This is a genomic window from Pantoea leporis (genome assembly GCF_028048155.1).
GTDB lineage: Bacteria > Pseudomonadota > Gammaproteobacteria > Enterobacterales > Enterobacteriaceae > Pantoea > Pantoea leporis.
The window spans coordinates 576,560-633,307 of record NZ_JALMEU010000001.1 but is presented as its reverse complement, the minus strand read 5'-3'; the positions used below and the strand labels follow the sequence as shown (position 1 = coordinate 633,307).

55 protein-coding genes, 3 tRNA genes and 1 other RNA gene (2 of these 59 only partly in view) are annotated in these 56,748 nt (G+C 54.6%); 26 read left to right on the top strand and 33 right to left on the bottom strand.

The genetic code is table 11. The annotated features are described in order from the left end of the window. On the top strand, window positions 1-411 hold the 3' portion of the coding sequence (locus tag MWH02_RS02940) for an EAL domain-containing protein (protein ID WP_271459870.1). It extends 333 nt beyond the left edge of the window; only the last 411 of its 744 coding nucleotides appear in the window; its start codon lies beyond the left edge, outside the window; the stop codon is at window positions 409-411. A gap of 98 nt (window positions 412-509) precedes the next feature. Next, a complete protein-coding gene (locus tag MWH02_RS02935; protein WP_271459869.1) occupies window positions 510-1,949 on the top strand; it encodes a protein adenylyltransferase SelO in 1,440 nt (479 codons plus the stop codon). A 7-nt stretch (window positions 1,950-1,956) separates the two neighbouring features. Here MWH02_RS02935 and MWH02_RS02930 read toward each other — a convergent pair whose 3' ends face one another. Then, on the bottom strand, window positions 1,957-3,003 hold the full coding sequence (locus MWH02_RS02930; RefSeq protein WP_271459868.1) for a 3-deoxy-7-phosphoheptulonate synthase: 1,047 nt from the start codon (window positions 3,001-3,003) through the stop codon (window positions 1,957-1,959). A 195-nt stretch (window positions 3,004-3,198) separates the two neighbouring features. Next, window positions 3,199-4,026, bottom strand: a complete 828-nt coding sequence (gene ppsR / locus MWH02_RS02925; RefSeq protein WP_101764564.1) for a posphoenolpyruvate synthetase regulatory kinase/phosphorylase PpsR — start codon at window positions 4,024-4,026, stop codon at window positions 3,199-3,201. Between the two features lie 448 nt (window positions 4,027-4,474). Between ppsR and ppsA the strand changes: the two genes are divergently transcribed. Continuing rightward, on the top strand, window positions 4,475-6,862 hold the full coding sequence (gene ppsA, locus MWH02_RS02920; protein ID WP_271459867.1) for a phosphoenolpyruvate synthase: 2,388 nt from the start codon (window positions 4,475-4,477) through the stop codon (window positions 6,860-6,862). A 99-nt stretch (window positions 6,863-6,961) separates the two neighbouring features. On the opposite strand, the gene rprA is transcribed toward ppsA, so the two are convergent. The 3 genes from rprA to MWH02_RS02905 all read right to left on the bottom strand — a co-directional run bounded on the left by rprA (window position 6,962) and on the right by MWH02_RS02905 (window position 8,782). Then, an RNA gene (rprA, locus tag MWH02_RS02915) (antisense sRNA RprA) lies at window positions 6,962-7,069 on the bottom strand. Between the two features lie 343 nt (window positions 7,070-7,412). After that, on the bottom strand, window positions 7,413-8,525 hold the full coding sequence (gene ydiK / locus MWH02_RS02910) for an AI-2E family transporter YdiK (RefSeq protein WP_101764562.1): 1,113 nt from the start codon (window positions 8,523-8,525) through the stop codon (window positions 7,413-7,415). 77 nt (window positions 8,526-8,602) lie between these two features. Further along, window positions 8,603-8,782 carry a hypothetical protein gene (locus MWH02_RS02905; protein WP_271460182.1) on the bottom strand — a complete coding sequence of 60 codons (180 nt, stop codon included), beginning with the start codon at window positions 8,780-8,782 and terminating at the stop codon, window positions 8,603-8,605. Between MWH02_RS02905 and ydiJ the strand changes: the two genes are divergently transcribed. Next, window positions 8,731-11,784 carry a D-2-hydroxyglutarate dehydrogenase YdiJ gene (ydiJ, locus tag MWH02_RS02900; protein WP_271459866.1) on the top strand — a complete coding sequence of 1,018 codons (3,054 nt, stop codon included), beginning with the start codon at window positions 8,731-8,733 and terminating at the stop codon, window positions 11,782-11,784. The genes MWH02_RS02905 and ydiJ overlap by 52 nt on opposite strands. Before the next feature lie 30 nt (window positions 11,785-11,814). Here the strand turns inward: ydiJ and MWH02_RS02895 are convergent, their stop codons facing one another. Then, window positions 11,815-12,219 carry a hypothetical protein gene (locus tag MWH02_RS02895; protein WP_101764560.1) on the bottom strand — a complete coding sequence of 135 codons (405 nt, stop codon included), beginning with the start codon at window positions 12,217-12,219 and terminating at the stop codon, window positions 11,815-11,817. A gap of 389 nt (window positions 12,220-12,608) precedes the next feature. On the opposite strand from MWH02_RS02895, the gene sufA reads away from it, so the two are divergent. The 7 genes from sufA (at window position 12,609) to MWH02_RS02860 (ending at window position 19,222) form a co-directional block, all read left to right on the top strand. Further along, window positions 12,609-12,983, top strand: coding sequence for a Fe-S cluster assembly scaffold SufA (gene sufA / locus MWH02_RS02890; RefSeq protein ID WP_007892717.1), 375 nt, complete (start codon window positions 12,609-12,611; stop codon window positions 12,981-12,983). Between the two features lie 7 nt (window positions 12,984-12,990). Next, on the top strand, window positions 12,991-14,484 hold the full coding sequence (sufB, locus tag MWH02_RS02885) for a Fe-S cluster assembly protein SufB (RefSeq protein ID WP_101764559.1): 1,494 nt from the start codon (window positions 12,991-12,993) through the stop codon (window positions 14,482-14,484). 34 nt (window positions 14,485-14,518) lie between these two features. Further along, window positions 14,519-15,265, top strand: coding sequence for a Fe-S cluster assembly ATPase SufC (gene sufC, locus MWH02_RS02880; protein WP_008102973.1), 747 nt, complete (start codon window positions 14,519-14,521; stop codon window positions 15,263-15,265). After that, window positions 15,240-16,517: a Fe-S cluster assembly protein SufD gene (gene sufD, locus MWH02_RS02875; RefSeq protein ID WP_110866026.1), complete on the top strand. Its 1,278-nt coding sequence runs from the start codon at window positions 15,240-15,242 to the stop codon at window positions 16,515-16,517. The genes sufC and sufD overlap by 26 nt, the downstream gene beginning before the upstream one ends. Next, window positions 16,514-17,737, top strand: coding sequence for a cysteine desulfurase SufS (gene sufS, locus MWH02_RS02870; protein ID WP_271459865.1), 1,224 nt, complete (start codon window positions 16,514-16,516; stop codon window positions 17,735-17,737). Before sufD ends, sufS begins: the two co-directional genes overlap by 4 nt. Window positions 17,738-17,757: 20 nt before the next feature. Further along, a complete protein-coding gene (gene sufE, locus MWH02_RS02865; RefSeq protein ID WP_101764556.1) occupies window positions 17,758-18,174 on the top strand; it encodes a cysteine desulfuration protein SufE in 417 nt (138 codons plus the stop codon). Window positions 18,175-18,235: 61 nt separating this feature from the next. After that, entirely contained in the window at window positions 18,236-19,222 is a 987-nt protein-coding gene (locus tag MWH02_RS02860; protein ID WP_101764555.1) for a L,D-transpeptidase family protein, read from the top strand. Window positions 19,223-19,297: 75 nt separating this feature from the next. On the opposite strand, the gene MWH02_RS02855 is transcribed toward MWH02_RS02860, so the two are convergent. From MWH02_RS02855 to MWH02_RS02830, 6 genes are all read right to left on the bottom strand, one after another. Then, window positions 19,298-19,534, bottom strand: a complete 237-nt coding sequence (locus MWH02_RS02855) for a major outer membrane lipoprotein (protein WP_007892735.1) — start codon at window positions 19,532-19,534, stop codon at window positions 19,298-19,300. A 304-nt stretch (window positions 19,535-19,838) separates the two neighbouring features. After that, the gene (pykF, locus tag MWH02_RS02850; protein WP_110866028.1) at window positions 19,839-21,251 is read right to left on the bottom strand and encodes a pyruvate kinase PykF; all 1,413 of its coding nucleotides are present in this window, start codon (window positions 21,249-21,251) and stop codon (window positions 19,839-19,841) included. A gap of 342 nt (window positions 21,252-21,593) precedes the next feature. Continuing rightward, window positions 21,594-21,670: transfer RNA gene (locus tag MWH02_RS02845), tRNA-Val, on the bottom strand. Window positions 21,671-21,689: 19 nt separating this feature from the next. Then, window positions 21,690-21,766: transfer RNA gene (locus MWH02_RS02840), tRNA-Val, on the bottom strand. A 3-nt stretch (window positions 21,767-21,769) separates the two neighbouring features. Beyond that, window positions 21,770-21,846, bottom strand: a tRNA-Val gene (locus tag MWH02_RS02835). Window positions 21,847-21,980: 134 nt separating this feature from the next. Further along, window positions 21,981-23,354, bottom strand: a complete 1,374-nt coding sequence (locus tag MWH02_RS02830; RefSeq protein ID WP_110866029.1) for an MATE family efflux transporter — start codon at window positions 23,352-23,354, stop codon at window positions 21,981-21,983. 197 nt (window positions 23,355-23,551) lie between these two features. Here MWH02_RS02830 and MWH02_RS02825 point away from each other — a divergent pair, with 197 nt between their 5' ends. Then, window positions 23,552-24,196 (top strand): riboflavin synthase subunit alpha, encoded by a 645-nt coding sequence (locus tag MWH02_RS02825; RefSeq protein ID WP_110866030.1) that lies wholly within the window; start codon window positions 23,552-23,554, stop codon window positions 24,194-24,196. Between the two features lie 51 nt (window positions 24,197-24,247). Here the strand turns inward: MWH02_RS02825 and cfa are convergent, their stop codons facing one another. Next, window positions 24,248-25,396: a cyclopropane fatty acyl phospholipid synthase gene (gene cfa / locus MWH02_RS02820; RefSeq protein WP_110866031.1), complete on the bottom strand. Its 1,149-nt coding sequence runs from the start codon at window positions 25,394-25,396 to the stop codon at window positions 24,248-24,250. Between the two features lie 302 nt (window positions 25,397-25,698). Next, entirely contained in the window at window positions 25,699-26,901 is a 1,203-nt protein-coding gene (punC, locus tag MWH02_RS02815; RefSeq protein ID WP_271459864.1) for a purine nucleoside transporter PunC, read from the bottom strand. Window positions 26,902-27,011: 110 nt separating this feature from the next. Here punC and punR point away from each other — a divergent pair, with 110 nt between their 5' ends. After that, window positions 27,012-27,923, top strand: coding sequence for a DNA-binding transcriptional activator PunR (gene punR / locus MWH02_RS02810; protein ID WP_101764625.1), 912 nt, complete (start codon window positions 27,012-27,014; stop codon window positions 27,921-27,923). Here the strand turns inward: punR and purR are convergent. Next, window positions 27,920-28,945, bottom strand: a complete 1,026-nt coding sequence (gene purR, locus MWH02_RS02805) for an HTH-type transcriptional repressor PurR (protein ID WP_008110309.1) — start codon at window positions 28,943-28,945, stop codon at window positions 27,920-27,922. The two genes, punR and purR, sit on opposite strands and share 4 nt — an antisense overlap. A 274-nt stretch (window positions 28,946-29,219) precedes the next feature. On the opposite strand from purR, the gene cydH reads away from it, so the two are divergent. Then, window positions 29,220-29,309 carry a cytochrome bd-I oxidase subunit CydH gene (cydH, locus tag MWH02_RS02800; RefSeq protein ID WP_007892756.1) on the top strand — a complete coding sequence of 30 codons (90 nt, stop codon included), beginning with the start codon at window positions 29,220-29,222 and terminating at the stop codon, window positions 29,307-29,309. A 56-nt stretch (window positions 29,310-29,365) separates the two neighbouring features. Here the strand turns inward: cydH and MWH02_RS02795 are convergent, their stop codons facing one another. Beyond that, entirely contained in the window at window positions 29,366-30,157 is a 792-nt protein-coding gene (locus MWH02_RS02795) for a C40 family peptidase (protein WP_271459863.1), read from the bottom strand. A gap of 364 nt (window positions 30,158-30,521) precedes the next feature. On the opposite strand from MWH02_RS02795, the gene MWH02_RS02790 reads away from it, so the two are divergent. Then, a complete protein-coding gene (locus MWH02_RS02790; RefSeq protein WP_175501675.1) occupies window positions 30,522-30,857 on the top strand; it encodes a Grx4 family monothiol glutaredoxin in 336 nt (111 codons plus the stop codon). A 35-nt stretch (window positions 30,858-30,892) separates the two neighbouring features. Here MWH02_RS02790 and rnt read toward each other — a convergent pair whose 3' ends face one another. From rnt to eptA, 5 genes are all read right to left on the bottom strand, one after another. Beyond that, a complete protein-coding gene (gene rnt, locus MWH02_RS02785; RefSeq protein WP_101764547.1) occupies window positions 30,893-31,561 on the bottom strand; it encodes a ribonuclease T in 669 nt (222 codons plus the stop codon). 107 nt (window positions 31,562-31,668) lie between these two features. After that, a complete protein-coding gene (gene gloA, locus MWH02_RS02780) occupies window positions 31,669-32,076 on the bottom strand; it encodes a lactoylglutathione lyase (RefSeq protein WP_007892766.1) in 408 nt (135 codons plus the stop codon). A 101-nt stretch (window positions 32,077-32,177) separates the two neighbouring features. Next, window positions 32,178-33,275, bottom strand: a complete 1,098-nt coding sequence (locus tag MWH02_RS02775; RefSeq protein WP_137385682.1) for an alkene reductase — start codon at window positions 33,273-33,275, stop codon at window positions 32,178-32,180. 49 nt (window positions 33,276-33,324) lie between these two features. Next, window positions 33,325-33,921, bottom strand: coding sequence for a TetR/AcrR family transcriptional regulator (locus tag MWH02_RS02770; protein ID WP_101764545.1), 597 nt, complete (start codon window positions 33,919-33,921; stop codon window positions 33,325-33,327). A 39-nt stretch (window positions 33,922-33,960) separates the two neighbouring features. Beyond that, a complete protein-coding gene (gene eptA, locus MWH02_RS02765) occupies window positions 33,961-35,598 on the bottom strand; it encodes a phosphoethanolamine transferase EptA (protein ID WP_271459862.1) in 1,638 nt (545 codons plus the stop codon). Between the two features lie 228 nt (window positions 35,599-35,826). On the opposite strand from eptA, the gene MWH02_RS02760 reads away from it, so the two are divergent. From MWH02_RS02760 to MWH02_RS02745, 4 genes are all read left to right on the top strand, one after another. Continuing rightward, complete coding sequence (locus tag MWH02_RS02760; protein WP_008110296.1) at window positions 35,827-36,066, top strand: DUF1289 domain-containing protein; 240 nt, start codon at window positions 35,827-35,829, stop codon at window positions 36,064-36,066. A 71-nt stretch (window positions 36,067-36,137) separates the two neighbouring features. After that, on the top strand, window positions 36,138-37,034 hold the full coding sequence (locus MWH02_RS02755; RefSeq protein ID WP_271459861.1) for an aldo/keto reductase: 897 nt from the start codon (window positions 36,138-36,140) through the stop codon (window positions 37,032-37,034). 80 nt (window positions 37,035-37,114) lie between these two features. After that, complete coding sequence (gene sodC, locus MWH02_RS02750; RefSeq protein ID WP_101764542.1) at window positions 37,115-37,633, top strand: superoxide dismutase family protein; 519 nt, start codon at window positions 37,115-37,117, stop codon at window positions 37,631-37,633. A gap of 130 nt (window positions 37,634-37,763) precedes the next feature. After that, window positions 37,764-38,231 carry a hypothetical protein gene (locus tag MWH02_RS02745; RefSeq protein WP_101764541.1) on the top strand — a complete coding sequence of 156 codons (468 nt, stop codon included), beginning with the start codon at window positions 37,764-37,766 and terminating at the stop codon, window positions 38,229-38,231. Here the strand turns inward: MWH02_RS02745 and MWH02_RS02740 are convergent, their stop codons facing one another. Genes MWH02_RS02740 through MWH02_RS02730 form a run of 3 tightly spaced genes read right to left on the bottom strand, consistent with a single transcriptional unit; the run spans window position 38,232 to window position 41,340 of the window. Beyond that, window positions 38,232-40,232 (bottom strand): FUSC family protein, encoded by a 2,001-nt coding sequence (locus MWH02_RS02740; protein ID WP_271459860.1) that lies wholly within the window; start codon window positions 40,230-40,232, stop codon window positions 38,232-38,234. 7 nt (window positions 40,233-40,239) lie between these two features. Next, window positions 40,240-41,097: an efflux RND transporter periplasmic adaptor subunit gene (locus MWH02_RS02735; protein WP_271459859.1), complete on the bottom strand. Its 858-nt coding sequence runs from the start codon at window positions 41,095-41,097 to the stop codon at window positions 40,240-40,242. A gap of 6 nt (window positions 41,098-41,103) precedes the next feature. After that, a complete protein-coding gene (locus tag MWH02_RS02730) occupies window positions 41,104-41,340 on the bottom strand; it encodes a DUF1656 domain-containing protein (RefSeq protein ID WP_008110284.1) in 237 nt (78 codons plus the stop codon). 151 nt (window positions 41,341-41,491) lie between these two features. Between MWH02_RS02730 and slyA the strand changes: the two genes are divergently transcribed. Then, entirely contained in the window at window positions 41,492-41,929 is a 438-nt protein-coding gene (slyA, locus tag MWH02_RS02725; protein WP_007892783.1) for a transcriptional regulator SlyA, read from the top strand. Between the two features lie 40 nt (window positions 41,930-41,969). Here the strand turns inward: slyA and slyB are convergent, their stop codons facing one another. After that, on the bottom strand, window positions 41,970-42,437 hold the full coding sequence (slyB, locus tag MWH02_RS02720; RefSeq protein WP_008110282.1) for an outer membrane lipoprotein SlyB: 468 nt from the start codon (window positions 42,435-42,437) through the stop codon (window positions 41,970-41,972). A gap of 275 nt (window positions 42,438-42,712) precedes the next feature. On the opposite strand from slyB, the gene anmK reads away from it, so the two are divergent. The 5 genes from anmK to pdxY all read left to right on the top strand — a co-directional run bounded on the left by anmK (window position 42,713) and on the right by pdxY (window position 47,181). Then, entirely contained in the window at window positions 42,713-43,834 is a 1,122-nt protein-coding gene (gene anmK / locus MWH02_RS02715; RefSeq protein WP_271459858.1) for an anhydro-N-acetylmuramic acid kinase, read from the top strand. Between the two features lie 9 nt (window positions 43,835-43,843). Beyond that, the gene (locus MWH02_RS02710; protein WP_271459857.1) at window positions 43,844-44,173 is read left to right on the top strand and encodes an MliC family protein; all 330 of its coding nucleotides are present in this window, start codon (window positions 43,844-43,846) and stop codon (window positions 44,171-44,173) included. Between the two features lie 20 nt (window positions 44,174-44,193). Next, a complete protein-coding gene (pdxH, locus tag MWH02_RS02705; protein ID WP_101764536.1) occupies window positions 44,194-44,850 on the top strand; it encodes a pyridoxamine 5'-phosphate oxidase in 657 nt (218 codons plus the stop codon). A gap of 139 nt (window positions 44,851-44,989) precedes the next feature. Beyond that, complete coding sequence (tyrS, locus tag MWH02_RS02700; RefSeq protein ID WP_008110275.1) at window positions 44,990-46,264, top strand: tyrosine--tRNA ligase; 1,275 nt, start codon at window positions 44,990-44,992, stop codon at window positions 46,262-46,264. A gap of 56 nt (window positions 46,265-46,320) precedes the next feature. After that, window positions 46,321-47,181: a pyridoxal kinase PdxY gene (pdxY, locus tag MWH02_RS02695; protein ID WP_101764534.1), complete on the top strand. Its 861-nt coding sequence runs from the start codon at window positions 46,321-46,323 to the stop codon at window positions 47,179-47,181. 113 nt (window positions 47,182-47,294) lie between these two features. Here the strand turns inward: pdxY and gstA are convergent, their stop codons facing one another. The 3 genes from gstA to dtpA all read right to left on the bottom strand — a co-directional run bounded on the left by gstA (window position 47,295) and on the right by dtpA (window position 50,534). Next, a complete protein-coding gene (gstA, locus tag MWH02_RS02690) occupies window positions 47,295-47,900 on the bottom strand; it encodes a glutathione transferase GstA (RefSeq protein ID WP_271460174.1) in 606 nt (201 codons plus the stop codon). A 99-nt stretch (window positions 47,901-47,999) separates the two neighbouring features. Beyond that, window positions 48,000-48,881, bottom strand: coding sequence for a LysR family transcriptional regulator (locus MWH02_RS02685; RefSeq protein ID WP_110866047.1), 882 nt, complete (start codon window positions 48,879-48,881; stop codon window positions 48,000-48,002). A 147-nt stretch (window positions 48,882-49,028) separates the two neighbouring features. Continuing rightward, the gene (gene dtpA / locus MWH02_RS02680) at window positions 49,029-50,534 is read right to left on the bottom strand and encodes a dipeptide/tripeptide permease DtpA (protein WP_101764531.1); all 1,506 of its coding nucleotides are present in this window, start codon (window positions 50,532-50,534) and stop codon (window positions 49,029-49,031) included. A 653-nt stretch (window positions 50,535-51,187) separates the two neighbouring features. Between dtpA and MWH02_RS02675 the strand changes: the two genes are divergently transcribed. Next, on the top strand, window positions 51,188-51,877 hold the full coding sequence (locus MWH02_RS02675; RefSeq protein ID WP_271459856.1) for a CTP synthase C-terminal region-related (seleno)protein: 690 nt from the start codon (window positions 51,188-51,190) through the stop codon (window positions 51,875-51,877). Between the two features lie 142 nt (window positions 51,878-52,019). On the opposite strand, the gene nth is transcribed toward MWH02_RS02675, so the two are convergent. The 5 genes in view from nth to rsxC are tightly spaced (at most 2 nt apart) and all read right to left on the bottom strand, a layout consistent with a single transcriptional unit that may run on beyond the window. Then, window positions 52,020-52,655, bottom strand: a complete 636-nt coding sequence (gene nth, locus MWH02_RS02670; protein ID WP_222181920.1) for an endonuclease III — start codon at window positions 52,653-52,655, stop codon at window positions 52,020-52,022. Further along, window positions 52,652-53,353, bottom strand: coding sequence for an electron transport complex subunit E (locus MWH02_RS02665; protein ID WP_110866050.1), 702 nt, complete (start codon window positions 53,351-53,353; stop codon window positions 52,652-52,654). The genes nth and MWH02_RS02665 overlap by 4 nt, the downstream gene beginning before the upstream one ends. Continuing rightward, window positions 53,346-53,981 carry an electron transport complex subunit RsxG gene (rsxG, locus tag MWH02_RS02660; RefSeq protein WP_101764528.1) on the bottom strand — a complete coding sequence of 212 codons (636 nt, stop codon included), beginning with the start codon at window positions 53,979-53,981 and terminating at the stop codon, window positions 53,346-53,348. Before rsxG ends, MWH02_RS02665 begins: the two co-directional genes overlap by 8 nt. Before the next feature lie 2 nt (window positions 53,982-53,983). Then, window positions 53,984-55,042 carry an electron transport complex subunit RsxD gene (gene rsxD / locus MWH02_RS02655; protein ID WP_101764527.1) on the bottom strand — a complete coding sequence of 353 codons (1,059 nt, stop codon included), beginning with the start codon at window positions 55,040-55,042 and terminating at the stop codon, window positions 53,984-53,986. Next, window positions 55,043-56,748 carry the 3' portion of an electron transport complex subunit RsxC gene (rsxC, locus tag MWH02_RS02650; RefSeq protein ID WP_271459855.1) on the bottom strand. Its footprint extends 493 nt past the window's final position, so only the last 1,706 of its 2,199 coding nucleotides appear in the window; its start codon lies off the right edge, out of view — the gene reads right to left on this strand; its stop codon occupies window positions 55,043-55,045.

Sequence of the window (56,748 nt, the reverse complement as noted above, 5' to 3'; positions counted from 1 at the left end):
TTAGATATCAGCGAAACGTTTCCGCAATTATCTTTGGGTAAATCCCATCCATTGCTCGCAGCATTACAAAGTGAATTTCGTTTATCGCTTTCACAATTTGGCGCAGGAAAAGCACCAGCAACCGCGGTGTACGATAATCTGTTTAGCGTGTTAAAACTGGATAAAGCCTTTATTCACAACCTGGCCAAGCGCGCCTCGTTTACGCCTTTTATTCAGACAGTTATCAATAATTTTTCCGATTTTGCGGACCAGATCATTATTTGTGGTATTGACGATAACCACATGATGGAAAAGATGACCACGTTGAGTGGTGCGCAGCTACAGGGCAGCCTGCTCCCGGTGGTGAAAGCTGAACGTCTTGACGATCTCATCTATTCCGACCTGAATTTACACACGCCTTCGCAGCAGTAACCCTTTCGCCTGTCTTCCGCGCCGCGTCGGCGTTACACTCTCTGTTATCTTATAACTTATTGCGGGTGCCTGATTTAAGCGCACCTTCCGGAGTGTCGATGCAATTTACCAATAGCTGGCAGCAAGAATTACCCGGATTCTACACCGCGCTGGACCCAACGCCATTAGTGGGCGGACGGCTGTTTTATCACAATGCCCCGCTGGCACAAGAGATGGGTTTAGACGATGCGCTGTTCGCCGGCAGCGGGCATGGCGTGTGGTCAGGACGCGAACTGCTGCCCGGCATGTCGCCGCTGGCGCAGGTTTATAGCGGCCATCAGTTTGGCGTCTGGGCCGGACAGCTGGGCGATGGGCGCGGCATTCTGCTGGGTGAACAGCAGCTGGCCAACGGTCGCAAGCTCGACTGGCACTTAAAAGGGGCCGGATTAACGCCCTATTCGCGCATGGGCGACGGTCGCGCGGTGATCCGCTCCAGCGTACGCGAATTCCTCGCGTCTGAAGCGCTGCACCATCTTGGCATTCCCACCACGCGCGCGCTGGCGTTAGCCATTGGCGATGAGCCGGTGCTACGCGAAACCCAGGAACGCGGTGCGATGCTGATGCGCATTGCCGACAGCCATCTGCGTTTCGGTCATTTTGAGCATTTCTATTACGGCGGTGAACAAGACAAAGTGCGCCAGCTGGCGGATTACGCCATTCGCCATCACTGGCCGCAGCTCAAGGATGAAGCGGATCGTTACCTGCTGTGGTTCACCGATATCGTTAAACGCACGGCGAGCCTGATCGCCCATTGGCAGAGCGTTGGCTTTGCGCACGGCGTGATGAACACCGATAACATGTCGATTCTGGGCTTAACGCTGGATTACGGTCCTTACGGTTTCCTCGACGACTATCAGCCGGATTACATTTGCAATCACAGTGACTATCAGGGCCGCTACGCTTTCGAAAATCAGCCGATGATTGGCTTGTGGAACCTTAATCGCCTGGCGCATGCCTTGTCGGGCTTGATGACCACCGAGCAGCTTAAGCAGGCGCTGAGTCATTATGAAGGTGAGCTGATGCGCGTTTGGGGGGAGAAAATGCGTGCCAAACTCGGCTTGCTGACGGCGGATGCCAATGACAACACGCTTCTGACTGGCTTGCTGTCGATGATGACGGCGGAACACAGTGATTACACGCTGACCTTCCGCATGCTGAGCGACACGCAGCAAGATGAAAGCCGTTCGCCGTTGCGTGATGAGTTTATCGATCGTGAGGCCTTTGATCGCTGGTACAGCGATTATCGCCAGCGTTTGTTGCAAGACCACGCCAGCGATGCGCAGCGTCAGGCGGTGATGAAGGCGGCGAATCCGGCGCTGGTGTTACGCAACTATCTGGCACAGCAGGTGATTGAAGAGGTCGAGAACGGCGAGACCACGGCGTTAGCGAAGCTGCATAGCGCGTTACAGCAACCGTTTAGCGATGCGGCCGTCAGCGCAGAGTTGCGCCAACGGCCACCAGAGTGGGGCAAAACGCTTGAAGTGAGTTGTTCCAGCTAGATCAGCATTAAAAACGGCTGTTGACCGCGGCAGCCAGTTTTGCCAGCACCTCGGCGCTGTCTTCCCAGCCGAGACACGGATCGGTGATTGACTGACCATAGGTCAGCGCCGCACCGCTCACCACTTTCTGATTCCCTTCCTGCAGGAAACTCTCGATCATCACGCCCGCAACCGCGCGCGATCCGGCACGGATTTGCGCCGCCACATCATCGGCAACGTCACGCTGACGAACGTGCTGCTTCAGGCAGTTGCCGTGGCTGAAGTCGATCACCAATTGCTCCGGCAGATTGAAGTCGCGCAGATTGGCCGCTGCCGCCGCCACATCTTCGGCGTGATAGTTCGGCTGACGACCGCCGCGCAGGATCACGTGACCATGCGGATTACCGCTGGTTTGATAGATGGTCATCTGACCGTTTTTATCCGGTGACAGGAACATGTGGCTGGCACGCGCGGCGCGAATCGCATCGACCGCAATTTGCACGTTGCCGTCGGTGCCGTTTTTGAAACCGACCGGACAGGAGAGCGCTGACGCCATTTCACGATGAATCTGGCTTTCGGTGGTACGTGCGCCAATCGCGCCCCAGCTGATTAAGTCGGCAATAAACTGGCCGATCACCATATCGAGGAATTCAGTGGCGGTTGGCATGCCCAGCGCGTTGATATCCAGCAGCAGTTTGCGCGCAATGGCGATGCCGCGGTTTACATCGTAGCTGCCATCCAGATCGGGATCGGAGATCAGGCCTTTCCAGCCAATCACGGTGCGCGGTTTTTCGAAATAGGCACGCATCACGATTTCCAGACGATCTTTATGGCGCTCACGCAGCACGTTCAGACGTTCAGCATACTCAATCGCCGCTTTAGGATCGTGCAGCGAGCAAGGGCCAATAATCACCAGCAGACGCGGATCTTCACCGGTCAGAATGCGCGCGATGCGCTGGCGGGAAGCGGTGACGTTGGCGGCAATCTCTGCCGAAATAGGGTGTTCATGCGCGAGCGCAGCCGGAGTCAGTAGGCTACCGATGCGCGCGGTACGCAGTTCATCAGTCTTGTTCATTGAGATTCTCAAAAATTTGTTCTTCGCAGCGGTGAAATACCGGGAAGTGATGGTGATCACAATAAACTAATAGCCTGCGAATTCAACCTGCTAAAAACAAAGGTCTTAAAACCAGACGGAAGCCAGACTTTACGATTGCAATACAGGCCCGGTATGTGGCGGGAGGTCGCCATTTATGGCGACCGGCAGAGAAACCTAATACATGCTGCGGCTCAGACCCATGATATCGAGAATTTTGGTGGCGATCTCTTCCACCGAATAGTTGGTGCTGTTGAGATAACGAATCTGGTTGGTACGGAACAGCGCTTCCACTTCGCCTACTTCGAGACGGCACTGGCGCAACGAAGCGTAGCGGGTATTTTCCGCGCGCTCCTGGCGAATCGCCGCCAGGCGTTCCGGGTCGATGGTTAAACCAAACAACTTATGCTGATGTGCACGCAGCGCCGGCGGCAGTTTCAGGTTATCCATATCATCGGCGATAAACGGATAGTTAGCGGCACGCACGCCAAACTGCATTGCCAGATACAAGCTGGTGGGCGTCTTCCCGCAGCGCGACACGCCGAGCAGAATCACCTGCGCATCTTCGAGGCCGCGCAGGGAAATGCCGTCATCATGTGCAAGGGTGTAATCGATGGCGGCAATGCGCGCGTCATATTTGCCGAGGTTGCTGGCGGTCAAACCGTGCGTGCGGTGCGCCACCGGCATTGACGCCACGCCGAGCTCGCTCTGCAACGGCGCGACCAGCGCCTGCACGATGTCCTGACAAAAGCCTTCGCTTTCGAGAATAATTTCACGGACGTCGGGTGTGACGATGGAGAAGAACACCAGCGGGCGCACGCCGCTCTGCTGGTAGAGCGCGTTGATCTGCGCTTTAACCGCCTGAGCGCGTTGCACATTCTCGACAAATGGCAGCGTCACGCTGTGGGTCATCACCGGGAACTGGGATAACACCGCATGGCCCAGCACTTCGGCGGTAATGGCGGTGCCATCAGAAATGTAGAATACGCTGCGTTCAGTGTTCATAGTGCAAATATCCTCTTGCGTAGCAATGCCCAAATTATCGATGACAATATTTCATTTTAATTAATAGTAAAATGAAATATCCATATTGTCCGCTATTGCGCTCACAAAGATGAATCAGCGAATAATCAATATTAGATGAAATGCTGTTTCGAAAAGCATTATTTTCGCGCATTTTCCTTTTCGCGCATGAAATAAAGTGTGAAGGCGTTGCGCAACAAAAATCAATCGCTAACCCTCTGAAAAGGGGAAAAATATCGCTACAGCAATCCATTAGCGTGAAATACCCTGGTTGCGCAACTCAATTAATTCTAAGTACTAATCCGATTTTGTCTTTCTTTTCTGCTTTAACGATTCAACACTTAGTCTTTATTAATGGGTTGTGCCAGGCTGTTTTGGCGAATAGCAAAATGTTCCATGTGTATTCACATCATTTAAAAGGATAATCTCAATGTCCAATCAAGACCAACAGTCGCTAGTGCTCTGGTACAACCAGCTTGGCATGCATGATGTTGATCGGGTGGGAGGCAAAAATGCGTCCCTCGGAGAAATGATTACGAATTTGTCGTCGCTGGGTGTTTCCGTACCAAACGGTTATGCGACCACATCTTACGCGTTTAATCTGTTCCTCGATCAAAGCGGACTGAACCAGCGTATCTATGATTTGCTGGATAAAACGGATGTTGATGATGTTGCTGAGCTCGCGCAAGCGGGTAAACAGATTCGTCAATGGGTGGTCGATACGCCATTCCAGCCTGAACTGGAAGCGGCGATTCGTAGCGCCTACGAACAACTTTCTGCTGATGATGCCGACGCCTCCTTTGCGGTGCGCTCGTCAGCCACCGCCGAGGATATGCCCGACGCCTCGTTTGCCGGTCAGCAGGAGACGTTCCTTAACGTGCAGGGTTATGACGCGGTCATCATCGCGGTGAAGCACGTTTACGCCTCCTTATTTAACGATCGTGCCATCTCCTACCGTGTGCATCAGGGCTATGACCATCGCGGCGTTGCGCTCTCGGCGGGTATTCAGCGCATGGTGCGATCGGACCTCGCTTCGTCGGGCGTGATGTTTACCATTGATACCGAATCGGGCTTTGATCAGGTGGTATTTATCACTTCGGCCTTTGGTTTGGGCGAAATGGTGGTGCAGGGCGCGGTCAACCCCGATGAGTTTTATGTGCACAAACCGACGCTGGCGGCGAACCGCCCATCGATTGTGCGCCGCACCATGGGCTCGAAAAAGCTGCGCATGGTGTATGCCGATTCGCAGGAGCACGGTGAGCAGGTGCGCATTGAAGATGTCGAGCAGGAACAGCGCGATCGCTTCAGTTTGACTGATGATGAAGTGCAAGCGCTGGCGCGTCAGGCGGTGCTGATTGAGCAGCACTACAAACGCCCGATGGACATTGAGTGGGCGAAAGACGGCCACACCGGCAAACTGTTCATCGTGCAGGCGCGTCCGGAAACGGTGCGCTCCAACGGTCAGGTGATGGAACGTTATACGCTGCAGGGCAAAGGCAACGTGGTGGTCGAAGGCCGCGCCATTGGTCATCGCATCGGCGCCGGTGAAGTCAAAGTCATCCACGACATCAGCGAGATGCATCGCATTGAAAAAGGCGACGTGCTGGTAACCGACATGACCGATCCCGATTGGGAACCGATCATGAAGAAAGCCTCAGCCATCGTCACCAATCGCGGCGGTCGTACTTGCCATGCAGCGATCATCGCGCGTGAGCTGGGCATTCCGGCGGTGGTGGGCTGTGGCGATGCCACCGATCACCTGAAAGATGGCCACAAAGTCACGGTTTCCTGCGCCGAAGGTGATACCGGTTATGTCTATGACGAACTGCTGGACTTCGAAGTGACCAGCTCGCAGGTCGATACCATGCCGGAACTGCCGCTGAAGATCATGATGAACATCGGTAATCCGGATCGTGCGTTCGATTTCGCCTGCTTGCCGAACGAAGGTGTCGGCCTGGCGCGTCTGGAGTTCATTATCAACCGTATGATTGGCGTGCATCCCAAAGCGTTGCTGGAGTTTGATCAGCAAACGCCGGAATTGCAGCAGCAGATTCGTCAGATGATGAAAGGCTTTGATGACCCGATTGAGTTCTACATCGGCCGTCTAACCGAAGGGATTGCGACGCTGGGTGCCGCATTTGCGCCGAAACGGGTGATTGTTCGTCTTTCCGATTTCAAAACCAACGAATACGCCAACCTGGTGGGTGGCGAGCGTTATGAGCCGGAAGAAGAGAACCCGATGCTCGGTTTCCGTGGCGCCGGTCGCTACGTTGCTGACAACTTCCGCGACTGCTTCAGGCTGGAGTGCGAAGCGGTGAAGCGCGTGCGTAACGAAATGGGGCTGACCAACGTTGAAATCATGATTCCGTTCGTGCGTACCGTCGATCAAGCCGAAGCGGTGGTCGCCGAGCTGGCGAAAAACGGTCTGAAGCGCGGCGAGAATGGCCTGAAAGTGATCATGATGTGTGAGATCCCGTCCAACGCCTTGCTGGCTGAGCAGTTCCTCGAGCACTTCGATGGCTTCTCCATCGGTTCCAACGACATGACGCAGTTGGCGCTGGGCCTCGATCGTGACTCTGGCGTGGTGTCCGCGCTGTTTGATGAACGTAATGATGCCGTGAAAGCGCTGTTATCGATGTCGATCAAAGCGGCGAAAAAACAGGGCAAATACGTCGGTATTTGTGGTCAGGGACCGTCGGATCATCAGGACTTTGCGGCATGGTTAATGGAGCAGGGCATTGATAGCCTGTCGCTTAATCCGGATACCGTGGTTGAAACCTGGTTGAGTTTGGCAGAGCTGAACGCATCCAAACATTAACCAGGCGGTAATTTGATGCATCAGATGAGAATTTGACGTGTCATTAATGTAATTATCAAGGTCAGCGCTGCTGGCCTTGTTTTTTTGTCTGAAAAAAAGCCAAAAAAAAGCCCATCACAGGGGATGGGCAAAGACTACACACAGCAATTCTTCACTTTACTCAGGGGAATAAGGTTGTTTAGAAATCAGTAGCTTGATTCAAAACATAGGAAACATGTTATTGATCAGGCTCGCTGGCGTCTTTAAGAATCCTCTTATTAGTTTAAAGCTGATAACCTTTCGTGGCCTTTTTCTTCCCTGCTAAGCGGCAATTCAGCTGTAAAAATAATCATTCCGTAAGAGAATTCCGCCTAAAGCGCCTAAAACTGCGTTTTTTCTTAAAAATCGCTTATGGAAAAAAATTATTATCAGTAAGAAATGCGCGGGGGCGATGTTGGGGCATTAGGCCGGTTAAAGTAAGGCCAGTGTAAAACTGAGAGAACGTGCATCTTCGCTAAGTGGGCGTTAATGTGAATGAGGTCGCCATGAACGGCGACCCGGCGGGGAACGCTTAATGTAGTTCTTCTTCGTGATCGGCCAACGCTTCGATGGCGGTCTGCACATCGTCATCCGGTTCGGGCGCTTCATGCATCCACACTGAAACCAGACGATAAGACACCGCCAGGACCACCGGACCGATAAACAGCCCAATCATACCGAAAGCAATCAATCCGCCAATAACGCCGGAAAGAATCAGGATCATCGGTAAATCGGCACCCATGCGAATCAACACCGGACGCAACACGCTGTCCAGCGTACCGACCACGCAACTCCACACCAGCAGCACCGTGCCCCACGTGGTATCGCCGCTCCAGTACAGCCAGATAATCGCTGGCACTAACACTACCAGCGGCCCGAGCTGCACCAGGCAGGTCAGAATCATCAACACGGTTAACAGCGTGGCGTAAGGAATGCCGGAAATGGCTAAACCAATACCGCCGAGCACGCCCTGAACCAGCGCGGTGACCACCACGCCTAGCGCCACAGCACGAATCGCCTGACCGGCCAGCAGCACTGCGGCATCGCCACGGCGTCCACTCATGCGATAGGCAAAATGACGAATGCCGTGGCCCACCTGCTCGCCGCGCCAGTAGAGCAGCACGCTGAACAACAGCATCACGATGAGGTGCATCATAAAGCGGCCGAAGTGGCCGGCCTGCGCCACAAAGAAGCCGGTGGTGCGACCAATATAAGGCTGCACCTGATTCAGCATCGCCGCGCCGCCGCCATCCACTAATTTGTGGTAGCTCGAGTAGAGTTTCCTGCCGACGTAGGGAATCTGTCGCAACCAATCGAAGTCAGGCATTACCAGATGGCGCTGCGTTGCCCAGGCGATCACCGGCGCACTGTTATCAATCAGGCTGCTGACCAGCAGGGCGATAGGAATAATAAACAACAGTAATAGCAAAATGGTCATGGCGATCACCGCCAGCGAGCGGCGTCCCCACAACATGTGCTGTAGACGAATCATCAACGGCCAGGTGGCGATCACCACCATGCTGGCCCAGGCGAAGCCAAGAATAAAGGGCTGCACCACCCACAGACTGGCGATGATCATGATTAGAATGAACATCAGTGAAAACAGCATTTGCGGTAAATCCATACCGCGTTGCAGGTCTTTCATCACAACGGTTAACCTCGATTGAATCCTTCAGAGTGGGGCTGAACAGCCCTGATTAATGATGATCTATTTCCTGAAAATTAAACAGGAAAAGCAGCGACGGCGGCGCGCTTTCCTGAAAAAACAGCAGCCAGCAGAAAAGTATGATAAAACCAAGGGCTGAAAAAAATCACGACGCAAACGTTTACAACATCTCGGTCACTCAATAATGATCCCACAGATTTCTCAGGCACCAGGCCTCGTTCAACTGGTGCTGACATTCCTGCAGTCCTTGAAAGAGCAAGGCTTTACCGGCGATACCGCCACCAGCTATGCCGATCGCCTCTCGCTTGCCACCGACAACAGTATTTATCAGCTGCTGCCTGATGCGGCGCTGTTTCCGCGCTCGACGGCGGATGTGGCGTTGATTGCGCGCCTTGCCGGTGAAACCCGTTTTACCAGCCTGGTGTTTACGCCACGCGGTGGCGGCACCGGCACCAACGGACAGTCGCTGAATCAGGGCATCGTGGTGGATATGTCGCGCTACATGAACCGCATCCTGGAAATCAACACCGAGCAAGGTTGGGTGCGGGTTGAAGCGGGCGTGGTGAAAGATCAACTCAATGCGTGGCTCAAGCCGTATGGCTTCTTCTTCTCGCCGGAGCTCTCCACCAGCAATCGCGCCACGCTCGGCGGCATGATCAACACCGATGCTTCGGGCCAGGGTTCGCTGGTGTATGGCAAAACCTCCGATCACGTTGAAGGCCTGCGCGCGGTGCTGCTGGGTGGTGACATCCTTGATACGCGCGCCATGCCGACTGAATTGGCGGAACAGCTGGCCAGCACGCCGACCGCGGAAGGGCGCATTTACCAGCAGGTGTTGAGTCGCTGCCGCGAACAGCGCGATCTGATTCTGGAGAAATTCCCCAAGCTCAATCGCTTCCTGACCGGCTACGATCTGCGTCATGTGTTCAGCGACGATTTGCAGACGTTTGATTTGACGCGTTTGCTGTGCGGCGCGGAAGGCACATTGGCCTTTATTACCGAAGCGCGCCTCGACATCACCCCCATCCCTAAAGTGCGCCGTCTGGTCAACATCAAATACGATTCATTCGACTCAGCCCTGCGTAACGCCCCTTTAATGGTGGAAGCCAAAGCGCTTTCGGTTGAAACCGTTGACTCAAAAGTCCTGAATCTGGCGCGAGAAGATATCGTCTGGCATTCGGTAAATGAATTAATTACCGATGTGCCAGATAAACAGTTGCTGGGGCTCAACATCGTGGAGTTTGCCGGTGATGATGGCGAACTGATTGAGCAGCAGATCAGCACGCTATGTCAGCGCTTAGAAGAGCTGATGCAGCAGCAGATGGGCGGCGTGATTGGCTATCAACTGTGTAACGATTTAGGCGGCATTGAGCGCATCTATAATATGCGCAAAAAAGCGGTTGGCCTGCTGGGGAATGCCAAAGGGCGCGCCAAGCCGATTCCGTTTGTGGAAGACACCGCGGTGCCGCCAGAACAGCTGGCGGATTACATCGTCGATTTTCGCGCGCTGCTCGACAGTCACGGCCTGAGCTACGGCATGTTTGGGCATGTGGATGCTGGCGTGCTACATGTGCGTCCGGCTCTGGATATGTGCGATCCGCAGCAGGAGCTGCTGATGAAGCAGATCTCTGATGAAGTGGTGGCGCTGACCGCGCGCTACGGCGGTTTATTGTGGGGCGAGCACGGCAAAGGTTTTCGCGCGCAGTACAGCCCGGAGTTCTTTGGCGAAACGTTATTCAATGAGCTGCGCCGCATCAAAGCCGCGTTCGATCCTGACAACCGCATGAATCCCGGCAAAATCTGTACGCCGCTCGGCAGTGATGAACCGATGATGCAGGTTGATGCGGTGAAACGCGGCACCTACGATCGGCAGATTCCGGTTACGGTGCGCAACGAGTGGCGCGGTGCGATGGAGTGTAATGGCAACGGTTTGTGCTTCAACTTCGATGCACGTAGCCCAATGTGCCCGTCGATGAAAATTACCCGCAACCGCATTCACTCGCCGAAAGGGCGCGCCACACTCACGCGTGAATGGCTGCGTTTGCTCTCCGAGCAGGGCGTGGATCCTACCCAACTTGAGCAGGCGCTGCCGAAACAGGGCGCCAGCTTGCGTACGCTGATTCAGCGCACGCGTAATACCTGGCACGCAAATCAGGGCGAATATGACTTCTCGCACGAAGTGAAAGAGGCGATGTCGGGCTGCCTGGCGTGTAAAGCCTGCTCGACGCAGTGCCCAATCAAGATCGATGTGCCGAACTTCCGTTCACGCTTCCTGCAGTTGTATCACACCCGCTATCTGCGCCCGATGAGCGATCATCTGGTAGCCACCGTGGAGAGTTACGCGCCGCTGATGGCCAAAGCGCCTAAGGTGTTCAACTTTTTCCTCAAGCAGCCGTGGATGCGCGAGCTGAGCAAAAAGCATATCGGCATGGTGGATTTGCCGCTGCTGTCATCGCCGAGCCTCAAGCAGCAGTTAGGCGGCCATCCGGCGATGAACCTGACGCTGGAGCAGTTAGAAGCGCTGGATGCGGCGCAACGCGAAAACTGCGTGCTGGTGGTGCAAGATCCCTTTACCAGCTATTACGAGGCGCAGCTGGTCACCGATTTCGTCAAGCTGATTGAGAAACTCGGTTATCGTCCGGTGCTGCTGCCGTTCTCACCGAATGGCAAGGCGCAGCATGTGAAAGGCTTCCTGCAGCGCTTTGCGCGCACCGCCAGCAAAACCGCTGATTTTCTCAATCGCGTGGCAAAACTGGGCATGCCGATGGTCGGTGTCGATCCGGCGACAGTGCTCTGTTACCGCGATGAGTACCATCAGGTGCTGGGCGAGCAGCGCGGCGAGTTTAACGTGCAGCTGGTGCATGAGTGGCTGCAAACCGCCTTGTCGGCACGTGCGGAGCAAACCGCCAGCGGCGAAGCCTGGTATCTGTTTGCGCACTGCACCGAAGTGACCGCGCTACCGTCCACGCCGAATCAGTGGCAGAGCATTTTTGCGCGCTTTGGTGCGAAGCTGGAAAACGTCAATGTGGGCTGCTGCGGAATGGCGGGAACCTACGGCCATGAAAGCGTAAACCTGGAGAATTCGCTGGGGATTTATGAGCTGTCCTGGCATCCGCAATTGCAAAAGCTGCCGCGTCAGCGCTGTCTGGCAACCGGTTTTTCGTGTCGTAGCCAGGTAAAACGCGCAGAAGGCAATGGCATGCGTCATCCACTGCAAGCATTACTGGAAATGATGTAAACAAATTGTAGGAGACGTCACAAAGCTGGATTAGAATATCCAGCCTGCGTGGCGAACAAAATCACTCTGCAGGCGGGTGGCTTGATCCCACTCGCCGCTGAGCGCCAGTTGATGACACAAGCGTGTTAATGACAGGCGCGCCAGTTGATAGGCCTGAATCCGGAACAAACGGTCACGATCGGCATTGCCCATCTCCTGCACTAAGCGGTGATGGAGCTTGCCCATGGCATGCAGAAAGCTGTGATCGTCGCCGTTGATTTCGCAGATTTCTGCCATATCAAGACAGGTGTCGTTAAAGCGACGCAGTTGGTCGAGTGTGCAATCAGTGCGGTTGAGCTTTGCCTGAGCCATGTAGAAGTCAACGGTGATATCACGCACCGAAAACTTATATTCGTCGATTTTATGTTGTAACCAGGCTGAGACGGTAAGCGTCATATCGCCACCTTTTTAGGTTAATGATAATCATTATCATATTAAACCGCGTCAGGAATGCAATTCCCGCAGTGAAATTTTATTGATTTCCTCTGCCTGTTACTAAAATCGGTAATAACAATTTCTTTACATAGTGGAAAGGCGTAACCTATCAATCAGGATGAAAACGTAAAATTGATTTTGGAAATTTTACGACAATTTAACGGGTTACGTTGGTCAGGCGCGCACGGGAATGCTGCCGTCAATCTGCTTTGAAGCGACTATGCTTAATAAAGCAGCAGTAAAAAACAGCACGAGATGATTATCCCTGCAAAACAAGAGGTTGAAGTGATATCTGATATCACTACCATAGGGGGATAGCCTGAAAAGGCCCAGACATACGAGGTAGCACAATGTCATCAGTAAATGCCGACTCTTTTTCACCCGAAGATTTCGTCTGGAAAGGGCTCACGCTGACCGAATCGGCAGCGAAACAGATTCTTAACCTGGTAGAACAAGACCCTGAAGTCAAGGGCTTGAAACTGGGTGTGAAAACGTCCGGCTGTGCCGGTTTTGGGTACGTTATGGACCTGGTGAAAGATCCTGCCGATGACGACCTGCAGTTTGAGCAATTCGGCGCAAAACTGTTTGTGCCACTTCAGGCGATGCCGTTTGTTGACGGTACCGAGCTGGATTATGTCCGCGAAGGTCTTAACCAGATTTTTAAATTCAACAACCCTAAAGCTCAACACGCCTGCGGGTGCGGTGAAAGCTTTGGCGTCGAGTAAGTGAAATATGTCACGACACAGCGAAGCATCTGACGATGTACAAATGTGGGAAGGTAAGCTCAACTATAAAGAGGGCTTCTTTACCCAGTTACAAACTGAAGAATTTGCCCACGGCATCAATGAAGATGTGGTGCGCGCCATTTCGGCTAAACGTAACGAACCTGAATGGATGCTTGAATTCCGTCTCAAGGCGTTCCGCGCCTGGGAGCAAATGGAAGAGCCGCACTGGCTGAAAGCGCACTACGAGAAACTGGATTATCAGGATTACAGCTATTATTCCGCGCCGTCCTGCGGCAACTGCGATGACAGCTGTGCTTCTGAACCCGGTGCCACGCAAACCTCCGGCAGCGTCGCGTCCAGCGACTACCTGACGAAGGAAGTGGAAGACGCGTTCAACCAGTTAGGCGTTCCGGTGCGTGAAGGTCGTGAAGTGGCGGTGGATGCGATTTTCGACTCCGTCTCCGTTTCAACCACCTATCGCGGCAAGCTGGCGGAGCAGGGCATCATCTTCTGCTCGTTCGGCGAAGCGATTCACGATCACCCTGAGCTGGTGCAGAAGTATCTCGGCACCGTCGTGCCGCCAAACGATAACTTCTTCGCTGCGCTGAACTCCGCTGTGGCCTCTGACGGTACCTTCGTTTACATCCCGAAAGGCGTACGTTGCCCGATGGAGCTGTCGACCTATTTCCGTATCAACGCGGCAAAAACCGGTCAGTTCGAGCGCACCATTTTGATCGCCGACGAAGACAGCTACGTCAGCTACATCGAAGGTTGCTCTGCGCCTGTGCGTGACACCTATCAGCTGCACGCCGCAGTGGTAGAAGTGATCATCCATAAAAACGCTGAAGTGAAATACTCCACCGTACAGAACTGGTTCCCAGGCGGCGAAGGCGAGGGCGGTATCCTCAACTTCGTGACCAAACGTGCCCTGTGCGAAGGCGATCACAGCAAGATGTCCTGGACGCAGTCTGAGACCGGTTCGGCGATCACCTGGAAATATCCAAGCTGCATTCTGCGCGGTGATTACTCGATCGGTGAGTTCTACTCGGTCGCACTGACCGCAGGCCGCCAGCAGGCGGATACCGGTACCAAGATGATTCACATCGGTAAAAACACCAAGTCGACCATCATCTCCAAAGGTATCTCTGCCGGTAAGAGTCAGAATACCTATCGTGGCCTGGTGAAAATCATGCCAACCGCGACCAACGCGCGTAACTTCACCCAGTGTGACTCGATGCTGATTGGTGCCGAGTGCGGTGCGCACACCTTCCCGTATGTGGAAACGCGCAACAACACCGCCCATCTGGAGCACGAAGCCACCACCTCGCGCATCGGTGAAGATCAGATGTTCTACTGCCTGCAGCGTGGCATCAGCGAAGAAGATGCGATCTCAATGATCGTCAACGGCTTCTGCAAAGACGTTTTCTCCGAGCTGCCACTGGAATTCGCCGTGGAAGCGCAAAAATTGTTAGCTATCAGCCTTGAGCACAGTGTGGGCTGATGCCCGTTGCCGGAAGCAATGTGAAGGAAAGAGTATGTTAAGCATTAAAGATTTGCAGGTTAGCGTTGAAGACAAAGAGATTTTGCGCGGTCTGAACCTCGAAGTGAAACCGGGCGAAGTCCACGCCATTATGGGACCGAACGGTTCAGGTAAAAGTACCCTGTCTGCAACGCTGGCTGGCCGTGAAGATTACGAAGTCACTGGCGGTTCTGTCACCTTCAAGGGCAAAGACCTGCTGGAACTTGAGCCAGAAGAGCGTGCCGGTGAAGGCATCTTCATGGCGTTCCAGTATCCGGTAGAAATTCCGGGCGTCAGCAACCAGTTTTTCCTGCAGACCTCGGTCAACGCGGTACGTAAATACCGTGAGCAGGAGCCGCTGGACCGTTTCGACTTCCAGGATTTCATCGAAGATAAAATCCAGCTGCTGAAGATGCCAGAAGATTTGCTGACCCGTTCAGTGAACGTGGGCTTCTCTGGTGGTGAGAAGAAGCGCAACGACATCCTGCAGATGGCGGCACTGGAACCTGAGCTGTGCATCCTTGATGAAACCGACTCCGGTCTGGATATCGATGCGCTGAAAATCGTGGCAGAAGGCGTAAACAGCCTGCGCGACGGTAAGCGTTCATTCATCATCGTGACGCACTACCAGCGTATTCTGGATTACATCAAGCCGGACCACGTACATGTGCTGTATCAGGGCAAGATCGTTAAATCTGGCGACTTCTCGCTGGTGAAACAGTTGGAGGAGCAAGGCTATGGCTGGCTTACCGACCAAGAGTGATAACGCCCTGCAGCAGTGGCATCATCTGTTTGAATCGCGCGGTGACGTACGTTCTTTGCAGGCGCAGCAGCACTGGCAGCAACTGATGCGTGTCGGCCTGCCGACGCGTAAGCATGAAAACTGGAAATACACGCCGCTTGATGGCCTGTTGGCGCAGCAGTTTGTGCTGCCGCAGCCGCAGGAAGTGAGCGCGGAACAAGTTGAAGCGCTGGCGCTGCCGGTTGATGCGGTGCGTTTGGTGTTTGTTGACGGTCGTTTTCAGGCTGAATTGAGCAGCCGTGATACCGGCCTGTTTGAAATTCAGCATGCGCAGGCTTCTGAGCGTCGTCCGCTACCGGCACCGATTCAGCCGGAAGTGTTCCTGCATCTGACTGAAAGTCTGGCAGAAGAAGCCACGACAATTCGTCTGGCGCGTGGTAAATCAGCGGCTAAACCGCTTTATCTGTTGCACATCACCAGCGGTCAGGATGCGGGCACTAACACCGTGCACCATCGCCACCATCTACAGCTGGAAGCCAGTGCAGAAGCGGAAGTGATTGAGCACTATGTCACGCTGAATGACGTGGCGCACTTTACCGGCGCGCGTTTCACTTTCGACGTGGCCGACAATGCCAAACTGCAGCACATCAAACTGTCATTTGAGAGCGAGAAGGCTTACCACTTCGCGCACAATGATGTGGTGATGGGCCGCGATGCGAATGTGGCCACTACCAGCTTCCTGCTGGGTGCGGGCTTATCGCGTCACAACACCAGCGCGCAGCTGAATGGCGAAAATACCAATCTGGCGATCAACAGCTTGTCGTTGCCGGTGAATCAGGAAGTGTGCGATACCCGCAGCTATCTGGAACACAACAAAGGCTACTGCACCAGCCGTCAGATGCATAAAGTCATCGCGCGCGATAAAGGTCGTGCGGTGTTCAACGGCATGATCAAAGTGGCGCAGCACGCGCTGAAAACCGATGGACAGATGACTAACAACAACCTGTTGCTGGGCCGTCTGGCTGAAGTGGACACCAAGCCGCAGCTGGAAATCTATGCGGATGACGTGAAGTGCAGCCACGGTGCGACCATTGGTCGTATTGATGAAGAGCAGATGTTCTACCTGCGCTCGCGCGGCATCGATGAGACTGCCGCACAGCGTATGATCATCCATGCCTTTGCCGCTGAACTCACCGAAACGCTGGAAAATCCGGTATTGCGTCAGGTGGTGCTGCAGCGCATTGCCGCGCGCATCCCGGGAGTTGAGTCATGAGTTTCGATCTCGAACGCATCAGAGCGGAATTTCCGATTCTGAAACGTGAGGTCAACGGACATCCGCTGGCCTACCTTGATAGCGCGGCCAGCGCACAGCGCCCGCTCGCGGTCATCAATGCGGAAAGTTATTTCTACCAGCACGGCTATGCGGCCGTGCACCGTGGTATCCATTCGTTGAGCGCGCAGGCGACCACCGACATGGAGAACGTACGTCATCAGGCCGCGCGTTTTCTTAACGCCGCTTCGCCAGAAGAGATTATTTTCGTCAAAGGCACCACGGAAGCCATCAATCTGGTGGCGAACAGTTGGGGCGGCAGTCAGTTGCAGCCGGGCGACAACATCATCGTCACCGAGATGGAGCATCACGCTAACATCGTGCCGTGGCAAATAGTGGCGCAGCGTACCGGCGCAGAAATTCGCGTTTTGCCGCTGAATGCGCAGGGCGAGCTGGCGCTGGAACAGCTGAGCGGCTTGATTGATAGCCGCACCCGTTTGCTGGCGGTCACCCACGTTTCTAACGTGCTCGGCACCGTCAATCCCGTAAAAACTATCGTGGCACAAGCGAAAGCCGCTGGTGTGATTACGTTGGTGGATGGCGCGCAGGCGGTGATGCATCACACGGTGGATGTGCAGGATATCGACTGCGACTTCTACGCTTTCTCCGGCCATAAAATTTATGGTCCGACCGGCATTGGTGTGTTGTATGCGCGAAAAGCGTTGCAGGAGATCATGCCACCCTGGGAAGGCGGCGGTTCGATGATTTCGGAGGTTGTGCTGCCAACCGGCACCACCTTTAACACTACGCCATGGCGTTTCGAAGCGGGCACGCCGAATACCGGCGGCATCATTGGTTTGGGTGCGGCGTTAACGTGGATCAGCGAGCTGGGCCTGGACGTGATTCATCAGCGCGAATCGATGCTGATGCGTTATGCGCTGGATAAACTGGCTTCGGTGCCGGATCTGGTGATTTACGGTCCGGAAAGTCGCAGCGGCGTGGTGGCCTTCAACCTCGGCAGCCATCACGCCTTTGATGTCGGTAGTTTCCTTGATCAATACGGTATTGCGATCCGCACCGGCCATCACTGTGCGATGCCGCTGATGCGTCATTATGCGGTGCCGGCCATGTGTCGTGCCTCCTTCGCGCTGTACAACACCGAAGAAGAAGCCGATCGTCTGGCTGCAGGTTTGACCCGTATTCATCGTCTGCTGGGCGGTTGAGCAGACTTCAGGAGTGATTCATGGCGAATTTGCCAGATAAAGAGAGATTAGTGCGTAACTTCAATCGTTGCGCAAACTGGGAAGAGAAGTACCTCTACATCATTGAACTCGGTGGGAAATTACCAGAATCCTCCGAAAGCTTACAGCAGCCGGAACACGTGATTTCAGGTTGTCAGAGCCAGGTGTGGATACGCATGACCCCGCAGGCCGATGGCACCATCGCCCTCGAAGGCGACAGCGATGCCGCCATCGTTAAAGGGTTGATTGCAGTGGTATTTAGCCTGTATCAAGGGCTTAAGGCGTCAGAGATTCTCGATCTCGATGTGCGCCACTGGTTCGGCGAATTGGCGCTGACCTCACATCTCACTCCCTCGCGTTCGCAGGGGCTGGAAGCGATGATCCGCGCGATCCGGCATAACGCTCAGACCCTCAGCTAAGTTACACTCTCCAGACCCCGGCTTGACCGGGGTCTGTTCTATCCGACAAAGAGAAAATTGCATGAAACCAGCCTTACGTTTAGCCGGTGCATTGCTGTTGTCCTGTTGCGGACTCTCTGCACCTGCATTTGCTACGGAATATCCCCTACCAGCCGATAACAGCCGTTTGATTGGCGAAAACACCCTGACCACCGTGCCGGATGACAAGCGGCCGCTGGAGAGCATTGCCGCACGTTATAAGATAGGCATGCTCGGCATGCTTGAAGCTAATCCAGGCGTTGATCCCTGGCTCCCCAAGGCTGGCACACAATTAACCGTGCCACTGCAGATGCTGCTACCCGATGCACCACGGGAAGGTATCGTGATTAACCTCGCGGAACTGCGACTTTACTATTATCCGAAAGGTGAAGATCGTGTGGTCGTCTATCCGATCGGGATCGGTCAATTAGGCGCTATGACGCCAACCATGGTCACCAGCATCAGCCAGAAAATCCCGAATCCTACCTGGACGCCAACCACCAATATCCGCAAGCGCTACGCCAAAGAGGGCATTACTTTGCCGGGCGTGGTGCCAGCCGGGCCTGATAACCCAATGGGGCTGTTTGCGATGCGTCTGGCGCGTGGGACCGGTCAGTATTTGATTCACGGCACCAATGCTGACTTTGGTATTGGCATGCGCGTGAGTTCCGGCTGCATTCGCCTGCGACCGGATGATATTGAAGCGCTGTTCAATAGCGTGCCGAAAGGGACGCGGGTGCAGGTGATCAATCAGCCCATCAAATATGCGATTGAGCCCGACGGTAAGCGCTACGTTGAAGTGCATCAGCCGTTATCACGTAATGATAAGGACGATCCACAAACCATGCCGATTGCGCAGTCAGCGCAGCTGAAAGCCTTCTCGAAGAGCGAGAAGAGTGATACGGCGTTGATCAAGGAAGCGATAGCCCGACGTTCCGGGATGCCGGTATTAGTGAGCAGCGGTGAGCCGGTTACAGATGAAAGCGCAGTACCAATGGAGCAGCGTGGTGAGGCCGTGGCGCAGCCCTGAATTCGGACCAGAGCATCGCAGAATCAGGACAAAAAAAATGGTGCCACATGGGCACCATTTTTCAAACCAGAACTCTTACTTACGGTAAGAGTGAGCCTGGTTGTCCAGACGCTGGTTAGCACGAGCTGCGTCATCTTTAGCAGCCTGAACGTCAGAACGGATTGCGTTCACGTCGTTGCTCAGCTGATCAACTTTAGCGTTCAGAGTCTGAACGTCTGAAGACAGTTGGTCGATTTTAGCGTTGCTTGAGCAACCAGCCAGCATAGTTGAAGCCAGGATTACAGCGCCCAGTACCAGTTTAGTGCGATTCATTCTTTATACCCTCTAGATTGAGTTAATCTCCATGTAGCGTTACAAGTATTACACAAAGCTTTTTGAGTTGAGAATAAATTTTTGATGAGAACATGCTTAAATTTGATCGTTCGCTCAAAGAAACAGCATTTAACAGAAGATGATGAAAATAATTAGCTAAAACAGAGAGATTTAATCGGACTAACCTTAATCATACGAGATTTTGAATAGTTAATTTCGATTGGAAATTTCTGGCTTTTGTATTACCTCTGCAATAAAAAAAGCGCCTTTAAAAGGCGCTTTTAAATAAAAATTCAGTTGCTAATCAGATTACATGTACAGACGCGGTGTTTGTCGTTCCGCTTGGTACTAATGCACCTGAAACCATTACCACCACATCGCCTTTCTGCGCATATCCGCTTTCCAGCGCCATTTCTTTACCAATGCGGTAGAAATCATCAGTTGAGGCAATTTCTCTCACCAGATGAGTTTCGATACCTTTGCTCAGAATCAGCTGACGAGCGGTGGTTTCGTTGGTGGTGAGCGCCAGAATGGTGGCATCCGGGAAATACTTACGGATAGCTTTAGCCGATTTACCACCTTCGGTGGCTACAACAATCAGTGGTGCTTCCAGCTTCTCTGCAGTCTCAACGGCACCGCGGCATACCGCTTCGGTGATGCGCAGCTTGCGTGAGTCCTGCAGCGAGTCAATGCGCGATTTCATCACGCGATCGGTACGCTCACAGATGGTCGCCATGATGGTGACCGACTCCAGTGGATAACGACCTTTAGCACTCTCACCAGACAGCATGACCGCATCGGTACCATCGAGGATGGCGTTCGCCACGTCGCCGGCTTCCGCGCGGGTAGGGCGTGGGTTCTTGATCATGGAATCCAGCATCTGCGTCGCGGTGATGACCACTTTGCGTGCTTTATTACATTTCTTAATCATCATCTTCTGCGCGAAGATTACTTCCTCAACCGGGATCTCAACGCCTAGGTCGCCACGAGCAACCATGATGCCGTCTGAGGCTTCGAGGATCTCGTCGAAGTTGTTCAGGCCTTCCTGGTTCTCGATTTTCGAGATGATCTGGATATGCTCGCCGCCATGCGCTTTCAGGTGCTCACGGATTTCCAGCACGTCAGAACGCTTACGGATAAACGAAGCGGCGACGAAATCAACGTTCTGCTCGCAACCAAAGATCAGGTCGCGCTTATCTTTTTCCGCCAATGCAGGCAGCTGAATGGAGACACCTGGCAGGTTAACGCCCTTGTTCTCACCCAGATCGCCATTGTTCAGGACATTACAGATTACTGAATTCTCAGTGACTTCTGTGACCTGCATACCGATCAAACCATCGTCGACCAGAACAGTGTTACCAATTTTCAGATCTTCAGTGAAGCCGGCGTAGGTCACGGCAACGCGTTCGCTGTTACCAATGACTGACTGATCGGTGGTGAAGGTGAAGGTCTGGCCGGCTTTCAACGACACATCGTTGCCGCCTTCCAGTTTCATGGTGCGAATTTCCGGACCTTTGGTGTCCAGCAGAATAGCGGCCTGACGACCGGTTTTTTCCATAACGGCACGCATGTTGGTAATGCGTTGGCCATGTTCAGCGTAATCCCCGTGCGAGAAGTTAAGGCGCATCACGTTCATGCCCGCTTCCAGCAGTTGGGTCAGCATTTCTTCGGATTCGGTTTTTGGACCGATAGTACAAACGATTTTGGTCTTTTTCATGTCAGGTTTTCTATAAGTTGTGATGGATGATAAAGGTCGGGATTCGATGCGCACGGCACCGAAGTGAGAATATTTATGGTGTTGGATCGGATTTCACAGAAATAAGAATAGGAGACGAAAGCAAAGCGTGCAGAGAAGTTATGCAGTACGCGAGGGAACTGAGTGATCAGTGTTGCGCAAATCATTGGAGTTGTTTGCATAGGCACGTTAGCGCTGAAACCTTTCAGGTGGAACAACGCGGCATAGTATAGTCGCTAAGTATGCGAAAACCAATATAAAAGCGGCGCGATATAGACGATGCAGATCAAGAAAAAGGTGTTGCGCAAGGAGATAAAACCAGAGTGGTGCGCTCTAATGGACTCGAACCATCGACCCCCACCATGTCAAGGTGGTGCTCTAACCAACTGAGCTAAGAGCGCATTGAGGAAATTCACAAATTGGTGCGTCCGAGTGGACTCGAACCACCGACCCCCACCATGTCAAGGTGGTGCTCTAACCAACTGAGCTACGGACGCACTTGGTGCGCTCTAATGGACTCGAACCATCGACCCCCACCATGTCAAGGTGGTGCTCTAACCAACTGAGCTAAGAGCGCAACACGCTGTCAGGGCGACAGCGGGGACGAATATTAACGGCAGGCCGTGATGCTGGCAAGGGGAAAAAGTGTTTTTCCCCTACGACTGACCAGCAACTGTGCTATGCGTCGTTTTTTTCGCCGTTATCAGCCACTTAGCGCGCGGCGCGCGCCAGGATGACCTGCGCAGGCAGGCGCTGCAAACGACGGATGCGCCAAATCATCATCACCGCTGCGGAGGTCAGGCCGATAATAAAGCCACACCAGAAGCCGGCGGGACCCAACTTCGGCAAGACCCAATCCGTCATCGCCAGTACATAACCCACCGGCAAACCCAGCACCCAGTAGGCGATAAAAGTAATGAAGAAGATCGAGCGCGTGTCTTTATAACCGCGCAAGATACCGCTGCCAATCACCTGAATTGAATCTGAGAACTGATAAATCGCCGCCAGCAACATGAGCTGTGCCGCAAGGGTAATGACTTCTGGATTTGCCGTGTACAGGCCAGCGATATCGTGACGGAAAATCACGGTAAACAGTGCGGTGATGGCCGCCATGCTGATGCCGACGCCTTGCCCGGTCCACGCAGCAACGCGCGCTTGTTCGGCCGAACCTTGTCCCAGCCGATAGCCAACGCGAATGGTAGTGGCGACGCCGAGCGACAGCGGCAACACGAACATCAGCGAGCTGAAGTTGAGTGCAATCTGGTGTCCGGCCACTTTCACGATACCGAGCGGTGATACCAACAGCGCCACCACGGCAAACAGCGTCACCTCAAAGAACAGCGCCAATGCCACCGGCAAACCCAGCGTGAACAGGCGTGACAAAATCGCACGTGACGGTGCAGACCAGCGCATTTTCATACGGATGTCGCGCATGCTTGCCATGCGTTTCACCCAGAAGCGCATCACCAGGAACATCACCCAATAGACCGATGCCGTCGCCACGCCGCAGCCGACGCCGCCTAAGGCCGGCATACCAAAATGGCCGTAAATGAACACATAGTTGAGCGGAATGTTCACCATCAGGCCGAGGAAGCCGAGCAGCATCGCCGGTTTGGTTTTCGACAAACCTTCGCATTGGTTGCGCATCACCTGGAACAGCAGGTAACCCGGTGCGCCCCACAGCAACGCATGCAGGTATCCTTCGGCTTTGGCGGCCAATTCAGGATCGATATCATGCATGGTGTTAATCAGATAACCGGCGTTCCACAGCACCACCATAATCAGGAGTGCAACACCGATTGCCATCCAGTATCCCTGGCGTACTTGTTCCGCGATACGTTCGCGTCGTCCTGAACCGTTGAGTTGCGCAACGGTAGGCGTCAAAGCCAGTAGAAGACCATGACCAAACAGAATGGCGGGAAGCCAGATAGAGGTGCCGACAGCGACGGCGGCCATATCCGTGGCGCTTACCGCACCGGCCATAACAGTATCTACAAATCCCATCGCAGTCTGGGCCACCTGAGCAAGGATGACCGGGATCGCGAGGGCCAGCAATTGACGCGCTTCGGTAAAATACTTCTGCACGTTACACCTGCTTAATTAATGAAGAGAGCGGGGCGAAATGCCCAAAGAATGCGCGCACAGTGTAGCGGCAGCGCTGGCTTCCGCCAAACGTTGATCGCATTTTGTTTAGCAATTTGTGTAAAGTTTGAACTCCGCCAAATTAAGCTGCCGCCGACAAGCTGTGATAAACTGACGCAAACTTTGCAGAGGCTAAGATTATGTTTACTGGAATTGTGCAAGGCACGGCAGAAATTGTCGGCATTGAAGAGAAAGATCTGTTTCGTACCCATATTGTGCGCTTACCGGATGAGCTGTTACCGGGACTGGCGCTGGGCGCATCGGTAGCCCACAACGGCTGCTGCCTGACTGTGACTGAGATTAATGGCGATCGGGTTAGCTTCGATCTGATTAAAGAAACATTGCGCATTACCAACCTGGGTGAATTACAGGTCGGGGATGTGGTGAATATTGAGCGTGCAGCGAAGTTCAGTGATGAAATTGGCGGCCATTTGATGTCTGGCCATATTATGACCACGGCGGAAATTTGCAAAATCATCCAGTCAGAAAACAACCGCGAAATCTGGTTTAAATTACAGGATGCCACGCAGATCAAATATATTCTGCATAAAGGTTTTGTGGGTATCGACGGAATTAGTTTGACCGTTGGCGACGTTACCAAAAGCAAGTTCTGTGTGCATCTGATTCCGGAAACCCTCGAGCGCACCACGTTAGGCGCGAAGAAGTTTGGTCAGAAGGTCAATATTGAGATTGATCCTCATACGCAGGCTATTGTGGAAACCGTTGAACGCGTATTAGCGCAGCGTGAAGCCGCTGCACTGGCGCAGATTGCCAGCGCAGAATAATGGCGTTAAAAAAGGCGCCCTGCGGCGCCTTGATTTATTTCTGCAAGCTCATTAACGCGCTACGCGTAATCCGCCATCCTTGCCACGACTGAATACCACCTGCCACAGCTGAATATCACGGGCACGAAACGCACCGGCGCAGGCGTTGAGATAATAGTCGAACATTCGTTTAAAACGTTCGCCATATTTCTCAGCCAGCTGCGGCCACGCCGCCTGAAAACGTTCATACCATGCCATTAACGTCGTATCGTAATCTGCGCCAAAGTTATGCCAATCTTCCATGACGAAATGTGGCTCACTGGCATCAGCGATTTGACGGACCGACGGCAGACAACCGTTCGGGAAGATATATTTATCAATCCACGGATCGACATTCATATCCGTTGTGAGGGCACCAATGGTGTGCAGTAAAAATATGCCGTCTGGTTTGAGATTGCGGTCAGCAACATCAAAATAAGTGGCATAGTTTTTCGGCCCGACATGTTCAAACATTCCGACAGAAACAATGCGATCATATTGATTATTCAGGTCGCGATAGTCCTGCAGTAATATAGTGACATCCAGTCCTTCACAGCGTTGTTGTGCCAGTTTTTGTTGCTCTGCAGAAATAGTGACGCCATGCACCGTGACGCCATAATGGCGAGCGGCATATTCCGCCAGTCCGCCCCAGCCACAACCGATATCCAACAGCGTCATGCCCGGTTCAAGTTGTAACTTGCGGCAAATCATATCCAGTTTGGCCTGCTGCGCGTTTTCCAACGTATCAGCATCTTTCCAGTAGCCGCAGGAATATTGCATATAAGGGTCAAGCATCAGTGAGAATAGATCATTACCCAGGTCGTAATGCTCTTTACCCACAATCCAGGCGCGTTTTTTCGATTGCAAATTAGTAAGACGCGCGGCGGCGATGCGCAACGTATCTTTAAAATGCCGCGGTAATTGTTTATCCAGATGGTGTTTTAAAACGCGATGGAAGAACATATCAAGCTGTTCGCACTCCCACCAACCATCCATGTAACTTTCACCTAATCCGAGCGATCCTTCCTCGAGCACGCGTTTAAAAAAATCTGGATGCTTTACCTGAATATCCCAGGGACGAGTGCCATTAACTGCAATATCAGCACGCTCTAGCAGTTCATTGACGATCCGAAACCAGTGGTTTTCTTCAAGGCTCACTTCTTCTATAACAGATGAACTCATAGCTTCTCCATCACCTTCCGATCTGAACCTGAGAAAAAGAATAGCCAATTTCCCAAGACCTGTGAGAGAACTCACGGAAAATCCGTGCGCCAGAAATCCGACGTTTTACAGAGGCATGAATTTGAATAGAAAAGTTGGACGCAACACTGGAGTACCGTGCAGACGCCATCCCGCGACAGAGTCGCTAAAGGTATTACATTTATATTATTGATTTAATACAGAATTACTGACCCACTGAGTATATGCTCACGTGGGTCAATATTCAACGGGTTATCGTTAGTTTGCTAACGAAAAGCGTTGGCTTAGAGATTATCTTCGCAGGGACGGGAAGTGTGGGCAATATCACTTTGTGCGTTTGCCGATCGCTGGCAGACAAAGCCCACCCACGCCAGTACCACGGTGGCCACCATCACTAATGTGGTGTTGAACAGCGCCTGCTCAAGGCCGGCGGAGACCAGCAGGCTGGCGACAAAGCACAATCCTAACTGGAATAAATTCTGTAATCCTGCCGCTTTACCGGTGGCGTGCGGGAAGGGCGCTAATGCGCTGGCCACCACTATCGGATAGATCGCGCCATTGGCCAGCGCCATGCCGCAGAAGGGCATCAGCAGCACAAACAGCGGCGCTGAAGGCATCAGGGCGATGACAAACAGACTTAGGATGCTCAGACTGTACAGCACCAGCAACCACGGCAGCAGTTGCGCGCCCTGATAACGATTTAACAGCGTGCGGCAGCCAAAGCCGCCAATCAGAAACGCAATGGTCTGCGGAATATAGCTCAGGCCAATATCACCCGGCGTCAGGCCAGCTGCGGCGAGAATGAAAGGTGAGCCCGTCAGCCACGCGAAAAAGCTCGCCGAACATGCCGAATAGATTAAGACGTTACCGCTGTATACGCGGGTACCCAGCAAAGTCAACCAGCCGGGTTGTTTGCCTGAGGCAACTTTCTCGCGCTTAGGCGAGGTTAATTGCAGCGTACCGATCAGCAACACCACGGCAACCAGCGTCAGCGTGATAAAGATGCTGCGCCAGTGGAAGTGGCCGATCAGCCAGGCGCCGAGCAGCGGTGCCAGCGCCGGAGACAGCGCAACCAGCGGCATAATCGTTGCAAACACTTTATTGGCTTTCGCTTTTGGGTAGTGATCCACCACCAGCGCCTGCCAGCTTACGGCAGCCGCACACACGCCAATCGCCTGCATAAAACGCAGCGCCAGCATCAGGCGGACATCGGTCACCCACAGCATTCCCAGACAACCGAGGGCGAAGATGGTCAGGCCCGCCAGCAAAATCGGCTTACGTCCATAACGATCTGATAGCGGTCCCCAAAATACCTGGGCACAGGCAAAACCGCCGAGAAACAGACTCAGGCTGGCGCTGATGGTGCCGGGTGCGCTAGCAAAATCACGCTGCATATCGCCAAAGGCGGGTAAATACATATCCGTGGCAAGAAAGCCGAGCATGCTGAGCACGGCGAGATAAGGCATAAATGCTTTAGACGACAACATGTTGATTCTCTTTTGGGCAGGGTGAACGCCGGGGAGTGTAAAAGGATGCAGCGCGCTTTGTGAAACGCTAATATTTGCATGGTGCTGTTAAAATTTTTGAAGGCAAAATTATGTGGTCAGAATATGCGCTTGAAGTGGTGGATGCAGTAGCGCGCACCGGCAGTTTTAGCGCGGCAGCGCAGGAGCTGCATCGCGTGCCCTCTGCCGTGAGTTACACTGTGCGCCAGCTGGAAACCTGGCTGGCGGTGCCGCTGTTTGAGCGCCAGCATCGGGAAGTGGTGATGACAGCGGCGGGCGAGCATTTTGTGCGAGAAGGCCGATCTGTTATCAAAAAAATGCTGGCAACTCGCCGGCAGTGTCAGCAACTGGCAAATGGCTGGCGCGGCGAGTTGAGCATCGCGGTCGACTGCATTGTAAAACCGCAGCGTACGCGACAGTTAGTGAAAGACTTCTACCGCCATTTTCCCGACATGGAGCTGATTATCAGCTACGAAGTGTTCAACGGCGTGTGGGATGCGTTGGCTGATGGTCGGGTGGATGTGGCGATTGGCGCAACTCAGGCCATCCCGGTGGGCGGACGTTTTGCTTTTCAGGATATGGGCGCGCTGAACTGGCGTTGTGTGGTGAGCCCTGATCATCCGCTGGTTAACAGCAAGGAGCTGGATGATGAAACCTTGCGGGCGTGGCCATCGTTGGTGCTGGAAGATACCTCGCGTGCGTTGCCGCGCCGTATGACATGGACGCTGGATAATCAGCGGCGGTTGGTGGTGCCAGAGTGGGAAACCGGGATGGATTGTTTGCTGGCAGGATTGTGCGTCGGCATGGTGCCTGGCCATTTGGCGCGTCCACTGCTGGACAGCCAAAAACTGGTCGAGCTGGCGCTACCGCAGGCGTTTCCGGACAGTCCGTGCTGCGTCAGCTGGTCAGAACAGCGCGCGTCACCGGCGCTGGCGTGGTTACTGGCTTATCTCGGGGATGCGGAAACGCTGAACCACGAATGGCTCAGCGAAGTGTCGGCTTAGCGGCGGTAGTCGCGGAACGGACCGTACGCCACCGAACGGCGTTCAATCAGCGTTGGCTGGACTTCGATAGTTTGCGGATCTTCGCGCTTGCTGGTGATGCGATCCAGCAGCATTTCCAGCGCTTTTTCGCCCAGTTCAGCTTTCGGCTGGTGCACGGTAGTGAGCGCTGGTGTGAAATAGCGCGCGTTGCGCACGTTATCGTAGCCAATCACCGAGATATCCTGCGGTACGCGCAAACCCATCTCATCAGCAGCGCAAATCGCGCCCATCGCCATGATATCGCCACCGCAGAACACCGCGGTTGGACGCTGTTTCTGATTTAAGATCTGTTGCATCGCCTGATAGCCCGATTCAGGCTCAAAGTCGCCCTGAACCACCCACTCCGGACGCACTGTAATGCCCGCTTCGTTCATAGCCTGCAGGAAGCCAGCATGACGTCCACCGCCGGTGTTGCGCTCCATTTGGCCAGGAATGGCACCGATATCGCGATGGCCACGTTCAATCAGATAACGCCCGGCGAGATAGCCGCCCTGAAATGCATTGTCCTGCACGGTATCGGTGAAATCACCGCGTGACGCGCCCCAATCCATTACCACCATGGGGATATTGCGGTTCTCTTCCAGCATCTGCAGCAAATCGTCTGGATATTCCGAACACATCACCAGCAAGCCATCGACGCGCTTTTGCGCCATCATTGACAGGTAAGCGCGCTGCTTTTGCAGATCGTTGTGCGCATTGCCGAGAATCAGCGTATAGCCGCGTTCGAAGCAGCGGTTCTCCACCGCTTCGATAATTTCAGCGAAGTAGGGCGCTTCGCTGGAGGTCGCCAGCAGACCCAAGGTTTTGGTGTGATTGACTTTAAGACTACGCGCCACGGCACTTGGCGAGTAATGTAATTCTTTGATCGCTTCCCATACGGCGTTACGCGTCTCTTCCGCAACGAAACGCGTTTTGTTGATGACATGCGAAACCGTGGTGGTTGAGACACCCGCGCGTTTTGCGACATCTTTAATTGTTGCCATGAAAATGGTGCTCCTGGGCTTATCGCAACTTACTGATAAGTATATTGTTAAACGTTTGCGTCTGCTAATGCTTTTACAGCCCAAAAAAGCGGGCAAAACGGTATGTTCTAGCAGGCGAAATCACTTCATCACGCTGTAAATACAGCCTGCGCAAAATCTGTTGCGCAACGAAAGGCGGCGATTCTAGCAAGCTGGCGCGGATAACACGAGATTTTTGCCTATTGCTATGCGAAAATCGTCTTAACCCTAATAATTGTGTGACTAAGGAGTTGTGATGAATACCGACCTGAAGCTGGCGCTAATGACCACTGTTGGCGCACTGTTGATGATTATCGCCTTCAGCTTTACCGCGATCATGCATTAACAAAAAAGCCGGAGCTGAGAACAGCATCCGGCTTTTTTATGTCTGTTGCGCAACAACTAGCGAATGGTTTTTGGCGTCATCATACGACGCGCGCCCACATAGTGTTTCTGCCAGTAATCCTCACCCAATGCGCTAATCTGAATATCTTTGCCGGTACGCGGCGACTGAATGAATTTGCCATTGCCAAGATAAACGCCCACATGGTCGGCGGTACCGCGATTGTTGATGCGGAAGAACACCAGATCGCCTTTCTCCAGCATTTCACGCTTAATCGGTGCCGCATCACGCAGGTGATACATCTCATTGGCGGTGCGTGGCAGTTTGAATTTCACCAGATCTTTATAGGCGTACCATACCAGGCCGCTGCAATCGAAACCAGTGTGTGGCGAAGCGCCGCCCCACTGATAAGGTTTGCCGAGTTGACCCATTAATTTGGTCATCGCCGTTTCACGCGCTTTTTGATAACGCTGACGGTGCGCTTTACTCATTTTGATGCCGGTCAGCACTAACGCTTCATCATCGACGGCGATCTCGGGCGTTTTCTTCGCTAAACGTTGATGACCGTATTTCTTAGCAGAGAGTTTCAGCGGGGATTTTTTGCTGGTGGTTTTGTGCAGCGCGATGTCTGTTTTGCTCTGTTTTTTGAGTTTGAATTTTTGAACAGCGGTCAGACGCGATTTTTTGGTGGTGGTTTTTACCGGACGTCGTTTGCGGCGCTCGTCTTCACGTGCGCTCTTTTTCTCTGCTTTAAGCGAACTGGCGTTAACGGGCGCATGCGGAGATGCAGCGGCCACATTAAAAAACAGTTGGGCAAAAGCCAGTATGAAAAGCGTAATTAGTAGACGCATAATCCGGTTACAGGTTAAGCAGGCTGAATCAAAGCAGACTGCGTAAAAGTGAGAGAAATCTGATCAAGTGACCAGCGCCGAGGCAATTCTAATCCACTTTTTTTACAAAAGGTAAGGCCTTTTTCTATTAATATGTTACCAGATTGATTCTGTAGCAAAAATGAGCGATTTCAGCTGGTTAACACAGCGAAATTATTGCTAATTATTAATTTATTAATGCCAATTAATGATATGAAAATGTTATTTGTCATGCGTTAACTTAACAAACATGGCGATTAGCCAGTGCAAACGCAAAATCCCGTTTTCAGTCCGGGAGCGAAATCGCTACAATAAACAAACACGAAGTAGAAGATTAAGGAAGGCAATAATGAGTACTGTTGAAAAAATTCAGCGTCAGATCGCAGAAAACCCGATTCTGCTGTACATGAAAGGTTCTCCAAAGCTGCCAAGCTGTGGTTTCTCGGCGCAAGCCGTGCAGGCGCTTTCTGCGTGTGGCGAGCGTTTCGCTTACGTGGATATTCTGCAGAACCCGGATATTCGCGCTGAAATGCCAAAATACGCTAACTGGCCAACCTTCCCGCAGCTGTGGGTCGACGGTGAACTGGTCGGCGGCTGCGACATCATCGTTGAGATGTTCCAGCGCGGTGAACTTCAGCCACTGCTGAAAGAGACCGCTGAGAAGTATAAAGAAGCGGAATAATGCAGAAGGCCGACACATGTCGGCCTTTTCTTTAGTTACTCGGCAGACGCCTCGTCTGCGGATTCTTCACTAAAAGCCAGCGGCCAGCCGCCCAGGCGTTTCCAGCGGTTTACCAACTCACAGAACAGCGTCGCGGTTTGCTCGGTGTCATACAGTGCCGAATGCGCCTGCGTGCTATCAAACTCCATTCCCGCCGCTTTACAGGCTTTCGCCAACACGGTTTGCCCCAGCACTAAACCGCTCAGTGCCGCGGTATCAAAAGTGGCAAACGGGTGGAACGGATTGCGCTTCAGGCTGGCGCGCTCGGCGGCCGCCATCACGAAGTTGAGATCGAAAGTGGCATTGTGCGCCACGATAATGGCGCGATTGCAGCCGCTATCTTTGGTGCCTTTGCGCACCATTTTAAAAATCGCGTGCAGGGCTTCATATTCACTTACCGCACCGCGCAGCGGATTGGTGGGATCGATGCCGGTAAACGCCAGCGCCGCAGGATTCAGAATGGCGCCTTCAAACGGTTCCACATGGAAGTGCAGCGTTTCATCGCGGTGCAACCAGCCGTCTTCATCCATTTTCAGCGTGGTGGCTGCAATTTCCAGCAGTGCATCGGTTTGTGCATTGAAACCCGCGGTTTCAACGTCGATCACAACAGGATAAAAACCGCGGAAGCGTTGGTGGAGAGCGTTTAAAGCGTTCGATTCAGACATCAGGATCTCATGGCAATAAATAGGGCAGCGCGCATTATGGCAAAAATCGCAGGAGGGTGCAGCAGGAGAGGGAAGTCAGCCTGCAAATAGCAGGCTGACGAGCAACCTTAGTTGCCTAAGCCGTGACCGGCATGTTTGTTTTCAATCAGCTCGATTTTGTAGCCGTCTGGATCTTCAACAAACGCAATAATAGTCGAACCGCCTTTTACCGGGCCCGCTTCACGCGTTACGTTGCCGCCCGCGCTGCGAATGCGTTCGCAGGTGTCAGCCACATTGTCCACGCCCAGCGCGATATGGCCGTAAGCGTTGCCGAGATCGTATTTATCCACGCCCCAGTTGTAAGTCAGCTCAATCACCGCGCCCTCGCTCTCTTCGGTGTAGCCAACGAATGCCAGGGTGTACTTATACTCGGTGTTTTCGCTTTGACGCAGTACGCGCATGCCGAGCACGCGGGTGTAGAAATCGATTGAACGTTGTAAATCGCCAACGCGTAACATGGTGTGAAGTAAACGCATAACATCCTCTTTTTTTAAAACGTCATCAGTGCATGACAAGCAACTTAGTATACACACTGATGAAATAACGCTGCCGCCTATCCGCCGCGGCAGCCATTTTCTTACAGGGTTGGATAATCGGTATAACCTTCCGCGCCGCCACCGTAAAAACTCTCAGGACGCTGCGGATTGAGTGGCGCATCCTGCTGCAGACGGGCAACCAGATCCGGGTTGGCGATAAAGTCGCGACCAAAGGCCACGGCGTCAATCAGGCCACGCGCAATCAGATCGTCGGCTTTCTCAACGGTGTAAGCACCGGCACCGATGATTACGCCAGGGAACAGGGCGCGCACTTTTTCACGGAATGCATCGCTGTAAGGCTGTCCGCCCGCCCAGTCTGGCTCAGAAAGGTGCAGATAGGCGATGCTGCGTTTGCCCAGCTCGGCGATATACCACAGCGCCGCTTTTTCTTCTTCCGGGCCATTGTCCAGATTCTGGAAAGCACCGATTGGCGAAACGCGGATACCAATACGATCGGCAGACCAGTTGGCGATCGCTGCATCCACCACTTCCAGCGCGAAACGGCCACGCTTTTCAATCGAACCGCCGTACTCATCGGTACGCTGGTTTGAACCTGGTGCGAGGAACTGGTGCATCAGATAGCCGTGCGCGGAGTGCAGCTCCAGCAGGTCGAAATCGGCTTCGCGCGCATTGGCGGCGGCCTGACCAAAATCTTTTACGATTTGCTGAATTTCAGCCACTGACAACTCGCGCGGCACGGAGGTGTCTTCACGATAAACAGAACCATCCGCGGCGCGCAGGGACGTGCGCGTACCTGCCGCTAGTGGGGATGGGGCGACCGGCGCTTTGCCTTCGGGCTGCACGCTGTTATGAGATATGCGGCCGGTGTGCCACAGTTGTACAGCGCTGTGACCGTTGGCGGCATGAATGCCTTCGTTAATCACTTTCCACGCGGCAATTTGCTGCTGTGTGTGCAGACCCGGCGCACCGGCATAGCCTTTCGCCTGGAAAGAGATCTGGGTGGCTTCGGTGATGATCAAACCGGCACTGGCGCGCTGTTGATAATATTCTGCCATCAGCGGCGTAGGGATATCGCCCGGCTCAATGCTGCGCAGACGCGTCAACGGGGCCATGAAAATGCGGTTCGGTACGGTAATCGCGCCCACTTTAAGTGGGGAGAACAGCTGCTTACTCGCCATATTGATTGCTCCAGGAAGACCGGTCGTCTAGTAAATGGGGTTTTAAAAATCAGTGACTTATCAGCCACTGTTCGATGGTGTCGAGTGCCAGGCTAATCGGGCCCGGCTCTCGGGAAATCTTGCTCTGCAAACTGGCTCCGAGCCACAGCAAGTAGCAGCGCTGCGCCAGCTGCTGCGGCGTTTGCCCAAACGGCAGCGGCTGCTCAGCCGCCACCTCAGTCAAACAGCGCGTGTAGGCAGCGATAATGGCGTTGGCACCCTGTTGCAGTGCATCGCGCATCGGCTCAGAGAGATCGCACACTTCGGCTGACAACTTTACGCCAAGACAGCCAACAATATGACCTTGCTCGATAAACAGCCGTTCGCCATAGCGGAAATGCGCTAACAGGCGCTCGGTCGGCGTTAAATCGGGCAGACTCAACTGCTGATCAATCTGCTGCTGGAAATGGCTGAAGTAGCGCTCAATCAGCGCCACACCAAAGGCCTCTTTTGAACCAAAATAGTGGTAGAACGAGCCTTTAGTGACTTCCGCCAGCGCCAGCATCTCGATCAAACCCATGCCGGTAAAGCCGCGCTGTAAACAAACCTGCTCGCCAATAGCGAGCAGGTGTTCACGGGTATCGTTGCGTTGCAGAGTCTTATTCATGGGGGGCAGGTTATTAGACCAGTCAGTCTAACGCAACCCTCAGGCGGCAGTTTGGCACGATCTGATCATGTCCAGCTGCGGCTGATACTGCTGCGTCTGGATATTGAACATGCCTAAAACCGTATGGAAAAGATTATCTTGCGAAACCTTGGCGTCAGCCGCTTGCTGGCGTAAACAGGTATCATTGATGTGGTACGCCGCCGCGTATCCCGGTGACATCCACATCAGCAGAGGAATGTGTGTTTGCTGCGCAGGCGCAAACAGGTAAGGCGCGCCGTGCAGATACATCCCACGCTCGCCAAGCGATTCGCCATGATCGGAGAGATAAACCAGCGCCACATTGAAGCGATCGCTTAGGCCTTTAAGCTTATCGATGGTGCGGCTCAGCATGTCGTCGCTATACAGCAGCGAGTTATCGTAAGTATTCACCAGCGCCTGATGATCGCAATCCTGAATCTGCTTGCTGTCGCAGGTGGGCGTGAAACGGCGGAACTCAGCCGGATAACGCTGATAATAGGCTGGGCCGTGGCTGCCCATCTGATGCAGCACGATAATGCCGTCGTTGTGCAGGCTGGCAACATAGTTATCAAGACGATGCAGCAACACCTCATCCTGGCAAAAACCATCGTGACAATATTGCGGCAGTTTCCACTGCGTCATATCGGTGTGCGGCACGCGGTCACAGGCGCCTTTACAGCCACCATCATTTTCGCGCCACAGTACGCTTACGCCCGCATGGGCGAGGATGTCGAGTACGCCTTCCTGGTGGTGCGCCAGATTGGCGTCGTAATGCATGCGAGGCATATTCGAGAACATACAGGGCACCGAGATGGCGGTTTCTGTGCCACAGGAACTGGCGTTGGGATAGTAAATTACCTGCTGTTTTTTCAATTCTGGATTGGTCTCTCGCGCGTAACCACCCAACGAAAAGTTCTCGGCGCGCGCCGTTTCACCCACCACTAACACCACCAGCGTTTTACGGGTTGCGGCGGAGATTAACGCACCTTTATGTGCATCTTCACCGATTTTCACCAGCGCCTGGCTACCTTGCAGATAGCGTTGATCGACATAGTGGCCGGTGCCGCTGACGATATTGGCCGGGGTAATCATCTTGATCAGGTTTTTATTATTGCGGATTAGCGAGGCGTAATCTTTGTAAAACAGCGCCGCCATCAGCAGTATCACCAATATTGCGCCCAGTGCGCCCGTCAGGCGTTGCAGCAGATTCCACCACCAGCGTGGTCCACGACGAATACGCACGCCGCAAATCAACGCCACCGGCACCATCCCCATCAATAACATCCAGAGTAGATAGCGGCTGCTGAACAACGCTGAGGCTTCCTGCGGGTCGGATTCAAAGACATTTTGCATCATATTGGTGTCGATCACCGTGCCAAAACTGTGCATGAAGTAATTGGCGGCGGCGCTGACGAACACCAGCACAATCAGCAACGGCTTGCGTAGATAAGGCCAGGCAGCAAGTGAGAAAATAAAATAGAAAGCCGAGGCCAGCACCAGCGGAATACTGGCGGCGAACAGATAATCGTGGGGATGATCGTAAGGAATCATTTCCCAGGCACGCAGCAAGAACAGGGCATTTAAAACTAGTGCGAAGAACAGCGCAGCAATAAGGTTAAATCCGCTGGTGCCGCACTGCAGGGTGGTCGGGAATCTCATGAAAACTCAACGGTAAGAAGTCGTGTGACAATCGTATGAAGACAAGCTGAGGAAAACCTTAACCAAGAGTAAACATAAACCATCCAAATCTGATAAATGCTGGCTATTTGGTAAACAGGCGTAACCAGACAGCGTAATGGCTTGATTATGCACAATGGGCGTCTACGCTTTGCACAATGTCATTAAGCTGTTATCAATGTGATATGAGATGTTAATTGCGGAGTGGATGTGGCCGAGCAACTTGAGTTCTTCCCCGTTCCCAGCCCGTGTCGTGGCATTTGCCAGAGTGACGCGCGTGGCTATTGTCGTGGCTGTTTACGCAGCCGGGAAGAGCGCTTTAACTGGATGAAATTCAGCGATGCGCAAAAGCGCGATGTGCTGCGCTTGTGCCGGCAACGCTTTTTGCGCCTGCAGCGGCAGCAAAAAGTGGATGAAGATCATGATCCACAACAACCGGAACTGTTTTAAGAAAACGATGATTTGCCTTTCCGTTATACTCCCGCTTTCGTCATCTGGAACCGTGTTTAGGGAGTTTAACCATGTTACAAGCGCAGGCTATTGCACCGCAGGGACCCTCATTTTCACCGCTGATCGCCGGTTACTGGCGTTTAATGGAGTGGGGCATGACGCCGCAGCATGTGGTGCAATTTATTGAGCACCATTTAGCGCTGGGCATCACCACCGTCGATCACGCCGACATCTACGGCGATTACCAATGTGAAGCCGCCTTTGGTGCCGCGCTGCGCCTCGCGCCGGGTTTGCGTGAGAAGCTGCAAATCGTCACCAAATGCGGCATTGCGACGCGCGCGAAGCCTGAACACCGCATTGGTCACTACATCACCGAAGCCAGCCACATTCTGCACAGCGCCGAAAATTCGCTGCGCCATTTCCATACCGATTACCTCGATTTGCTATTGATTCATCGCCCGGATCCGTTGATGGACGCGGATGAGATTGCCGAAGCCTTTACGGCGCTGCATCAGAGCGGCAAAGTACGCCATTTTGGCGTCTCCAACTTCACCGCCTCGCAGTTCACGCTGCTGCAATCGCGTTTGCCGTTCAGTCTGGTCACCAATCAACTGGAGATCTCTCCGCTGGAGCAAACGTCGCTGCTGGATGGCTCACTCGATCAGTGCCAGCAAAATCGCATTCGCCCAATGGCGTGGTCATGCCTCGGCGGCGGTCGCCTGTTTAACGATCCGCATTATCAGCCGCTGCGCGATGAGCTGGAGCAGGTTAAGCAGGAGATCGGCGCCAGCAATATCGAGCAGGTGGTGTATGCATGGGTGATGAAGCTGCCAAGCCGTCCGCTGCCGATTATTGGATCAGGTAAAATCGAACGTGTAAAAGAGGCGGTTGGCGCGTGCCAATTGACGCTGGATCGCCAGCAATGGTTCAGCATCCGTAAAGCCGCCATCGGCTACGATGTGCCCTAAAGCGTAAAGCTGCGTCAAATTACGGCAGCCTGGATGAAAGCAGTCCAGGCTTAGAGGGAATCTAACCGTAAGGAGACGTTATGAAGAAAACCCTCATTGTTATGCTGGCTCTGGCCTGCGCCGCGGGTGCGCAGGCGGCGTCAGAAGAAGTCACGCTGCATGAAACCACGGCGCAAGGCATCGGGGCAGCGATTGGCACCGTCACGCTTAGCGAAACGCCATACGGTGTGCAATTTACCCCAGCGTTAAGCGGCCTGAAACCCGGCATTCATGGTTTCCACGTCCATGCTAAAGGCAGCTGTGAACCGGGCGAGTCGGACGGTAAAACGGTGGCGGCCGGTGCGGCGGGCGGACATCTCGATCCGCAAAAAACCGGCAAGCATCTTGGCCCGTATGCCGATGGTCACCTTGGCGACTTACCCGCGCTGTTTGTCACAGAAGATGGCAAGGCGACGTATCCGGTCGTTGCGCCACGCATCAAATCCCTGAGTGAAATCAAAGGTAAAGCCTTGATGGTGCATGTGGGCGGCGATAATCATGCCGACCATCCGCAACCGCTTGGCGGCGGCGGGGCGCGTTTTGCCTGCGGCGTAATTTAATGCTTTGGGCGGCAGCAGCTTGTCGCCCCCCTTTCCTCACGCTGAAAAAAGTTGACCCATTTTCTTGCTACTCTCCGCGGTTTTTCCATCCTATGATATTGATTCAGGAATAAAACCTTCAGGGGCAGGAATGAAAGCGCGTGGGATGATGTTGTTATGTTTATTGCTGGTGGGATGCGATCAACCCAACGACACACAGCTGCGTTTAGATGCCAGTCGACAACTGCAACGCACCATTGATACCAATCCGCTGCGCGTCGGCTGTGAGAAAATTGCGCGTGGCCGTGAATGGCTGACCCAGCACACCCTTCATCGGCTCGAAGCCAATGGCTGCGAAAATGTCTTGCGCAGCGCCACCGAAACCAACTTCACCCACAGCGAAACTTATCGTCATGCGATGACAGTGGTGTGCGGCGGTATTCAGGGCAAAAGTTTCACCGGCACCACTTTGTATCGCCGCTTTATCTACTCTTCAGAAGAGAAGGCGCTGGTAATTGAACCGATGTCCGATCAGGATAAAACCCGCTTTGAAGGACAGAAATCGCTGCAGCAGTTGCAGGATGATTTTAATCGTCAGACCACGCAATATTGTCAGTAATCAATCCGGTACCGCCTGCGCTAACTGGGCCAGTGAGCAGCGCAGGCGCCACAAAATGCCCGCCAGCGTATTGGCTTCGCTCTCCTGTTGCTGCTGCAGTTGCTCAATCAGGGTTTCCAGCTCATCCAGCGTGGCCTGCAGCGCGGTGTGATGCACGCCGCGCAGACTTATAATTCGTTGCAGATCCTGCAGGCTGCTATCACGCATTTGCCTGAGCGTAGCCGACGTCGGCTGCCATTGGCGCAGCTGCCAGACAATGTGGGAACAGTTCAGTAACACCACGCCCCAGCGCAGCAGCCAGACGCGCGCTTGCTCGTCACGACTGTTACTGAGCTGACTGATGTGATGATAAATCTGCGATTCAAAGTGGCTTTCACTCAGGCGCGGATGGCGGCGAAGCTGATCGAGAAACGCATGGCGCAGGGCACGAATATGCCGACGACTGCGACGCGCATCGGAACTGGGACGCAGCACCTGAAACGCCAGCCACGCCAGCATTACGCCGCACACCTTGGCGATATTGTCATTGAGGAAGCTTTGATAATCCCAGTCCGGCGGATTGGTGACGGCGATAAAGGATCCCATAAAAACAATGAATTGCCCCCACATCCCGGCGCGTTTCTTCTGCTGCAGTTTTAACAACTGCAAGGTGAGCAGCAGCGGGAACAGCACCAGTAAAAACTGCCACAGCGCGCTGATTTGCACCATCAAACCAAACTGCAGCACAAAGCTAAACAGCGACAGCCACAGCAAGGTTTTCAGCAACAGCGAGACGCTGCCACTGGGCGAGGGCGCGGAGGAGTAAAGCACGCAGGCGATGGCGGTAAGCGTCAGGGCGGCGGCACCGGAATCCCATTGCGTGGTGATCCAAAAGGCGCAGCCCAGCATGATGACGCTGAAGGTGCGCAGCGCGCTCCAGCTGGCTTCAGCACTGTCGCTTTCGCGCGCCAGCGAGGGCGCATATGGAGGCTGAAAACGGGTATCGGCATCGGCGCGTTCAATCAGGCGAATCCAGCGATTCACATTGAGATACACCCAGCAGAAATAACGCAGTCGCTGGACGAAGGCGCGTTGACGGTAATCACCGGTTGCTGATGGCGTGATGCCACGCAGAATCAGCGCCAAACGGTATTTGTCGCACTGCGGCTGCGCCAGTTCCTGCAACAGTTTGGCCATGGCGCCGTAAAGTTCAGGTGGCGCATCGGGCCAATTCAGCAACATGCGGCGCAGGCTTGAGAGCACGCTGGTGAGACGCAGCTGCTGGTGCAGCACATAGTTCAGCACGTTATTCTGGCGGCGGAAGCGATAGTGGCTCCAGAACGCCTGAATGCGCAGCAGGTTCATGGTGAGAATCTGGCTAATGACATTCTCATGGGCGGTGCGCACGTTATCAGTGCTGCTTTGCTGCAGTAATAACACCGCATGATCCAGCAAACGCGCGTGCATCTGACGCAGTGAACTCATCAGCGCGTTGCCATCTGAGGTGCTAGGCAGAATCATCATCATCAATCCGGCACACAGGATGCCGGAGATCACTTCGCACACGCGCGCCTGGGCGATATCCCACAGCTGAGTGACATCGGTGATGTTGACGCTGCTAAAGGCGATGATGGCGGCGGTATAACCCGCCAGCGAAAACGCGTAGGCCACGTTATTTTGGTAGTGATTGGCGATCCAGGTACAGAACGCCAGCCACCCGGCCATGAAAAAGGCAAACAGCCAAGGTTCGTTCAGCGTGTGTCCGGCGATCAGCAGCGCGGCGCTGGCACCGAGCAAACTGCCAACGATGCGCCCCAGACTTTTACTGATGGCGCCGCCGACGGTGGGAAAACTCACCACCGCCGCCGAGGTCATGGCCCAGTAAGGTTGATCGAGTTGCAGCGCATAGGCGATGGTCAAGGCGAGACACATCGCGATGCCATTACGCAGCGCGTAGCGCCACTCGCCCCAACTTGCTTTTATCCACGGCAGATTTTGCCACGCCAGCCACTGAAAATTCATCACAACCTCAGTGGGCGATGGAGATGGTGCAGGTGGTGCCTGCCACCAGCGGCACACCTTCCGGCAACGCGTCTAAGCGAATACGCACCGGCACGCGCTGCGCCAGGCGCACCCAAGGCACGTTAGGCTTGATATCGGGCACCAGCCCGCCATCGCTGGCGACGCTTTGGTCATAAATGGCGCGTCCGATACTCTCCACCGTGCCCTGCAAATGCGCGCCGTTGCTGTACAACACAATTTGCGCGGCAGCGCCGGGCTGAATATGGCGCAGCTTGGTCTCTTCGAAATAGCCCATCACGTAGTAAGAGTGGCTGTCGACCAGCGCAAACAGCGGCGTACCGGCGCTGGCATAGTTGCCGGTGCGCAGCGTCAGGTTGCTGATCCAGCCATCGGTGGGCGCAGTAATGGTGGTTTGATCAAGATTCCAGCGTGCCTGATCGAGGCTAGCCTGCGCCGCTTTTGCCGTCGCTGCGGCAGCATTGGCGGTTAAGCGGGCGGCATCCATATCTTCCGCTGAAATGACGTTGCGCGGCAGGCTGGCGCGGCGATTGGCTTCATGCTGCGCTTTGGCCAGATCGGCCTGCGCTTTAGCCAGTTGGGCTTCGGCATTGGCCTGCGCAATTTGCCACGGCACCGGATCGAGCTTCAGCAGCACGTCGCCTTTATGCACAAACTGATTGTCGCGCACTTCCAGAGCGATGATGCGACCGGACACTTCCGGCGTGATATCCACCAGCTCGGCGCGCACTTTGCCGTCACGCGTCCATGGCGATTGCATGTAGTAATTCCACATCCACCATCCGGCAAGCAGGGCCAGCGCAAAAATCACCAGGGTTGAAAAATACTTAAAAGGGTTGAATTTCATAGTGATTTATCCGAGGCTCAGTAACCACAATGCGCCAGCGACGCACAGTACAAACAGGGAAAGGTCCATCAAGGTTGGATGCCAGACATCGCCAGAGTAGATCCAGCCGCGTATCAGCGGGTGAATCAACAACCAGAAAAAGAAACCGAGTAACACCGCTTTAAACAGCGGCGGGAAAAACAGCGACGCACCAAACACCAGGTCGGTAAGCGGGGCGCTGGGGGAAAAGGCGGTTAGGGACACGTGTCATCATCCTTTTTGACCGGGAATCATCTAAATAGCGCGTAGACGGCAAGCGTATATGCAGGCCTGGTATTTGTAATTTGCCAGGTAAACTCGCAGAATAGTGTAAAATCTGGCTTAATAGCTAGCAAGCTAATTATAAGGAGATGCAATGGATACGCCCTTGGGAACCGATCTGTCTCGTCTGGTGCGCATTTGGCGCGCGTTAATCGATCAGCGTTTAAAACCGCTTGAGTTGACACAAACACACTGGGTGACGCTACACAATATTCATCAACTCCCGCCAGAGCAGTCTCAAATTCAGCTGGCCAAAGCGATCGGCATTGAGCAGCCTTCACTGGTGCGCACGCTGGATCAGCTGGAAGAGAAAGGATTGATCACCCGCGCGACCTGCGCCAACGATCGTCGCGCCAAGCGCATCAAGTTGACCAAGCAGGCTGAGCCGATTATCGAGCAGGTTGAGAATGTAATTGATGCCACGCGCGATGACATTCTTTCCGGCATCAGCCTGGAGGAGATCAATCAGATGGTGACGCTGATTGCGCGGCTGGAAAAAAACATTCTTGAGTTTCATAACCGCGAGAAATAAAAAAACCGACGCCAGGCGTCGGTTTTTTTTATCTGTCCGCTTAACGTGGCGAAACGGTAACCTGGCTGCCGTTTGACGCCATCACGACGCGCTGGCCAACCGAGTAACGGGTGGCAGCTTGCTTCTGCACCACCATGATGGTGTTGCCATCATCCTTGCGGATTTCCAGCTCGACACCGTCAGATTTGTTGACAGCACCCTGAACGCCCTGACCGGCTACGCCACCGAGTACCGCACCGCCGGCGGTTGCCAGACTGCGACCGCTGCCGCCGCCAATGGTGTTACCGAGGAAACCGCCCAGTACTGCACCACCAATTGCGCCAATCACGTTGTTTTCATCGCCGCCCTGGATTTTCACCGGACGAACAGAAACCAGCGTGCCATAGGAAACACTTTGTACTTGTTTAGCTTCGCTGGCGCTGTAAACGTCACCGGAAAGGGTGCTGTCGTTGGCACAACCTGCCAGAGTTAAGCCGGTCAACGCCACGGCTACAAAACGCTTAATCATCAGAACGCTCCTTAATGCAAAAAAACGCCATATTTCTCATCCTGTACTGCACAGAGTATAAGACAGAAAACTGGCAAATGACGCTAAGTCCGTATAAAACGCGGCTGGGGCGAAGCATAGACCATCGTCCCTCAACAAAAATTCAATTACGCGACGAAAATATTTTTGAGCTGGAATGCATTGCGCAGTGACGCTGAAAAGCGGAATTTTATCATAGAATTAGACCCGGTAATTTGCCAGGCTTAAGCCAGACGATGTTAAGGGAGTGAACCGCTATGAAATCAGGACGCTATATTGGCGTGATGTCCGGCACCAGCCTTGATGGCGTGGACGTGGTACTGGCGGCCATTGATGGTCAAATGGTGGCGCAGCAGGCCAGCTATTGTCATCCCATCCCGCAGGAATTGCGCCAGCAGGTGCTGGCCATTTGTCAGGGGCAAACCTTGACGCTGTCGCAGCTCGGGCAGCTGGATACGCGGCTGGGCAAGCTGTTCGCCGAGGCGGTTTTAACCTTGATGCACCAGCAGTCGCTGGAGGCCAGCGACATCATGGCGATTGGCTGCCACGGACAAACGGTGTGGCATGAGCCGCAAAGTGATGCGCCGAATACACTGCAAATTGGCGATAACAACCAGATCGCGGCGGCAACCGGCGTCACGGTGATTGGGGATTTTCGTCGCCGCGACATGGCGCTCGGCGGGCAGGGCGCGCCGCTGGTGCCGGCTTTCCATCAGGCGCTGTTGATGGACAGCGTTGAGCGCCGCATGGTGCTGAACATCGGCGGCATCGCTAATCTGTCACTGCTGATCCCCGGCCAGCCGGTACGCGGTTTTGATACCGGGCCGGGCAATATGCTGATCGATGCGTGGATTTGGCGCAACAAAGGTTTGCCGTACGACAAAGATGCCGCCTGGGCGCGCAGCGGACAGGTGGTTCCAGCGCTGCTGGAGTTGATGCTCAGCGATCCGTGGTTTGCACTGCCGCCGCCAAAAAGCACCGGGCGCGAATATTTCAATCTCAGCTGGATCGAGCAGCAGTTGCAGCGTTTCCCGGCGCTGGCGCCACAGGATGTACAGGCTACGCTGACTGAGCTGACGGCGTTAACCATTGCGCAGCAGGTGCAGCTCAACGACGGTTGCGATCGTCTGTTGGTCTGCGGCGGAGGCAGCCGAAATCCACTGCTGATGGCGCGGCTGGCCACGCATCTGTCGGGAACGGAAGTCGGTACCACCGACGAAGCGGGCATCAGCGGTGATGATATGGAAGCGCTGGCCTTTGCGTGGCTGGCGTTTCGCACATTAAATGGGTTACCGGGCAACCTGCCGGCGGTAACGGGCGCGCGGGACATGAGCGTATTGGGCGCAATTTACCCCGCCAATCCCCGACTTGGTCGTTAAGAGGTAAAAATGAAAAACATAATGATGATACTGAGCAGCGTGGCGCTATTAAGTGGCTGCGGCATGATGCATAAGCAGGAAGAGGCACCGCAACAGCTGCGCTATCAGTGCGGCACTTTGCCGCTGACGGTTACTCAGGATAACGCGAAGCAGCAGGTGAGCTTTATTCTGGATGGTAAGCCCCTGACGCTGGCACAAACGGTGTCTGCCTCTGGCGCGCGCTACAGCGACGGCACTTACGTCTTCTGGTCAAAAGGCAATGGCGCTTTTGTTGAACGTAATAACAAAATCGTGATTAATGATTGTGAATTGCAGAACACGGATACCTCCGTTCAGTAAACGTGAGAAAGAGAAACAGCATGAGCGACAGTGACAGCTTGCAACATATTGCCCATCTGCGTCGTGAATACACCCGCGGCGGGCTGCGACGTAAAGATCTGCCCGATAACCCTTTGGCGCTGTTTGAGCAGTGGCTGCAGCAGGCCTGCACCGCGCAGTTGCCGGATCCGACCGCAATGACGGTCGCCACCGTTGACAGCAGCGGCCAACCTTATCAGCGCATTGTGCTGCTGAAGCATTACGATGAGCAAGGCATGGTGTTCTATACCAATCTCGGCAGCCGCAAGGCGCTGCAGCTGGCAGAGAATCCGCGTATTTCGCTGCACTTTCCATGGCACTTCCTTGAGCGTCAGGTGATGGTGCTGGGCGAAGTGGAAAAACTGTCGCCGCTGGAGGTACTGAAGTACTTCAGCAGCCGCCCGCGTGATAGCCAGATTGGCGCATGGGTGTCGAAGCAATCAAGCCGCATCTCGGCGCGCGGCGTGCTGGAAGGCAAGTTCCTCGAACTCAAACAGAAATTCCAGCAGGGCGACGTGCCGCTGCCGAGTTTCTGGGGCGGCTACCGTGTCAGATTCCACACCGTGGAGTTCTGGCAGGGCGGCGAACATCGTCTGCACGATCGCTTCCTCTACCAGCGTAATGACAATGGCTGGTCGATTGACCGTTTAGCCCCGTAAAACTGCGTTTTATCCCCTTTCAACGCTGGCGCAGTTGGCGTCAGCGCTTTATGCTATAGCCCTCTTTTTTTTCGTCTCCGCACGTCAGCGGAAAGCTGTGTACCAGCCTAGGTGCAGTCTGATCAATTTGGAGTCAGTGATGACCAGCAGTAACCTGATACAACAATTGCAAGAAAGGGGCTTAGTCGCCCAGGTAACGGATGAAGAAGCGTTAGCAGAGCGACTGGCGCAAGGGCCAATTGCACTCTATTGCGGCTTCGATCCTACCGCTGATAGCTTGCATTTGGGCCATCTGGTGCCGCTGCTCTGCCTGAAACGTTTTCAGGATGCCGGACACAAGCCGGTCGCGCTGGTGGGTGGTGCCACCGGTCTGATTGGCGATCCCAGCTTTAAAGCAGCAGAACGTAAACTTAACACCGCTGAAACCGTTGGCGAGTGGGTGGATAAGATCCGCAACCAGGTCGCGCCTTTCCTCAGCTTCGATTGCGGCGACAACAGCGCGATTGCCGCGAACAACTACGACTGGTTTGGCGGCATGAACGTGCTGACCTTCCTGCGTGACATCGGCAAGCACTTCTCAGTGAATCAGATGATCAACCGCGAAGCGGTGAAACAGCGTCTGAACCGCGAAGATCAGGGCATCTCTTACACCGAGTTCTCCTACAACCTGCTGCAGGGTTATGACTTTGCGGAGCTGAACAAGCGTCACGATGTGGTGCTACAGATTGGCGGTTCCGATCAGTGGGGCAACATCACCTCCGGTATCGATCTGACGCGTCGTCTGCATCAGCAGCAGGCGTGGGGCTTGACCGTACCGCTGATCACCAAGTCTGACGGTACCAAGTTCGGTAAAACCGAAGGTGGCGCAGTGTGGCTGGATGCGAAGAAAACCAGTCCATACAAGTTCTACCAGTTCTGGATCAACACTGCGGATGCCGACGTATATCGCTTCCTGAAGTTCTTCACCTTCATGAGCATTGAAGAGATCAATGCGCTGGAAGAAGAAGACAAAAACAGCGGCACAGCGCCACGCGCGCAATACGTGCTGGCTGAGCAGGTGACGCGTCTGGTGCACGGCGAAAGCGGCTTGACTGCGGCAAAACGCATCACCGAGAGCCTGTTCTCCGGCAGCCTGAGCGCGATGACCGAAGCGGACTTCGAGCAGCTGGCGCAGGACGGCATGCCAACCATCACGCTGACGGCAGAAGACGATCTGCAGCAGGCGCTGGTGGCGGCTGAGCTGGTGCCATCACGCGGCCAGGCGCGCACCATGATCGGTTCTAACGCGGTATCGCTGAATGGCGAAAAACAGTCAGATGCGGAGTACCGTTTCAGCGACAGCGATAAACTGTTTGGACGTTTCACGTTGTTGCGTCGCGGTAAAAAACATTACTGCCTGATTAACTGGCAGTAAGCGTTCAGGGCCGGCTTCCGGCCCTTTTTTATGGCAAGACAGCAGTACAGGGCAAAATGAAAAATATTCTCGCAATTCAATCTCACGTTGTTTACGGACACGCCGGTAACAGCGCTGCCGAATTCCCGATGCGCCGCATGGGCGCAAACGTTTGGCCGCTGAATACCGTACAATTTTCTAATCACACCCAATATGGACACTGGACCGGCACCGTGATGCCCGCCACGCATTTGACCGACATCGTTAAAGGCATTGCGGCAGTTGACCGCCTGAAAACCTGTGATGCGGTGCTAAGTGGCTATTTGGGATCGGCGGAGCAGGGCGAACAGATTCTGGAGATCGTGCGTCTGGTGAAAGAAGCCAATCCGCATGCGTGGTTCTTCTGCGATCCGGTGATGGGCCATCCGGAGAAAGGCTGCATCGTGGCGCCGGGCGTGGCGGAGTTTCACTGTAAAATGGCGTTGCCCGCCAGTGACATCATCGCCCCGAACCTGCTGGAGCTGGAGATGCTCAGCGGCCATGAAGTGGCCAACGTCGAGCAAGCGGTGGTTGCGGCACGAGAACTGATTAGCAAAGGCCCGAAAGTGGTGCTGGTGAAACATCTGGCGCGTGCCGGACGTCGTAGCGATCGTTTTGAGATGCTGCTGGTGACCGCCGATGAGTGCTGGCACATTAGCCGTCCGCTGGTGGACTTTGGCGTGCGTCAGCCGGTTGGCGTGGGCGATCTCACCAGCGGTCTGCTGCTGGTCGATCTGCTGCACGGCAAGTCGCTGCAGGATGCGCTCGAGCACATCACCGCGGCGGTTTATGAAGTGATGCTGAAAACCCACGAAATGGGCGAGTACGAATTGCAGTTGGTGGCCGCGCAGGATGCGATTGCCAAGCCGACACAGCATTTCGCCGCTGAAAAGCTGTAAATTCCCCGTGAGGTGCGCAGTCCTGCGCACCTGCCATTCAGCTCACCATGAATGACGATCCAACGATCTGGGGCGTACGCACTGATAGCGACCCGACGAAGAATAGCGCCGGATCAAACCAAACCTTCCGCCTTCAATGCCGCTTGCACCGCTGGGCGCTCTGCAACCCGATTAAACCAGGCTTCCAGCGCATCCAGTCCCGCTAAATCCAGCTTGATGGCTTTAGCCCAGCGCGTCACCACGAACAGATACACATCGGCAACGGTAAAGCGTAATCCCAGCAGCCACTGTTTATCCTGCAACGCCTCATTCACCTGCTGATACTTTTTCTCCAGCTGCGCACGAGCAATGGTTTTGTACTCTTCCGGCGTATCCGGACGGAACAGCGGGCTAAAACTTTTGTGCAGTTCGCTGCTGACAAAACTCAACCACTCCAGCGTGTGATAGCGCGTCAGGCTGCCGGTCGGTGCCAGCAGGTGGCGATCCGGCTTAAGATCCGCCAGGTATTGTACAATCGCCACGCCTTCGGTCAGGATGCTGCCATTGTCAAACTGCAGCGCCGGCACTTGTCCTTTCGGGTTAATCTGCCAGTAATCTTCTCCCTGCTCGGTCACTTTCTTCTGCAGGTCCACGTTCACCTGGGTGAAGTCGAGCCCGCATTCCAGCGCGACAATATGCGGTGATAGCGAACAGGCACCGGGCTTACAATAGAGTTTCATCATGGCTTCTCCTTGAATGTTGTGGTGATCAAAGCAGCATAAGTCTGCCAGGGATATTTACCCGTGACTGCGATCAGGAATTGCGGTCACCGTTCAGGTTTATTCAGCAAAGCATGGCAGTAACGGCAGCTTTTCGAGCGCAAAATCCCAAAATTGCCGCACTTTAGGCGTCATATTCTTCACACGCTGGGTCACTAACTGCACCGGAAGCGGCGCGGGTTCCCATTCTGGCAGCAAGCGCAGCAGTTTCCCGCTGTGGATATCGTCAAGAACCTGATACGACAGCAGCCGTCCGATGCCGTGTGCGCTGCGTAGCGCTTCCAGCTGGCTCTCCACGTCATTAACCCGCAGACGCGGCGTGATGCGCACGCGCAGGTCGTGAGCGAAGCGCCACTCGCGCGTATGGCGCAAGCTCGTCACTAACGCATGTTGAGTCAGTTCAGTGGGATGAACAGGCGTGCCAGCCTGTTGCAGATAGTCGGGGCTGGCAACCAGCGTTGAACGCACAGTGCCAACCTGACGCGCCACCATCGAAGAGTCCTGCAGTGCACCAATGCGGAGCGCGATATCGAGGCCGTTTTCGATCAGGTCCTGATAGCTGTCGCTGAGCACCACTTCAATCTGCATCTCCGCATGCTGTTGCAGGAAGGCATTCACCAGGGGCATGACGTGGCGACGACCAAACTGCACCGGCGCGGTTAAACGCAGCAAGCCATGCAGGCCGCTGTGGTGAGCGCTGTCGATGGCGCGCTGATAATCGCTCAGCACGCGCTGTGCCTGCTCAAACAGCTGCCAGCCAGCTTCGGTGGGTGCCAGCTGGCGTGTGGTGCGTTCAATCAAAGTGGTGGCGAGGCGGGCTTCAAGGGTGTTGAGGGTGCGCGTGATCACCGGTGGCGATCGCTGTAACAAACGTGCGGCGCCAGCCAAACTGCCTTGCTGGATAACCGCGACAAATACCTCAAGCTCATCAAACCTGTCCATGCTTATTCCACTCAGATTAACAGTGAGCCGACATCATGAAGTTAAGCGAGCAAAAAGCGAAGTGTGGGTAGCAGAAATCGTTAAAGGAAATGTGAATGGCGGAGAAATAGTGGGTAGAAAAAAGCCGGGACATGCCCGGCTTTCTGCTTACTGATTGGCGCTGGCGCGTTTCAGTTCAGTTTGACTATCATCCTGCGTCATGCGGTTCAGCAGTGGCGCGGTGATTAACATCAGCAGGGCGATCACGCCGGTGGCGATACCAATCTGCTGGAACACGTGGCTGTAGACCGCCAGTGACGTGTGTGGATCGGTCACATCATTCGGCACCGCCATCAGGTTCGCGACTTTACCGGCAATCATTGCCGCACCCGCGGTGGTCAGGAACCACGAACCCATGATGAAGCCCATTAAACGCTGTGGTACCAGCTGTGCCACCATTGCCAGGCCCAGACCGGAAATCATCAGCTCGCCAATGCTCTGCAGCGCATAGCTAAGGATCAGCCAGTTCACTGAGACGATACCGGCTTCGTTGGCAAATTTGGCACCAAACGGCAGCACCAGGAAGGCCGCTGAACACAGCACCATACCGAAGGCGAATTTGTGTGGCATCGGCATTTTATCGCCAAGCTTGTTGTACACCGCGGCCAGAATCGGGCTTGCCAGCATGATCCAGAACGGGTTCAACGCCTGGAACTGCTCCGGCTCAAAGGTGATGCCGAGAATCGCGTGCTCAACGTTGCGGATAGCGAAGAAGTTGAGTGAGGTCGGCATCTGCATGTAGAGCACGAAGAACACAATCGCTTCAACCATCAGCAGGAAGGCCACGATCATCTTACGACGTGCTGCCCCCTTCAGCGCGAAGGCTTCTTTAGCGAAGATCACCACGATACCTGCGGCGATGACGCCCAGCGTCATACGTGCGATGCTCTGGTGATGTAGCAGCCAGGCCGCCAGCGCAATCAGTGCTACCACGCCAATCAGCGTCATCAGCAGTTTACCCATCTGCAGCGGGGCAAAATCCGGCTTGGATCCGTAGTTTTTCACTACACGCTGGAAGAACAGGAAGTTCAGCAGCGTGATCACCAGACCGACAACCGACAGCGAGAACGCGGCGCCCCAGCCATATTTCGCGGCCAGCCACGGCGTCAGCATCATCGAGAACAGCGAACCGATGTTGATCGACATGTAGAACATGGTGAAGGCACCGTCGAGGCGCGCGTCATCTTTCTCGTAGCAGGTCGACAGCAGGGAAGACGGGTTAGCTTTAAACAAACCGCTACCTACCGCGATAGTCGCCATGCCGATATACACCATTGAGGTGTCATGGCCGGAGAAGGCAATCAGCGCATAACCCAGCGCCAGCACCATTACGCCGAGCACGATGACGCGTTTGGTACCCAGCACTTTATCGCCGAGCCAGCCGCCGATGGCGACTAAACCATACACCAGCGCGCTAAACGAGGTGAACAGCGTAATGGAGTCCGCTTCGGACATGCCCAGCTGTTTAACCAGGTAAACCGCCATGATGGCTTGCAGGCCGTAGTAACCAAAACGTTCCCACAGTTCGATGGAGAAGATCAGATAAAACGCTTTCGGTTGCTTAAAAGCGTTGAGGCTTGGCGCCCCGTCAGTGTGTTTGTTTGCAGTTGACACGTATACCTCAGTTTTAACATAGCCTGTTTTGCGACAGGAATTAAGTCTGCGTCGGGCTGGGTAATCCCGCGCAACATTGTTATTAGAAAGGAAAAACGGCGACTAATTTGGCTGAATCAGTCCAACAGGGCAAGCATTTTCTGCACGCTGAAATACTTGCAATAGGTAGGGTTAATGCCGTTATACAAAGTTGTAAATCAGTGTTAAATCTCGCTTGATGGCATTATATCAGGATAAACAGGTGAAATGCAGATCGGGAAGATCATTTTCCTGATATAAACTGCTCAGAGCGGATTTATCAGAACATAACGCTAAAGACCATAATTTATACAGAGATTATTATTGCCGTTGTGCACAATATAAGCACAACAGCTTGATTGGTGAGCGTAATAAGCAGTCAAAAGATTCCAGAACGCTAATTAGTTGATCCTGCGCACAAAACCACGAATTAATTATCAGGGTAAAAGAAGAAAACGTTTGCGTAGCTGACATCTGGCGAAGATTAGCGCGGTCTGACACCTTATTTGGCAGATAAACAGGCGTCCATAAGCGCAATGCGTGGAAACGAAAGCCGCATAAATCGACGTTTAAAGGCGTTTAGACAGCGGGTTAACTTTGCTGTAACCTCCTTTTTTCCCTGAAAGGACGTAGTCATGATGAAGTCGATTCGTGTCGCCCTGATTGGCGATTACCGTGCTAATGCCGTTGCGCATCAGGCCATTCCTCCCGCTGTACAACTCGCTGCAAAAACCCTTTCACTCAACGTCAGCGCCGACTGGATCGCCACGCCGGAACTCAATCAGCACAACCTCAATGATTACCAGGCGATTTGGCTGGTTCCGGGCAGTCCTTATCTCAATGATGCGGGCGTGTTTGCCACCCTTCGCTGGGCGCGGGAAAGCGGTAAGCCATTTTTGGGCTCGTGCGGCGGATTTCAGTACGCCATCGTTGAGTACGCGCGCAATGTGCTGGGCTGGGAAGATGCGGTGCATGCGGAAACCGATCCCAGCGGTCGCTGGGTGATTGCGCCACTGGCCTGTTCGCTGGTGGAACAGCGTGGCAGCGTGACCTTCCAGCCGGGTTCACGTATTGCTCGGGCTTACGGTGCGTTACAGAGCGATGAGGGTTACCACTGCAACTTTGGCGTCAACGCCGAGTTCAGCGCAGCGCTGGCGACGCATAATCTGCAGATCACGTCGTGGGATATGGAAGGCGACGTGCGCGGCATTGAATTGACCGATCACCCGTTCTTTGTCGCCACCTTGTTCCAGTCCGAGCGGGCAGCGTTACAAAACCGGCTGTCGCCGCTGGTGGTCGCCTGGTTGCAGGCCGCCGCAGGTTAAATACGCAGCTTGTCTATGGCGTAATGCGTGTCACTTAAGCCAGCAGCGAGTGCGCTGGCCGGGGCCCGCTATGAAGCTTTAGTGCGCGCAGTTGAAAAGGGCACATTTGCCGTGACGCAGCAAATGTGTCAGAGCCCGCGATTCAGAGTTCGGTTTTGGCGTCGAATTCACACAGATCTTCGATCAGACAGGATCCGCAACGCGGTTTGCGCGCCACGCAGGTATAGCGACCGTGCAGAATCAGCCAGTGATGGCAATCGACTTTAAACGCCGCCGGCACCACTTTCAGCAGCTTATCTTCCACTTCTTCCACATTCTTGCCCGGCGCAAAGCGGGTGCGATTGCTGACGCGGAAAATATGGGTATCAACGGCGATGGTCGGCCAGCCGAAAGCGGTATTCAATACCACGTTGGCGGTTTTACGCCCGACGCCCGGCAGCGCTTCCAGCGCCGCACGATCTTCCGGCACTTCGCCACCGTGCTGTTCCAGCAGAATGCGGCAGGTCTTGATAACGTTCTCCGCCTTGCTGTTAAACAGGCCGATGGTTTTGATGTACTCCTTCACGCCATCCACGCCCAGCGCCAGCATCGTTGCCGGGGTATTCGCCACCGGATAGAGCTTCGCGGTAGCTTTGTTGACGCTGACGTCGGTGGCTTGCGCGGAGAGTAACACCGCAATCAACAACTCAAACGGCGTGCTGAAGTTCAGTTCTGTGGTCGGATGCGGATTCTCATCACGCAGGCGCGCCAGGATCTGCGCGCGTTTCTCTTTATTCACACCGCTTTCCCGGTTGCGCCTTGCGGCTCCGTTTCAGGCGCTGCCGCACGGGTGGCCGCACGCTGTTTCATCTTCTGATCGATCAGGTATTTTGCCGCCAGCAGCATGCCAAGGCCGATAAAGGCTCCCGGTGGCAGCATCGCCAGCAGCATCGGCGAATCAAAGTGCACCACTTCAATACGCAGCGCTTTGGCCCACGGCCCCAGCAGCTGATCCGCCCCGTTGAACAGCGTGCCGCTGCCAATCAGTTCACGAATCGATCCCAGCGTTACCATCGCGCAGGTTGCGCCCATGCCGATGGCAAAACCGTCCAGCGCCGAGAGCGGAATGCTGCTCTTTGAGGCGACCGCTTCGGCGCGACCCACCACAATGCAGTTAGTGACGATCAGCGGGATAAAGATGCCGAGCGACTGATACAAACCGTACGCATAGGCGTTGATCAGCATCTGCACGCAGCTCACCACTGAAGCGATGATCATCACGTAAATCGGAATACGGATTTCGGCCGGCACCCAACGACGCGAGGCGGAAATTGCGCTGTTGGTGATGGTCAGCACCAGCGTGGTCGCCAGGCCTAAACCGAGAGCATTGGTCGCGGTTGAGGTCACCGCCAGCAGCGGACAGAGACCGAGCAGCTGCACCAGCGCGGAGTTATTTTTCCACAGGCCGCCGACCAGTAAATTTTTGGCTTCACTCATTTGCATCTCCACATTCAGGCAGCGAAGCAAGCTTCGCTGGCAGTGTTTCAATCAGCAGCGCGGTGCGCTTGGTGGCGTTGACCACCGCGCGTGGCGTAATGGTTGCGCCGGTAAATTGGTCGAATTCACCGCCGTCTTTTTTCACCGCAAAATTTTTGTCATCCGCGCCGTGGATCACTTTGCCATTGAAGCTGTTAATCCAGTCTGAAATACGCAGTTCGATTTTATCGCCGAGGCCCGGCGTTTCATGGTGCTCAACCACGCGCACGCCCAGCACTTTGCCGTGGAAATCGGCACCGACCAGCATCTGAATCGCCCCAGAATAGCCGTCTGGCGCGGTGGTCTCAAGCGCGGCCGCCACCGGCTGATCGCCTTTACGCGCTAAATAGAGATGGTGCGGGCGATCATTGCCCAGCGCCAGCGCATCGGTCACCAGATAACACTCTTGCTGGATGTGATTGTCGTACAGATCGGTCGGTACCACCTGATCTAACAGATTTTTCTGTTGCAGCGCGGTCTGATGCTCCACCGTCGGCTTGGTGACATAGTTAACCACCGCCGTCACGCCGGTGGTAATCACCGCAAAGGCCGCCAGCGTCACCGCATTTTTACGAATAGCTTCGATCATCTTCAATCCTTGCGATGGCCGTAAACGCGCGGCTGAGTGTAGTAATCAATCAGCGGCACACAAATATTGGCCAGCAATACCGCGAAGGCGACGCCGTCCGGATAGCCACCAAAGCTGCGAATCAGCCACACCAGTAAACCAATCAGCGCGCCGTAAACCAGGCGGCCGCGATTGGTGGTGGAGGCGGTCACCGGATCGGTAGCAATAAAAAACGCGCCGAGCATGGTGGCACCGGAGAACAGGTGAATCAGCGGTGAGTTAAGCGACTCCGGCGAGAACACCCAGCCCAGCGTGGCGCAGAACGCCAGCGAGACGAGGAAACTGACCGGAATGTGCCAGCGGATGGCATTCTTTGCCAGCAGCAGTGCGCCGCCCAGCAGATAACCGAGGTTAACCCACTGCCAGCCAACACCGGCTAACACGCCGCTGTAGATCGGCTCCGCCAGCAGCTGTTCAGCGCTGTGCCCAGCACGCAGGCCGGTTTTAAAGGTATCGAGCGGTGTCGCCTGGCTGACGCCATCAACGCCGAGCTGCAGCTGCTGCATGGTTTCACCGGCCAGCGTATGGTGGGTGAAGATCATACTGAGCGAATCCAGCAGGCCGGGTTTGATCGCCTGCAGGCTATCGGGCGGCAGCCAGCTGGTCATCTGCACCGGGAAGGAGATCAGCAGCACCACGTAACCGACCATTGCCGGGTTAAACGGGTTTTGCCCCAAACCGCCGTACAGCTGTTTGGCGATGACGATGGCGAAAATGGTACCTAACACCACCAACCACCACGGCGCGAGCGGCGGCAGGCTGATGCCCAGCAGCAACGCGGTGAGCAGGGCAGAGTTATCGGATAAGGTCGGCACCACCGGCGTTTTACGCAGGCGCAGAATCGCCCCTTCGGTGGCCCACGCGGTGGCGGTGGCCAGCAAAACCTGAATTAAGAAACCGACGCCAAAGAAATACCATTGTGCGGCCATGCCCGGCAGCGCGGCAAACACCACCAGCAGCATGATATTGCCGGTGCTGCGGCGGTTGTGGGTATAAGGAGAACTTGCAATACGAAAAGCCATTTAATCCTCAGTCGTCGAAGGCTGCTGCTGCGCTTTACGCGCTTTGGCACGGGCGACCGCAGCGGCAATCGCCGCTTTGCGTGGGTCGGCGGAGTCAGGAGAGGCAGCAGCCTCCACTTCAGGAGATGTGGCTTCAGCCTGCTGCGCGGCAGCCGCGGCTTTCTTCGCTTTGGCGCGCGCAATCGCCGCTTCAACGGCGGCTTTGCGCGGGTCAACTTCAGCAGCAGGTGCATCAGCTGACGGCTCGGCGGGTGCCGGTGCAGCGGGTTGTGCGGAAGCGGCGGCTTTTTTGGCTTTGGCGCGCGCAATCGCCGCTTCAACGGCGGCCTTGCGCGGATCGACTTCAGCAGCAGGCGCGACGGCTGGCGGCTCAGCGGGTGCTGGTTCTGCCGCAGCGGCAGCTTTTTTCGCCTTCGCACGCGCAATCGCGGCTTCCACCGCCGCTTTACGCGGATCGACTTCTGCCGCAGGCGCATCAGCTGGCGGCTCGGCAAGCGCGACGTCAGCCGCCGGTGCGCCCGCTTTCTTCGCTTTCGCTCGGGCAATTGCCGCTTCCACCGCCGCTTTACGCGGATCGCCGGACTGACGACTCAGCGCCTGCGTTTCAGCTTGCTTCTCGGCCTGCTGCGCTAAGGCTTGTGCATGACGCGCTTCGCGTTCCGCAGCATCCTGCTCCGGCGTTTTTTCCTGACGCGCTTTCACGCGTGCCACGGCGGCGTCGAGTTCACCCTGATCGCTACGCGCCACGCGCTGTTTAGCCTGTTCATGACGCGCTTCACGCGCCTGTTTTTCGCGTTCGAGACGTGCCAGACGCGCTTCAAAACGCGCTTTCGCTTCGGCGGTACGTTTCGCTTCGAGATCGATGGCGCGCAGTTCGGCTTTTTCCTGACGATAATATTGCACCAGCGGAATGTTACTCGGGCAGACGTAAGCGCAGGCGCCGCACTCAATGCAGTCATCAATATTGTGCGCGCGTGCTTTTTCGTGATCGCCGCCCTGGCTGTACCAGAACAGCTGCTGCGGCAGCAGTTTCGCTGGGCAGGCATCCGCGCAGGCGCTGCAGCGGATACAGGATTGCTCTTGCTGATCGTTGCCCATTTCGCTGGCCGACGGCGCCAGAATACAGTTGGAGATTTTCACCAGCGGCACGTTCAGCGACGGCAGGGTAAAGCCCATTAGCGGACCGCCCATGATCACCATCTGGCGCGATCCCGGCGTAAAACCGGCATGCTGCAGCAGGTGGCTGATCGGCGTACCGAGCCGTCCCCAGACGTTGCGCGGGCGCGCCAGCGCTGCGCCGGTCAGCGTCACCACGCGTTCGGTGATCGGTTCGCCGTCTACGATGGCGCGTTTTACCGCCCACGCGGTGCCGACGTTTTGCATCAGCACACCGATATCGGTGGAACGTCCGCCGTGTGGCACTTCGAGGCCGGTGAGAATCTGCGTCAGCTGTTTCGCGCCACCAGACGGATACTTGGTAGGAATCACGCGAATCTGCAATTCACGATCGCCGCCCAATGCCTGTTTCAGCGCGGCAATGGCTTCCGGTTTGTTATCTTCTATGCCGATCAGCACGCGTTCCGCCTGCAACACCCACGCCAGAATGCGGCAGCCTTCCAACACTTCGGCGGCACAATCCTGCATTAAACGGTCATCGGCAGTGATGTACGGCTCGCACTCGGCGGCGTTGATGATCAGGGTTTTTA

Excerpts from the sequence above, each read along its gene's own strand:
- punR (WP_101764625.1), top strand. The coding sequence starts at position 27,012 with ATGTGGTCAGAATATGCGCTTGAAGTGGTGGATGCAGTAGCGCGCACC.
- cydH (WP_007892756.1), top strand. The coding sequence starts at position 29,220 with ATGAATACCGACCTGAAGCTGGCGCTAATGACCACTGTTGGCGCACTG.
- slyB (WP_008110282.1), bottom strand. The coding sequence starts at position 42,437 with ATGATTAAGCGTTTTGTAGCCGTGGCGTTGACCGGCTTAACTCTGGCA.
- sufD (WP_110866026.1), top strand. The coding sequence starts at position 15,240 with ATGGCTGGCTTACCGACCAAGAGTGATAACGCCCTGCAGCAGTGGCAT.
- MWH02_RS02825 (WP_110866030.1), top strand. The coding sequence starts at position 23,552 with ATGTTTACTGGAATTGTGCAAGGCACGGCAGAAATTGTCGGCATTGAA.
- MWH02_RS02710 (WP_271459857.1), top strand. The coding sequence starts at position 43,844 with ATGAAAAACATAATGATGATACTGAGCAGCGTGGCGCTATTAAGTGGC.
- MWH02_RS02860 (WP_101764555.1), top strand. The coding sequence starts at position 18,236 with ATGAAACCAGCCTTACGTTTAGCCGGTGCATTGCTGTTGTCCTGTTGC.
- sufA (WP_007892717.1), top strand. The coding sequence starts at position 12,609 with ATGTCATCAGTAAATGCCGACTCTTTTTCACCCGAAGATTTCGTCTGG.
- gstA (WP_271460174.1), bottom strand. The coding sequence starts at position 47,900 with ATGAAACTCTATTGTAAGCCCGGTGCCTGTTCGCTATCACCGCATATT.
- sodC (WP_101764542.1), top strand. The coding sequence starts at position 37,115 with ATGAAGAAAACCCTCATTGTTATGCTGGCTCTGGCCTGCGCCGCGGGT.
- sufE (WP_101764556.1), top strand. The coding sequence starts at position 17,758 with ATGGCGAATTTGCCAGATAAAGAGAGATTAGTGCGTAACTTCAATCGT.
- sufC (WP_008102973.1), top strand. The coding sequence starts at position 14,519 with ATGTTAAGCATTAAAGATTTGCAGGTTAGCGTTGAAGACAAAGAGATT.
- cfa (WP_110866031.1), bottom strand. The coding sequence starts at position 25,396 with ATGAGTTCATCTGTTATAGAAGAAGTGAGCCTTGAAGAAAACCACTGG.
- purR (WP_008110309.1), bottom strand. The coding sequence starts at position 28,945 with ATGGCAACAATTAAAGATGTCGCAAAACGCGCGGGTGTCTCAACCACC.
- pdxH (WP_101764536.1), top strand. The coding sequence starts at position 44,194 with ATGAGCGACAGTGACAGCTTGCAACATATTGCCCATCTGCGTCGTGAA.
- slyA (WP_007892783.1), top strand. The coding sequence starts at position 41,492 with ATGGATACGCCCTTGGGAACCGATCTGTCTCGTCTGGTGCGCATTTGG.
- punC (WP_271459864.1), bottom strand. The coding sequence starts at position 26,901 with ATGTTGTCGTCTAAAGCATTTATGCCTTATCTCGCCGTGCTCAGCATG.
- sufS (WP_271459865.1), top strand. The coding sequence starts at position 16,514 with ATGAGTTTCGATCTCGAACGCATCAGAGCGGAATTTCCGATTCTGAAA.
- ppsA (WP_271459867.1), top strand. The coding sequence starts at position 4,475 with ATGTCCAATCAAGACCAACAGTCGCTAGTGCTCTGGTACAACCAGCTT.
- MWH02_RS02795 (WP_271459863.1), bottom strand. The coding sequence starts at position 30,157 with ATGCGTCTACTAATTACGCTTTTCATACTGGCTTTTGCCCAACTGTTT.
- MWH02_RS02895 (WP_101764560.1), bottom strand. The coding sequence starts at position 12,219 with ATGACGCTTACCGTCTCAGCCTGGTTACAACATAAAATCGACGAATAT.
- pdxY (WP_101764534.1), top strand. The coding sequence starts at position 46,321 with ATGAAAAATATTCTCGCAATTCAATCTCACGTTGTTTACGGACACGCC.
- MWH02_RS02675 (WP_271459856.1), top strand. The coding sequence starts at position 51,188 with ATGATGAAGTCGATTCGTGTCGCCCTGATTGGCGATTACCGTGCTAAT.
- eptA (WP_271459862.1), bottom strand. The coding sequence starts at position 35,598 with ATGAGATTCCCGACCACCCTGCAGTGCGGCACCAGCGGATTTAACCTT.
- anmK (WP_271459858.1), top strand. The coding sequence starts at position 42,713 with ATGAAATCAGGACGCTATATTGGCGTGATGTCCGGCACCAGCCTTGAT.
- MWH02_RS02905 (WP_271460182.1), bottom strand. The coding sequence starts at position 8,782 with ATGTCAGCACCAGTTGAACGAGGCCTGGTGCCTGAGAAATCTGTGGGA.
- pykF (WP_110866028.1), bottom strand. The coding sequence starts at position 21,251 with ATGAAAAAGACCAAAATCGTTTGTACTATCGGTCCAAAAACCGAATCC.
- tyrS (WP_008110275.1), top strand. The coding sequence starts at position 44,990 with ATGACCAGCAGTAACCTGATACAACAATTGCAAGAAAGGGGCTTAGTC.
- rsxG (WP_101764528.1), bottom strand. The coding sequence starts at position 53,981 with ATGATCGAAGCTATTCGTAAAAATGCGGTGACGCTGGCGGCCTTTGCG.
- MWH02_RS02755 (WP_271459861.1), top strand. The coding sequence starts at position 36,138 with ATGTTACAAGCGCAGGCTATTGCACCGCAGGGACCCTCATTTTCACCG.
- rnt (WP_101764547.1), bottom strand. The coding sequence starts at position 31,561 with ATGTCTGAATCGAACGCTTTAAACGCTCTCCACCAACGCTTCCGCGGT.
- rsxD (WP_101764527.1), bottom strand. The coding sequence starts at position 55,042 with ATGGCTTTTCGTATTGCAAGTTCTCCTTATACCCACAACCGCCGCAGC.
- MWH02_RS02685 (WP_110866047.1), bottom strand. The coding sequence starts at position 48,881 with ATGGACAGGTTTGATGAGCTTGAGGTATTTGTCGCGGTTATCCAGCAA.
- MWH02_RS02775 (WP_137385682.1), bottom strand. The coding sequence starts at position 33,275 with ATGGCGAGTAAGCAGCTGTTCTCCCCACTTAAAGTGGGCGCGATTACC.
- MWH02_RS02740 (WP_271459860.1), bottom strand. The coding sequence starts at position 40,232 with ATGAATTTTCAGTGGCTGGCGTGGCAAAATCTGCCGTGGATAAAAGCA.
- ydiJ (WP_271459866.1), top strand. The coding sequence starts at position 8,731 with ATGATCCCACAGATTTCTCAGGCACCAGGCCTCGTTCAACTGGTGCTG.
- MWH02_RS02935 (WP_271459869.1), top strand. The coding sequence starts at position 510 with ATGCAATTTACCAATAGCTGGCAGCAAGAATTACCCGGATTCTACACC.
- MWH02_RS02745 (WP_101764541.1), top strand. The coding sequence starts at position 37,764 with ATGAAAGCGCGTGGGATGATGTTGTTATGTTTATTGCTGGTGGGATGC.
- gloA (WP_007892766.1), bottom strand. The coding sequence starts at position 32,076 with ATGCGTTTACTTCACACCATGTTACGCGTTGGCGATTTACAACGTTCA.
- ppsR (WP_101764564.1), bottom strand. The coding sequence starts at position 4,026 with ATGAACACTGAACGCAGCGTATTCTACATTTCTGATGGCACCGCCATT.
- MWH02_RS02770 (WP_101764545.1), bottom strand. The coding sequence starts at position 33,921 with ATGAATAAGACTCTGCAACGCAACGATACCCGTGAACACCTGCTCGCT.
- sufB (WP_101764559.1), top strand. The coding sequence starts at position 12,991 with ATGTCACGACACAGCGAAGCATCTGACGATGTACAAATGTGGGAAGGT.
- MWH02_RS02930 (WP_271459868.1), bottom strand. The coding sequence starts at position 3,003 with ATGAACAAGACTGATGAACTGCGTACCGCGCGCATCGGTAGCCTACTG.
- ydiK (WP_101764562.1), bottom strand. The coding sequence starts at position 8,525 with ATGAAAGACCTGCAACGCGGTATGGATTTACCGCAAATGCTGTTTTCA.
- MWH02_RS02665 (WP_110866050.1), bottom strand. The coding sequence starts at position 53,353 with ATGAGTGAAGCCAAAAATTTACTGGTCGGCGGCCTGTGGAAAAATAAC.
- MWH02_RS02735 (WP_271459859.1), bottom strand. The coding sequence starts at position 41,097 with ATGAAATTCAACCCTTTTAAGTATTTTTCAACCCTGGTGATTTTTGCG.
- MWH02_RS02855 (WP_007892735.1), bottom strand. The coding sequence starts at position 19,534 with ATGAATCGCACTAAACTGGTACTGGGCGCTGTAATCCTGGCTTCAACT.